The 57,671-nt window shown below is 37.9% G+C and carries 44 protein-coding genes (2 of these 44 cut by a window edge); 26 read left to right on the top strand and 18 right to left on the bottom strand.

What is annotated here, in order from left to right; genetic code table 11:
- Positions 1 to 381, bottom strand: partial view of an SDR family oxidoreductase gene (locus tag AC27HL_RS15945; RefSeq protein ID WP_487082040.1) — the beginning only. It extends 471 nt beyond the left edge of the window; only the first 381 of its 852 coding nucleotides appear in the window; its start codon is at positions 379 to 381; its stop codon lies off the left edge, out of view.
- 101 nt (positions 382 to 482) lie between these two features.
- Between AC27HL_RS15945 and AC27HL_RS15940 the strand changes: the two genes are divergently transcribed.
- Positions 483 to 1,379, top strand: a complete 897-nt coding sequence (locus AC27HL_RS15940) for a LysR family transcriptional regulator (protein ID WP_487082039.1) — start codon at positions 483 to 485, stop codon at positions 1,377 to 1,379.
- Positions 1,380 to 1,391: 12 nt separating this feature from the next.
- Here the strand turns inward: AC27HL_RS15940 and AC27HL_RS15935 are convergent, their stop codons facing one another.
- Complete coding sequence (locus AC27HL_RS15935) at positions 1,392 to 1,772, bottom strand: hypothetical protein (RefSeq protein WP_487082038.1); 381 nt, start codon at positions 1,770 to 1,772, stop codon at positions 1,392 to 1,394.
- A gap of 280 nt (positions 1,773 to 2,052) precedes the next feature.
- On the opposite strand from AC27HL_RS15935, the gene AC27HL_RS15930 reads away from it, so the two are divergent.
- Together AC27HL_RS15930 and AC27HL_RS15925 are read left to right on the top strand one after the other, a co-directional pair.
- Complete coding sequence (locus tag AC27HL_RS15930; RefSeq protein WP_487082037.1) at positions 2,053 to 3,702, top strand: SUMF1/EgtB/PvdO family nonheme iron enzyme; 1,650 nt, start codon at positions 2,053 to 2,055, stop codon at positions 3,700 to 3,702.
- A 74-nt stretch (positions 3,703 to 3,776) separates the two neighbouring features.
- The gene (locus tag AC27HL_RS15925; RefSeq protein WP_487082036.1) at positions 3,777 to 4,409 is read left to right on the top strand and encodes a dioxygenase family protein; all 633 of its coding nucleotides are present in this window, start codon (positions 3,777 to 3,779) and stop codon (positions 4,407 to 4,409) included.
- A 307-nt stretch (positions 4,410 to 4,716) separates the two neighbouring features.
- On the opposite strand, the gene AC27HL_RS15920 is transcribed toward AC27HL_RS15925, so the two are convergent.
- The gene (locus AC27HL_RS15920; RefSeq protein WP_487082035.1) at positions 4,717 to 6,543 is read right to left on the bottom strand and encodes a winged helix-turn-helix domain-containing protein; all 1,827 of its coding nucleotides are present in this window, start codon (positions 6,541 to 6,543) and stop codon (positions 4,717 to 4,719) included.
- A gap of 263 nt (positions 6,544 to 6,806) precedes the next feature.
- Here AC27HL_RS15920 and AC27HL_RS15915 point away from each other — a divergent pair, with 263 nt between their 5' ends.
- Positions 6,807 to 8,045, top strand: coding sequence for an alpha/beta hydrolase-fold protein (locus tag AC27HL_RS15915; RefSeq protein WP_487082034.1), 1,239 nt, complete (start codon positions 6,807 to 6,809; stop codon positions 8,043 to 8,045).
- A 65-nt stretch (positions 8,046 to 8,110) separates the two neighbouring features.
- Here the strand turns inward: AC27HL_RS15915 and AC27HL_RS15910 are convergent, their stop codons facing one another.
- From AC27HL_RS15910 to AC27HL_RS15900, 3 genes are all read right to left on the bottom strand, one after another.
- On the bottom strand, positions 8,111 to 10,096 hold the full coding sequence (locus AC27HL_RS15910; RefSeq protein ID WP_487082033.1) for a S1 family peptidase: 1,986 nt from the start codon (positions 10,094 to 10,096) through the stop codon (positions 8,111 to 8,113).
- A 108-nt stretch (positions 10,097 to 10,204) separates the two neighbouring features.
- The gene (locus tag AC27HL_RS15905; RefSeq protein WP_487082032.1) at positions 10,205 to 11,443 is read right to left on the bottom strand and encodes a DUF3754 domain-containing protein; all 1,239 of its coding nucleotides are present in this window, start codon (positions 11,441 to 11,443) and stop codon (positions 10,205 to 10,207) included.
- A gap of 73 nt (positions 11,444 to 11,516) precedes the next feature.
- The gene (locus tag AC27HL_RS15900) at positions 11,517 to 12,212 is read right to left on the bottom strand and encodes a DNA alkylation repair protein (protein WP_487082031.1); all 696 of its coding nucleotides are present in this window, start codon (positions 12,210 to 12,212) and stop codon (positions 11,517 to 11,519) included.
- Positions 12,213 to 12,322: 110 nt separating this feature from the next.
- Between AC27HL_RS15900 and AC27HL_RS15895 the strand changes: the two genes are divergently transcribed.
- Positions 12,323 to 14,317, top strand: coding sequence for a winged helix-turn-helix domain-containing protein (locus AC27HL_RS15895; RefSeq protein WP_487082030.1), 1,995 nt, complete (start codon positions 12,323 to 12,325; stop codon positions 14,315 to 14,317).
- Here the strand turns inward: AC27HL_RS15895 and AC27HL_RS15890 are convergent.
- Both AC27HL_RS15890 and AC27HL_RS15885 read right to left on the bottom strand, forming a co-directional pair.
- Positions 14,307 to 15,440, bottom strand: coding sequence for an alpha/beta hydrolase-fold protein (locus tag AC27HL_RS15890; protein ID WP_487082029.1), 1,134 nt, complete (start codon positions 15,438 to 15,440; stop codon positions 14,307 to 14,309). The genes AC27HL_RS15895 and AC27HL_RS15890 overlap by 11 nt on opposite strands.
- Before the next feature lie 106 nt (positions 15,441 to 15,546).
- Positions 15,547 to 16,461 (bottom strand): permease, encoded by a 915-nt coding sequence (locus AC27HL_RS15885; protein WP_487082028.1) that lies wholly within the window; start codon positions 16,459 to 16,461, stop codon positions 15,547 to 15,549.
- Between the two features lie 116 nt (positions 16,462 to 16,577).
- Here AC27HL_RS15885 and AC27HL_RS15880 point away from each other — a divergent pair, with 116 nt between their 5' ends.
- The 3 genes from AC27HL_RS15880 (at position 16,578) to AC27HL_RS15870 (ending at position 18,886) form a co-directional block, all read left to right on the top strand.
- Positions 16,578 to 16,874, top strand: a complete 297-nt coding sequence (locus tag AC27HL_RS15880; RefSeq protein WP_487082027.1) for an ArsR/SmtB family transcription factor — start codon at positions 16,578 to 16,580, stop codon at positions 16,872 to 16,874.
- 14 nt (positions 16,875 to 16,888) lie between these two features.
- The gene (locus AC27HL_RS15875) at positions 16,889 to 17,491 is read left to right on the top strand and encodes a DUF1294 domain-containing protein (RefSeq protein ID WP_487082026.1); all 603 of its coding nucleotides are present in this window, start codon (positions 16,889 to 16,891) and stop codon (positions 17,489 to 17,491) included.
- A 150-nt stretch (positions 17,492 to 17,641) separates the two neighbouring features.
- Positions 17,642 to 18,886 carry an aspartyl protease family protein gene (locus AC27HL_RS15870; protein ID WP_487082025.1) on the top strand — a complete coding sequence of 415 codons (1,245 nt, stop codon included), beginning with the start codon at positions 17,642 to 17,644 and terminating at the stop codon, positions 18,884 to 18,886.
- Between the two features lie 90 nt (positions 18,887 to 18,976).
- Here AC27HL_RS15870 and AC27HL_RS15865 read toward each other — a convergent pair whose 3' ends face one another.
- Entirely contained in the window at positions 18,977 to 19,462 is a 486-nt protein-coding gene (locus AC27HL_RS15865; protein ID WP_487082024.1) for a VOC family protein, read from the bottom strand.
- Positions 19,463 to 19,576: 114 nt separating this feature from the next.
- Here AC27HL_RS15865 and AC27HL_RS15860 point away from each other — a divergent pair, with 114 nt between their 5' ends.
- Positions 19,577 to 20,476, top strand: a complete 900-nt coding sequence (locus AC27HL_RS15860; RefSeq protein ID WP_487082023.1) for a LysR family transcriptional regulator — start codon at positions 19,577 to 19,579, stop codon at positions 20,474 to 20,476.
- A 99-nt stretch (positions 20,477 to 20,575) separates the two neighbouring features.
- Here AC27HL_RS15860 and AC27HL_RS15855 read toward each other — a convergent pair whose 3' ends face one another.
- Positions 20,576 to 21,994 carry a YdgA family protein gene (locus AC27HL_RS15855; RefSeq protein ID WP_487082022.1) on the bottom strand — a complete coding sequence of 473 codons (1,419 nt, stop codon included), beginning with the start codon at positions 21,992 to 21,994 and terminating at the stop codon, positions 20,576 to 20,578.
- A 331-nt stretch (positions 21,995 to 22,325) separates the two neighbouring features.
- Here AC27HL_RS15855 and AC27HL_RS15850 point away from each other — a divergent pair, with 331 nt between their 5' ends.
- The 5 genes from AC27HL_RS15850 to msrA all read left to right on the top strand — a co-directional run bounded on the left by AC27HL_RS15850 (position 22,326) and on the right by msrA (position 29,031).
- Positions 22,326 to 23,048, top strand: coding sequence for an NYN domain-containing protein (locus AC27HL_RS15850; protein WP_487082113.1), 723 nt, complete (start codon positions 22,326 to 22,328; stop codon positions 23,046 to 23,048).
- 144 nt (positions 23,049 to 23,192) lie between these two features.
- Positions 23,193 to 25,730, top strand: a complete 2,538-nt coding sequence (locus AC27HL_RS15845; protein WP_487082112.1) for an AAA family ATPase — start codon at positions 23,193 to 23,195, stop codon at positions 25,728 to 25,730.
- Positions 25,731 to 25,762: 32 nt separating this feature from the next.
- Positions 25,763 to 27,568 (top strand): hypothetical protein, encoded by a 1,806-nt coding sequence (locus AC27HL_RS15840; protein WP_487082021.1) that lies wholly within the window; start codon positions 25,763 to 25,765, stop codon positions 27,566 to 27,568.
- A gap of 515 nt (positions 27,569 to 28,083) precedes the next feature.
- Positions 28,084 to 28,527, top strand: a complete 444-nt coding sequence (gene msrB / locus AC27HL_RS15835; RefSeq protein ID WP_487082020.1) for a peptide-methionine (R)-S-oxide reductase MsrB — start codon at positions 28,084 to 28,086, stop codon at positions 28,525 to 28,527.
- A gap of 3 nt (positions 28,528 to 28,530) precedes the next feature.
- Positions 28,531 to 29,031: a peptide-methionine (S)-S-oxide reductase MsrA gene (msrA, locus tag AC27HL_RS15830; protein WP_487082019.1), complete on the top strand. Its 501-nt coding sequence runs from the start codon at positions 28,531 to 28,533 to the stop codon at positions 29,029 to 29,031.
- Between the two features lie 73 nt (positions 29,032 to 29,104).
- On the opposite strand, the gene yihA is transcribed toward msrA, so the two are convergent.
- Positions 29,105 to 29,752 (bottom strand): ribosome biogenesis GTP-binding protein YihA/YsxC, encoded by a 648-nt coding sequence (yihA, locus tag AC27HL_RS15825; RefSeq protein ID WP_487082018.1) that lies wholly within the window; start codon positions 29,750 to 29,752, stop codon positions 29,105 to 29,107.
- Between the two features lie 197 nt (positions 29,753 to 29,949).
- Between yihA and AC27HL_RS15820 the strand changes: the two genes are divergently transcribed.
- The 3 genes from AC27HL_RS15820 (at position 29,950) to AC27HL_RS15810 (ending at position 33,947) form a co-directional block, all read left to right on the top strand.
- Positions 29,950 to 31,173 (top strand): c-type cytochrome, encoded by a 1,224-nt coding sequence (locus AC27HL_RS15820; protein WP_487082017.1) that lies wholly within the window; start codon positions 29,950 to 29,952, stop codon positions 31,171 to 31,173.
- A 300-nt stretch (positions 31,174 to 31,473) separates the two neighbouring features.
- On the top strand, positions 31,474 to 32,094 hold the full coding sequence (locus AC27HL_RS15815; RefSeq protein WP_487082016.1) for a c-type cytochrome: 621 nt from the start codon (positions 31,474 to 31,476) through the stop codon (positions 32,092 to 32,094).
- 182 nt (positions 32,095 to 32,276) lie between these two features.
- A complete protein-coding gene (locus tag AC27HL_RS15810; RefSeq protein WP_487082015.1) occupies positions 32,277 to 33,947 on the top strand; it encodes a M1 family metallopeptidase in 1,671 nt (556 codons plus the stop codon).
- A 211-nt stretch (positions 33,948 to 34,158) separates the two neighbouring features.
- On the opposite strand, the gene AC27HL_RS15805 is transcribed toward AC27HL_RS15810, so the two are convergent.
- Positions 34,159 to 34,665, bottom strand: a complete 507-nt coding sequence (locus AC27HL_RS15805) for an outer membrane beta-barrel protein (RefSeq protein WP_487082014.1) — start codon at positions 34,663 to 34,665, stop codon at positions 34,159 to 34,161.
- A gap of 224 nt (positions 34,666 to 34,889) precedes the next feature.
- Between AC27HL_RS15805 and AC27HL_RS15800 the strand changes: the two genes are divergently transcribed.
- From AC27HL_RS15800 to AC27HL_RS15790, 3 genes are all read left to right on the top strand, one after another.
- On the top strand, positions 34,890 to 35,468 hold the full coding sequence (locus AC27HL_RS15800) for a HutD/Ves family protein (protein WP_487082013.1): 579 nt from the start codon (positions 34,890 to 34,892) through the stop codon (positions 35,466 to 35,468).
- Positions 35,469 to 35,619: 151 nt separating this feature from the next.
- Positions 35,620 to 37,143: a S10 family peptidase gene (locus tag AC27HL_RS15795; RefSeq protein WP_487082012.1), complete on the top strand. Its 1,524-nt coding sequence runs from the start codon at positions 35,620 to 35,622 to the stop codon at positions 37,141 to 37,143.
- 195 nt (positions 37,144 to 37,338) lie between these two features.
- Complete coding sequence (locus AC27HL_RS15790; RefSeq protein ID WP_487082011.1) at positions 37,339 to 37,731, top strand: response regulator; 393 nt, start codon at positions 37,339 to 37,341, stop codon at positions 37,729 to 37,731.
- 129 nt (positions 37,732 to 37,860) lie between these two features.
- On the opposite strand, the gene AC27HL_RS15785 is transcribed toward AC27HL_RS15790, so the two are convergent.
- Positions 37,861 to 40,710 carry a M16 family metallopeptidase gene (locus tag AC27HL_RS15785; RefSeq protein WP_487082010.1) on the bottom strand — a complete coding sequence of 950 codons (2,850 nt, stop codon included), beginning with the start codon at positions 40,708 to 40,710 and terminating at the stop codon, positions 37,861 to 37,863.
- Between the two features lie 210 nt (positions 40,711 to 40,920).
- Between AC27HL_RS15785 and AC27HL_RS15780 the strand changes: the two genes are divergently transcribed.
- The 3 genes from AC27HL_RS15780 to AC27HL_RS15770 all read left to right on the top strand — a co-directional run bounded on the left by AC27HL_RS15780 (position 40,921) and on the right by AC27HL_RS15770 (position 43,904).
- Positions 40,921 to 42,378 carry an HDOD domain-containing protein gene (locus AC27HL_RS15780; protein ID WP_487082009.1) on the top strand — a complete coding sequence of 486 codons (1,458 nt, stop codon included), beginning with the start codon at positions 40,921 to 40,923 and terminating at the stop codon, positions 42,376 to 42,378.
- A 419-nt stretch (positions 42,379 to 42,797) separates the two neighbouring features.
- Positions 42,798 to 43,661, top strand: a complete 864-nt coding sequence (locus AC27HL_RS15775) for an SPFH domain-containing protein (RefSeq protein ID WP_487082008.1) — start codon at positions 42,798 to 42,800, stop codon at positions 43,659 to 43,661.
- A 102-nt stretch (positions 43,662 to 43,763) separates the two neighbouring features.
- A complete protein-coding gene (locus AC27HL_RS15770) occupies positions 43,764 to 43,904 on the top strand; it encodes a type II toxin-antitoxin system antitoxin (RefSeq protein WP_487082111.1) in 141 nt (46 codons plus the stop codon).
- A 473-nt stretch (positions 43,905 to 44,377) separates the two neighbouring features.
- Here the strand turns inward: AC27HL_RS15770 and polA are convergent, their stop codons facing one another.
- The 3 genes from polA to AC27HL_RS15755 all read right to left on the bottom strand — a co-directional run bounded on the left by polA (position 44,378) and on the right by AC27HL_RS15755 (position 50,474).
- Positions 44,378 to 47,134 (bottom strand): DNA polymerase I, encoded by a 2,757-nt coding sequence (polA, locus tag AC27HL_RS15765; protein WP_487082110.1) that lies wholly within the window; start codon positions 47,132 to 47,134, stop codon positions 44,378 to 44,380.
- 572 nt (positions 47,135 to 47,706) lie between these two features.
- A complete protein-coding gene (locus AC27HL_RS15760) occupies positions 47,707 to 48,174 on the bottom strand; it encodes a hypothetical protein (RefSeq protein WP_487082007.1) in 468 nt (155 codons plus the stop codon).
- 56 nt (positions 48,175 to 48,230) lie between these two features.
- Complete coding sequence (locus tag AC27HL_RS15755; RefSeq protein ID WP_487082006.1) at positions 48,231 to 50,474, bottom strand: winged helix-turn-helix domain-containing protein; 2,244 nt, start codon at positions 50,472 to 50,474, stop codon at positions 48,231 to 48,233.
- Between the two features lie 246 nt (positions 50,475 to 50,720).
- Here AC27HL_RS15755 and AC27HL_RS15750 point away from each other — a divergent pair, with 246 nt between their 5' ends.
- The 3 genes from AC27HL_RS15750 to AC27HL_RS15740 are packed head-to-tail and all read left to right on the top strand — an operon-like array spanning position 50,721 to position 53,660.
- Entirely contained in the window at positions 50,721 to 51,581 is an 861-nt protein-coding gene (locus tag AC27HL_RS15750; RefSeq protein WP_487082005.1) for an alpha/beta hydrolase, read from the top strand.
- Positions 51,581 to 52,435 (top strand): hypothetical protein, encoded by an 855-nt coding sequence (locus AC27HL_RS15745; RefSeq protein WP_487082004.1) that lies wholly within the window; start codon positions 51,581 to 51,583, stop codon positions 52,433 to 52,435. Before AC27HL_RS15750 ends, AC27HL_RS15745 begins: the two co-directional genes overlap by 1 nt.
- A 28-nt stretch (positions 52,436 to 52,463) precedes the next feature.
- Complete coding sequence (locus AC27HL_RS15740; RefSeq protein ID WP_487082003.1) at positions 52,464 to 53,660, top strand: serine hydrolase domain-containing protein; 1,197 nt, start codon at positions 52,464 to 52,466, stop codon at positions 53,658 to 53,660.
- Between the two features lie 54 nt (positions 53,661 to 53,714).
- Here AC27HL_RS15740 and gorA read toward each other — a convergent pair whose 3' ends face one another.
- Positions 53,715 to 55,067, bottom strand: coding sequence for a glutathione-disulfide reductase (gene gorA, locus AC27HL_RS15735; RefSeq protein ID WP_487082002.1), 1,353 nt, complete (start codon positions 55,065 to 55,067; stop codon positions 53,715 to 53,717).
- 153 nt (positions 55,068 to 55,220) lie between these two features.
- Positions 55,221 to 57,671: the 3' portion of an EAL domain-containing protein gene (locus tag AC27HL_RS15730; RefSeq protein ID WP_487082001.1), read on the bottom strand. It continues 2,046 nt past the right edge of the window; only the last 2,451 of its 4,497 coding nucleotides appear in the window; its start codon lies beyond the right edge, outside the window — the gene reads right to left on this strand; its stop codon occupies positions 55,221 to 55,223.

Genomic DNA, 57,671 nt, shown 5'->3' with positions numbered 1-57,671 from the left:
ATCAGTAATCATTTGTTCGGTAATGGCATGTTCTTGCGCGAGTATCAGTGGCGACTCATGCGCTTTTAAAATACTGGTATATGCAAATAATTCTACGTTTGCTTGTACGGCAGCGTTAATCACCGCCTGATGCTGTGGCACACGTTGACCAATTTCACTGCCTGAAATCAACAGCAACTTTTTCACGCCACTCAGCGCAGTTTTTAGAGTGTCGGGCTGGTTATAATCAGCATGGCGCACATTAACGCCTAAGACTGTTAGTTGATCAGCCTTGTCTACATTTCGAACTAAAGCAACAATTTGATCTGCTTGAGTTTTTTTTAATAAGCTGCGAATAACGAGTTGACCTAACTGACCATTTGCTCCGGTAATTGCAATCATAATATTTTCCTTTTTGGATGTTTGAACTGGAATTGTTCGATATTATGCAGCACACTAACCGACCCGATAAGACTAGCAATTACGAATAGAATGCTCCGAATATGAGTACAATAGATTTTTCTCACCTAAAATTACTGGCAATATTTACCGTGGTGGTAGAAGCAGGTAGTTTTGCGGCTGCGGCTCGCAAACTCAAAAGTAGTCGCTCTAGGGTTAGTGAGCAGATAGCTAATTTGGAAGCAGATTTAGGTATTAGACTTCTACAACGTTCAACACGAAAATTGCGGGTTTCTCATGAAGGATTAGATATTTATCAACAAGCAAAGCAATTGCCCAATATTTTACAACGTATCGAAGCGATTGCTAAGCCAGCATCACCGACAGGTCGAGTTTCAATTACGCTAAATCATGATATTGCCATTAAATTTTTACTACCAGTATTAGCTAAGTTTGAGCAGCAATACCCAGATATTCAATTAGACTTGGTACTCAACGATGCCAGAGTCGACATTATTGCAGAAAATATAGACTTGGCAATTCGCATTGGCGTACCTAAAGATGAGTCGCTTATTGCGCGAGTTATGCATGAAGAACGTATGGCACTATTTGCTAGCCCTACTTACCTCAAAAAAGTAGCTATGCCAACAAGCCATGAAGCACTCGCCAACTGCCGCTGGGTTATACTTAATCAAACTAACCATACTGATGTACAACACTTACATCAAAACCAGCAAGCAATCGAAATAAAACCTAAGCATTTTACGCGCTGCAATTCACCACTTACTATGCAAAACATGCTTATTCAAGGTATGGGCATTGGCTCACTTTTACCAACAACGGTAAAAGCCGAATTAGCAAATGGCTCTCTTGTCCCTGTTTTACCATCCGTAACCGGTGAACCATTAGTATTTTCATTAGTTTACCCGTCAAGACGACAAGTGCCTGCGCGTACACGAGCACTTATTGACTTCTTACTTAATGAAAAAATATTTAACTAATTTGCTTGCTAGTTACTTTTTGCCAAGATTTTTCAGAGCCTTTAACTCACTGCGTTCAATTTCTTGCGCATAAATTGCCCTAGGTGTGGTCGTTATATCGGTATATAACACCACCTTACTCGTGGTAATTTGAATGCCATATTCACCAGAGGTTAGATAAACCCCGCCTGAATATTTACCTGAAGTAGTAAGCCAACCATCTTTATGCAAAGCCAACCACTCTTTTAGCAATACATATTCAGCATCTGATCCCGTAAGGCGCACTGTTTTATCTGTATTTTCACTTAAAAACACAGTAACTTCAGGCTCTAGTTTTACATCCACTGATTGAGTACAGCCCATTAACACTATTAACAGTGTCGATAAAACTAAAATATATTTCTTCATTCTCATGGCTTAATCCACCGTAATTGATAACAAAACATCTGTTGTTAAATATTTCACTGCTGATATTTTACCCTAATCAAAGTCTGACGAATTGATAAATCTCAATTATTTGTTATTTATATAAAAACACAAGAAAAACCCATTAGCCTTATATAACAAATAGATAGCATTAAAGTCAGCTTTATTATTTCTATAATTTTTCTATTTTCTACCACTTCTAAGTTTTTATTAGGATTTTTTCAGCGCTATTTTTCATGCTGTTGTCAACTTAGAAAAGGAAGTTGAAATGAAATTAAACAAACTCTTAATCGCAGCATTTGCACTATCTAACAGTTCGGTTCTATATGCTGGTGTTTCGCCAAAACCAATTGAACCTATAATGGTAACCATTCCAGCTGGTAGCTTTGAAATGGGTTCGTTAGCCCAAGAAAACACTCAACCCATACATAAGGTAAATATTAAGCAATTTAGTATGGCGCAATACGAAATAACCGTCGCAGAATTTAGACAGTTTATCGAAGCAACTAATTATGCTGCACCACAAGAATGTCGTCATGAATTAAATGGCTGGTTTCGCCCCTACTCCAAAGGAAACTGGGAAACGAATGCTTTAAATACCAGTGAATATCAACCTGTTGTTTGCATAAATTGGCAAGCCGCAAATGCGTACGCCAATTGGTTAGCTAAAGAAACAGGTAAACCTTATCGTTTACCAACGGAAGCAGAATGGGAATATGCGGCAAGAGCAGGCACTAAAACAGACTACTTTTTTGGTGACGATAAAGATATGACCAAAGTGTGTGATTTTGCCAATGTTGCCGAGCTCAGCGGTGAAAACATTCTACAGCGAGATGGCAATACCAGCTATTACAACTGGTCAGGAGAATTAGCTAACTGCGTTGATCATTCAGCCTATGCCAGTATCGTTGGTATGTATAAACCTAATCAATTCGGTTTGTATGATATGTTAAGCAATGTTTTAGAGTACTTAGCAGATTGCTATGTCGATAATTATGCCAAAACGCCACGCGACGGCTCAGCCTATTTAACAGAAAACTGTGAAAATCGTGCCACCCGTGGCGGCAGCTGGCACTGGAGCCATTGGCCATTAGCACAACGCGGGCGTATTCCTGAAGATTTCGCTGGCGGCGTTGACGGCTTTAGACTCGCACTTGATGGTAAAGCGCCTAGTCTTTCAAAAAGTACCGCTGAATTTAAGCAACGACTAACCTTTGCTCAAGTACAAGAAAATAAGCGTCGACTGGCACACCCCGGCTTTCCAGACAAAGTTACCAATGTACAACTAACACAAACAGATAGCGCTGTAACACTAACATGGGATGCGAGTAAGCAAGATGATATAGAAAGTTACCGTGTGTATCGTAATCAAGTTTCAGGCGGCATGTTTACTTTGCTTGCCAGCAATATAACGCAAACCAAGTTTGTTGATCACGACATAAAGCCCCTTAAGTATGATTATACTGTTGTGGCTGTGAAACGACATGTGCAAGGACATTACAGTAAACCTGTTTCGACAACAGCTGGCTGGGCAAACATACCAGGTCGCGTGGAAGCGCAATGGGCCGCCGAATATTCAGGTAGTTCATTAACTAGAACCTCAGATGTCGATGGTGATTATAATTTTACCGGTGCTGGTGGCATTGCTAATAACGCCGAAATTACCTATCAAATTGATATCCCCAAAACTGGCCTTTATCGCTTGGAATATCGCGTAGCAGCTCCGCGCAACACCCAAGGATTTGACGTGTTTTACAATAATAAAAAAGTCGCCTCTTCAACCATCGAAAAAACTGGCGGCTACCACGAATGGCAAACACAACAAGGTACAAAGTTTTTACTCGAAAAAGGCAGAAATACTCTAACCTTAAAGTCACGCGATAATAATTGGAAATTAAATTGGCTAGCACTTAAATAGCAGCAATTCGGCAAATAAATAACGATTGGCAATAAGCTTAACCATTGCTAATCGTTTAATAACAGGAATTAGATATGAAAAACATCAGTAGACGTTCTGCCATTAAAAATACCATAGCAGGTACCATCACAGCAGCTATCTCATTGCCATCGCTGGCAAAGAGCATCACGCCACAAGAAGTTGAAGGGCCTTTCTATCCAATCACACCGCAAAAAGATCAAGATGCTGATTTAACGAAAGTGGCAGGACAAAACGGCGTGGCAAAGGGCGAGATTATTGAAATATTTGGCAAAGTGCTGGATCAAGATTTACAGCCTATCGAAGATGTTACTATTGATCTTTGGCAAGCCAATCATTTTGGAAAATACCACCATCCGCACGATACAAGTGACGCACCAATTGATAATAACTTCCAAGCTTGGGCGATCTTACAAAGTGGTATTAATGGCAGCTACAAATTTAAAACCGTCATTCCTGGTGCTTACCCTTTAGGTGAAAATCAGCAGCGAACACCGCATATTCATCTAAAAATTAGCAAGAAAGGTTACGACTCATTATTAACACAAATGTATTTTCCCGATCACCCGTTAAATCAGCAAGATGGTTTATTTAAGCGAAAATCTTTACAAGAACAAGCCATGATGACTGCTGTTCGTAAAGGTAACAGTAACCAATATCAGTACAACATTATTATCGAAAAACTGTAGCAAATACTGATATCACATTAAGATAAATAAACATGCGACTACTAGGGCGTGTTTATCTTTGCTGTATGTTTTTGCAACAGTTAATTTAACTTTTATACAAGGCAGAGTCTTTGTCATGTGGTTGTTCCACATAAAAAGACGATAACGCAGTAAAAAGGTTAAATAAACGTTGTCCCTTGGATTCGTTTAAAGGCGATTTATCCAGTGTTGTTACTCATTTATATAGAATAACTACACTTCAATCGTAACGCCTTGGCTAAATCACCTTTACTTCGAACAAAATTTATACCGCAAAGATCAACACGCCCTAATTTAATGCTAGCAATTTAACTTCATTGTTACGACGCCATGATTTAGTCGCATTTTCGTCAATATATTGTAAGTAAAAATCATAATTTACTGGTACGTTCGGTGTGCTACATAGCAACAGCGCAATATCCAAACTTAAGGTTTTATCACCAGCTAATTGCGCTTTCTCAAAGCTCGTTTGTGCAACACGAGTAAACTCTTCTTCGGGTTGATTGACTTGTGCTAACAGTGTTTTTAAGTATGCATTTTGTGCATTGTCTGTGGTTGCAGCCGCTAGTATATTTTTAGCATCCTCAATTCGATTCTGCGATATGTAATATTTTAGCAATTGCTTGCGACTATTTTGCGCTAGCCAGTGATCAGGGGTGAGTTCACTAAGCGCCAAAACTTGCTTTAAATGCGGCTCTTTTGCCGCTAGATTATCAGCATATATCGCATAATGAAAAGGTATCTTAGCAAAATAGTAAACGGGCAATTGATACTGCTCCATCTTCTCTTCAGCTTGACGCAAATATAAATACTTATCCGTTTCTTGATGGTGTTTATGCGCCAATACAGAAAGGTAGGTTAATGCATGTAATTCGCGCGGCTTATCATTAGCTTGAAAAGCCAGTTCGGCAGATTTCAGTAAACTTTCTTTCACCGCACGATAATCTTTATTTTGGTGATCGAGCCAAGATTGAGCATTCCAAACATCAGCTTGGCGCTTTAGATCATTGATTTTTTTAAATTCTGTCAGAGCAAGTGCTAGCTTTTCAGCACTAAGATCAAACAACTCGATTCGGGTTAAAATTTCGCTTTGAAATAAGTACGCATTACCCAATTGTTGAACATTGCCATTCGACAATGCACTATTCGCCAACTTTTCCGCCATCACCATAGCCTTATCAAATTCATTAAGGTTGATGTAATTTCGAATAAGCTCACTCAGTATCACCAAATCTTCTGGTGTCGTTTGATGTGCAATAGTTAAACTCGCCAGCATAATTTCAGGTGATCTTTGCTCTGCCAGCAACTGGTAAATAAACTTTTGTTTTATATGGCTTTTAAGATTTAACACCACCTCACTTTTAGATTCGCCTGATAATTGCCCTTGCCATTGTGCTATCGGCCCTCTTATAACAAAATCGAGAAAATACTGTTGCTGATATGTTCTTAAATCAACCACTAAAATATAGGGATGCTGCACTTTCAACTTTGGATATTCAATTTCAATTGCACTTAAAAAATGTTCACTACCAATGCCTGCTAATTCGGTAAAATCAAAATTATCATCATCAATAAGGCTTATAGTAAGTAAGCTATTATCTTCCGTATTTGTTAAATAACTTAATTTTACAGACGATACCTGTTCTTCAGTACTGCTGATCGTAAAATATGATAAAAGGCTAACGATTAACGCGAAAGCAACAATGAGAAATGGGCTATTGAATGATATTGAATGTGTAGGCGCTTTTATAACTGACTTACCTACATCAACAAAATTATCGAGGTTTTGTTCTTGTATCAGCGAACTTTTCTCAGTGATCTCGTTCAGTGTTAACGGCAGCTGCCACTGATAACCTCTTTTGGGAAAAGTTTTAATGGCATTATTGCCGAAAATACTGCGTAAATGACTTATATTTTGAAAAACAGCTTGTTCTGAAACAACTTTATCATGCCAAACATTGGTAAGAATATCTTCTTTGCTAAACACTTTATCGGGGGATTTTAATAACAATGCCAATAGCTTGGCTTCGTTGTGACGAATAGCAATGGCATCAGCCCCTTGGCTTAGTACCAAGCTTTCACTATTAAATTCAAAGTTGTTAATTGTGTATATCATAAATTCGTCAAAACAGTTTCTTCAAGCTTATCTTAACCGATAATTATTCAAAACGTCAGGCCTAATCTGTATGCAAAGATTACTAAACTCGTAGGCAGGATAGCGAGTAAATTTCCAGAAGTTAAATGCAATTAAGAAAATTAGTGCTTGTTATAATTAGTAATTGTTTAATCTTCACCAATTCTTCACCAAACCTACCCTAGTATTTTTAAAGACTTTGCTATGGTAAATATCATCTCAACTTAACTAATGGCGAATAAAAAATGATAAGAATAGTCACGTTACTTTTTTCCACTTTGATCTTCAGTACATCCTGTTTTGCAACCGATAATCGCACGAAAGAAAAACCTATAGTGTCAGGATACGAAGCTCAACACCATTCAAAAGTATTTAACGAAGTAAGGCGATACATGGTGTCTTTACCAGAACGCTATGCTATGAATAACCGTGATTACCCAAGCCTTTTTGTAATAGACGCAGATTTTCAATTTCAGCATGTGTCTGCTGTGGTGAAAAACTTAACCCGCATGGGCAAAATCCCGCCGATGATTGTTTTTGGCATCGCGAATCAAGGTGGCGATGACTATTTAAAAACCACCACTTGGCCTGATCCTAAAGACCCAGCATTCGGCGATGCGCAAAAGCTGCAAAAATATTTAACTTCAGAATTATTGCCTTTACTCGATAAGACTTACCGCACCAATAAGCAAAAAGCGCTATCAGGTTATTCTTTAGGCGGGCTATTTACTTTGTACAGCATGATGCAGGAAAACACGCCATTTAATGCTTTTCTCTCAATGAGCCCAAGTGCTTGGTTTGATGATTTTAGTTTGCCTAAAAAACTCACGCCATTGCTAAAGAGTAACAAGCTCCATGCTCCTGTTTTTATTTCTGTCGCAAACGAAGAAGGTATGGGGGTTGATAAAGTTATTGAAACCTTTACCACCAATGCCCCTGAAAATTTGCACTGGCAGTTTAAGCATTACCCGAACGAAAACCATTTTACCACCGCGCTGCCCGCACTTTATGACGGACTACAATTTTTGTCGCCAAACTACGCCTTAGATGGTACTGACATGTTAGCCATTGGCGATTATAAAGCTGTGCTTAATCATTTTAAAAAACAACAAAAATCGTGGGCTGGTTATCAGTTTGGTTGGTTGCAAGCCTATCAATTTGCTAAATATATGTTTTGGTCAAAACAAATTGAAAAAGTTGATGAAATACTCACTGCGGTTAAAAGTGACTTCCCTGAATCATTAACTATGGTGACAATTCATTTAGCTAACGGTTTCAATAAAAAGAAAAACTATGCAAAAGCACTACAACTTTTACAGAGTATTAAAGCACAGGGACAAAGTTACCCGGGTTGGCATAAGCAAATGAGTCAATATTATCAAGGTATTGAACGACAAGATTTAGCTGAAAAATTTCAAGCAAAGGCAATATCACTGGCAAAAGAATATCAATTTGAAAGCTGGGAAATTTGGGAGTTAATGTAGTTGATAAAAACCGACAACAAAGCAGAGTTAATATTGTTAACTCTGCTTTTCAGCTACAAGTTAATTTATTTAAGCCCGTTGACAAATGAATCGCATGATTTATTAAGCTCTTCAATCTTAACTTCAGATTGCAGCTTACAACCAACTAAGTAACCAACTTTCTCTGCTTTATCACCCCTTAAGTTTTTAAACTTACCCGAGGCGCCTAAATTCATATATTTACTGTTTACTTCACCCTCATCAATCACTTCAAAATTATATGGTGATTTTAGTGTTGTAAATTTATGCCAAAAGTCTTTATAACTATCAGAAGCTTCAGAGCCAATATTATAGTATTTTGACACGTAGAAAGTTCCCGACTCATTTTCATTTGGCGTTAAATTTAAACTTCCAACTATCAGCTCATTTACATTGTCCGGGTTTATTTCCATTGCAATATACAGCTTGCTATCTCCAGTAAGCTTTAAATCTTTCAACTTGCCAGTAAATTCTCCAAGTTCAAATTCAATGGTATCAGCCGATACTTCAAGTACAGAATTTTTAAAGCTTTTTGGTACTAGATTATCAGGTAATTCAATAAACTCTTGCCACTCTTCTAGCTTAGCTGAGTATGACAACATCATTCGGTGTAAGTTATCTTTATAACCACCTTTTTGTACCGCTAACCAAGCAACAGAAGTTTCCAACAAATCACAGGCAACACCTTTAGGAATAGCTAAACAATAAATCATAATAGCTCGGTCTGAATATTGATCATTCCAAGTCGCCATTTGCCAATTTCGCCCATAGTTATCCGTTACTTGTTCTTCATGTACTGGTGCACCGTACGACGATATGTATATTGGCGTTTCTGCGACTTTTCTATTCCATTGCACTGATGTTAAAAAAGTATCTAAAATACCTTTTTTATCTTCGACAAAATCTTTCAGCTTCTTGTTTTTAGGCTTTTCTAGTACAAACTGATAACTTCCCATGATTTTATCATTACCATGAAAGTACAATGTTTGATCATTGCTAATTTTAATACTTGATTCTTCATCTGGTCTAAATAACGACCATTCGCCATTACCATTAATATCAATAATGCCAAGCATATCTTTATTAGATTGATTTTTAAGGTAACTCATTACGTTTTTATGATTTGGAAATATGTCCTTACCATATTTAGCTTCGAATTCATCACGGCCGTTCTCAAATCTTTCATAAAAACTATGCTCAGCTAATTTTCTTAACTTAAGAATATTTTGTGGCAGTTTGGCACTAAAATTCCACGAATACCGTAAGCGTTGTAATGCTTCAACTTCAGCCATTTGATTATTAAAAAACTCGGCCGACTTATCAGTAAAGGCAATAAACTCTTTGATAGGAAAAGCGTAATTCAAATTCTCACTTGACGATTTTTGCGTCACAATACCTACAACTTCGCCGGATAGATTCAGCAAAGGACCACCACTATTACCAGGAGAAGCGGCGGCTGAATAGCGAATGTTTTTCCACTTACCGTCAATCGGTTCAAAAGTAAACGAGGTCAAAGATCCCTTTCTAAAAATAACCCCTTCACCATGAGCATTTCCAGCCGCATACACTACATCACCGGCACTGTATTCCTTAGCTATCGTAAACTTATGATATTTAGCCGTATCACCTTCAACTTTAAATTGAATAAGGTCACGGTAATTAGAATATTTTTCTACATTGGTGATCTCAAAAACATTACCTTTGGCATCGCGAACAGCATAATTATCTGATAATAAAGAACGATGCTCGAGGTTAAAAACATGCGCCGCCGATACAAAAGTATTGTCTTTGATAAGAAAAGCGGTACCAAGGCTATGGTATTTATCATTACGGATATGGAAAGGAATTAAGTCTTTTGGAAATTCCTCTTTATATTCAACGTTGTCTTCTAGCTTTAAAGTAACAACTTCAAATATACCATTTTTTAATTGTTTTATTTGAGAAGAGGTAAATTCTTCTTTTTCAGCAGCCAAAGTGAGCGAGGAAAATAAAACTAAAATCAATCCCCAAATAAAACTGTTCAATTTGAACATTAAGCATACTCCATTAATATTATTATGTTCCTAATCCCTAAGTTTACGCATAAAAATCAGTGCTACTCAATATAAATTTATCAAATATTGTACATATGCCCTAAGCGTTTAGTTGGCGTATTTAAAAATATTATCCCAATGTTTATCAAGCCGGCATTTAGCTTCTGCCAATGAAACGGCATAGTACCTAGTGTTATTGCATTCAACCAAATTCATTTTCTGCAGTTTTGCTAATGCGTCGGTAATTTCAAAGTCCAACGCACACTGATATTTATCATTAAACCAAGATTCAATTCTTTCATCGAGAGTTTTTGCTGTTAACCCTTCATTAGAATTGAGTAAGAAACTATAAGCGAGTACTGCCTCTTTAAAGTCCTCTTCTTCTGCAGCATCAATTAAGGTATGAAAAACACCAGCATTATTATCTAAATTTTTAAAATATAGGTTGTCCGATAACGCTTTCATAAATTTAATTTTTCTATTTTTAAACTTGCTCCACTCTTTAAAAATAAAACCACCAAACACGGCCATGCCGACAGCAAAAGAAATAAAGTGTTGCTGGGTCATTTCTACCGCTTCAGTTCGCCAACCAAACCAAAACGCTAGTAACGCCGCAAGTAAAACAAGTGAAGCACCAAGTTTAGTTACCAAAACAACCGCACCGCCAGCAATAGCTGAACCACCAATAATCGCTTTGTCAATTGGCCGCATGCGAACTTCACTGTTTGGAAACAACATTTCTAAGTCAGCTTTTGGAACATTCTGGAATAGTTTTACTATGGTAGAACCGGGCTCAAAGCCATGTAGAGATTTATTTTTTCCGTCAAAATGCGCTTGATTTTTAAAAGTAATAAACACCGCAACTCGGTCATAGTTAGTAAAATCGATAACTTTTTTTCTTAAGCCAAAAAATGACGAAACACTCTCCTTTTTTTGTGACTCACCTCGACGATAAAACACCACTTGCTCAAAATCATCAAATTCGACTTCTAATCTCACTTTAAACAGCGACTCTTCCGTTAACGCATCTTGTAAGTCTTGTTCGGTAATTTTTTCAAAATTTGCCGCATTAAGAATATTGGCAAAATTTTCTGCAAACCTAGCTTGGTATTCTGCTTTTTGTTCACTAGAAAAAGGCGCAAGTTGCTTAGTGTCAGCATTGGGTTCAAATGGAGCATAATCATTCTTTAATGCTTCTAAATGCTGATGATATTCAACATGAAAAGAATAAGATAGTAGTTGGCAGAATTGCTTAAACGAGACACCAGCGTCGTCAAAGTTTAACTCGCGTAAACACATCTCAACAATATCTTGTTTTCTATAAGGAATAAATCGATCAGTAGCCATAAGTTACTTCATTTAGCATTATATATTTCGAGTTTAAAGCATCTATCTAGATTACAAAACGATAAAATTGGGCTTAATTTTTACTAAGCCTTTCAATTAACACCTGATTATCAATATGTTTAAGCACGTTAAATGGCTCACAATGACCATCGCCAAATGTAATTGAGCCAACAACTTTGGCAATTTTAACGGCTGCTGAATTTAGCTTTAAATTACGTTTACCTATACCCATTAACGCACTGCCCATCGCCATACGCACACTTGAGCTTTCATGTGCTATTTGTTCATCGATAAGCGCTAGGCACGCTAAAAAAAATTCATCCGTGAAGTCTTTATTACGCTTATTTTTTGAGAACTCATAAACCAAACCGTAACCACATTGGCGTCGTATTGCGTCATCACTTTTCATCCACACTTTCGCCAGCTCAAACGCAAATGGCGCTTTAGCTAACGTTGCATCACACGAGCTAAACACATGGGTTAATAGGCCGATTCCTAATCCTTCAACTTGTTGCTCTGCTTGCGTTTGAGTAATTTTTTTAGCTTCGTCAATCAGCAAACTGATAATCTTGGCATCGTAAACGTTACTATCCCATAGTGCTAACGCAAGCTCATGATCTTTCCCTATTTGTTTAGCCAATTTCCTTAACTGAGTAAGGCCAATACCAAAGCTTTCTAACCCTTGAGTATTTTCAAGCTTTTGCCAATTGGCTATGCCCCTATCATTCTTATTTTCTGCAAGTAATTTAAGTACATCTGACACATTCATAGAATCTTCCTAGTTGGTGTTCTACATTATTTAATCTTATTGATCTCACCTACAGAATCAAGCAGACTAATTCGCATTAGTAAAGTAGCCAGTGGCTAAAAGGTGTTAGGTTGAACAAAATAGTCGTTAATGGTTACCAGATAAATTGGGCGCGGGCAGAGCTAGTTAAAGGTGATTTAAGCAAAGCCATTGAGGCTAAACATTTAGCTATGTTAAAGCTGCTAGCACAGGCAAATGGCAATATTGTTTCACAGCAAGAGATGCTCGATAGCGTATGGGCAAACGCTGTTGTTAGCCCAAATACCATTCAACAGGCGATTACCCAATTACGTAAATTGCTCGACGATGATGGCCGCAGCCAAAAGGCCATAAAAACGCATCCAAAGTTAGGTTACAGCTTAATATTTCATGCCGGTGATTCGCCAGTTAAAAAACCACCTCGTAACAAAGCTATCAAGTTAGTTACTGCTTTCTTGCTATTGGCATTAATACTGGTGGTAAGCCTATGGTTTATTTTTAACCAACAACCTAGGCAAAATAAGCAAAGTGTCGAAAATATCATTCCTATCACGGTGCAAGGGGAAGTAGTCACTAATGTGGCGTTAAACAACAAGAATCAGGATATCTATTATTTAGTAAAAAATGCCAACTATCAGGATTTACGCAAACAAAACATAAACTCAGCGAATGTAGAAACATTAGCAACAGGGTTACGCGCTTATGGCGACTTAGCTTTATCGAAAAATAGCAAGCACTTGGCATTTAGCCAAATTTCACTGATCTCGCCTGATACAGCAGAAAATAAGAAATGTATCAAACTAACGTTAGTAAAGCTTGAAAATATGCAGCAAATGCCTTTGCTACCTTGCGGTGATAACTTTCACCACTCACCTAGATGGCTAACTGACGATACAATTATTTTTATCCGTACCGATAAAGCAAGAAATAACACCTTACATACCCTAAACACTCAAACACTTGCCCACGCGCCACTACAAACAAGCACGTTTCATGTAAACAGTTACGATATAGCCGAGAATATGCTGGCAATAGTTGCGAACAATACGCTATCTACATTTGAGCTAGTTGCAGAAAACAAAACACCAAAACTGACAATGTCAGCCCAATTACCTGAGCACTTTCACAGCGCTAAAGTACGCTGGCTAGCCAACAATAAAATCGCTATTTTTAACAAGCATAAGGTTCAAACCCTTACACTCGATGGTGAAATAGCTCAGTTTAGCGTGTCTAATTTACAACAAATTAATGACTTAGTTGCCCTATCAGAAAATAACTATCTTGCCATACTTGGTCAGCAAGATTGGAGTGCAAGAGAGCGAGATTTAACGCGCCAGCTCGATTCCAATATTGGCGAAAGCCACTATCGAGAGTCTAAAGCAAAATATAATGCCTCAAATAATGGCATAAACTATCTTTCAAACCGTACCGGCTCGATGCAAATTTGGCATCAGCAAAACCAAAGTGTTACGCAAATAACCCATGCCTCATTTCCTGTTGAAGATCATTTAACGGTATTTAATGGCAATTCATTATTATTTGTCTCCAACCAACAACTTTGGCTGCAAGCCCAAGGGTTAGATGCCACAAACCTAAATCTAGCGTTCACACCCTTACGGCTTTATCAGGCCGAAAATCATCAGGTATTACTCAGTGCCAAAATTAACAATGAACATCAATTATTAGTACTTAACCTTGAAACTAAACAATGGCGTACTCTTTTAAAAAAAGAGGTAAATTGGGCTCAATATATTAATGAGAGTATGTTCATCACCAATAATGCCACAGGTCAATTAGAAAAATATCACAAGGGTGAATTAACGAAAATCACGGCATTGCCAGCATTAACAATACAATGGCGCTACTTTTGGCGAGTGGATATGCAGGGCGATTTCGCACTTTATTTTCAAGATAAAAACCTTAATATCTGGCGCTACGACCCAATTAATGAGCAAGCAGAAGTTATTGACCATTATGATATTAATGCCCTGTTTATGACTGATTACAATGCACAAAAGCATAGCATGCTCAGCGATAACTTTGTCACTGAGCAGCAGCAATTAGTGCAACTAAAACTTAGTCAGTAATATTAGAAAGCATGTTTTTAATATAAGACATGCCCTCTTTATTGTCGGCTTCACTTGCGAGTTTATAGGCGCGCTTTAACGACACTTTAGCATCAGCTAGTTTAGATGCTTTAATTTGCACTTGTGCTAAACGTAAATGCAATATTGTATCGTCTCTATGCTCGGTAACTAAACGCTTCATCACAGCAATGGCTTGAGTAAACTTACCATGCTCTGCGTAAGAAAATGCCAAGTCAACGCGTTTGCTACTTAGTTCTATCTCTTGATTATATTTATCACTTAGCTGTTGAAAGTAACGTGTTAAAGCGATTTCACCTTGTTGATGAAATTGTTGATAATTCGGCTGTAAATCAGAAAACAGCAATTGCGATGCCCTAACTAAACCAAGATTAGGCCCAGATAAATAATTGTCTTGGCTATAATCGGCAAATGCTAACTGTAGTCGATTGCTTTTAGGTAATTTGTTTAGCGCTTGCTTTGCTTGCTCAAACAGAGCTTTATTTTCAACAAATGTTCCTAAAGACAAAAACACATAATGATGCCTTTTAGCTGAAAGTTGCCAATTATCAGATAAAGAATCAACCAAGCCTGACTTATCAAGCGCCAATGAAGGGCTGAACATAAAGAATGCGTTTATTAAATCAGAATGATGTCGCAACATATATAATGGAAAGTTGCCAAAGCTAGAAAAGCCCTCAATTATTCGATAACCCGATGTGCGATACGTTTTGTCGATATATGGCAAAACCTCCTCACGTAAAACCGAGGCTAATACCGCACTTTCTTGGCCTGCCGCCGAGGAAAACTTATCTTTATTTTCATATTGAATATCAGGAATGGCCAAAAAAATCACTTGTGGAATAGGTGCAAAATCAACATGGCTCAACCACTTAACTTGTGACCTTAAGCTATCTATCCGACTACCGCCAGCGGTAGTAATAAATACGGGATAATGCTTATCAGGTGCATTTTCATAACCTAACGGCAAACTTACTTTAACGCTTAAATGCTGTTTTGTTATTTTTGAATCTATATCAATATCAACAAAACCATCTTTACTATTTGCCAGCGCCTTATGGCTCAAGATAAGTAGCAGTGTTGTAATAAAAAACTTCAAGTTCATCTTCTTATTCCTTTTTATGTAGAGCTTCAAGCTTGCAAATAAAAAGAAATAATTAATTGAATTGGTTATGAAAAAAACCTGAAGTTTTCCTGAATACTTATCTTTATCAGAAAAGATAAGAATATAAATAACCAGCACTTACCGCCATGGATAAAATCACGGTGAGAAATGCTAATATCATTTTATTTTTGAAAATTGACTTCAGCAAGACCACTTCCGTTAAACTTGCCCCCGCACTACCAATAATCAGCGCCATTACTGCACCAAGCCCCATACCTTTTGCCGCCAAAGCCGCACTTAACGGGATAACGGCTTCAGCACGAATATAAAGCGGAATACCAATAACAGCTGCCACCGGAATAGCGAAAGGATTATCGTCGCTAGCAACACTGGCCACTATTTCTGTTGGCATAAAACCATAAATCATAGAGCCAACAGCAATACCACCAATAAGGTATGGCAATACTTTTTTAAAATCTTGCCAAGTGCTGTGCCAAATCCTTAACCATTTACCAACTTTTTTAACTTCACCGCCACAACTGTTTGCGCACCCTTTACTTGCCGGGGCGATATACGCTTCAGGCTTAATATATTGTTCGAAGCTTAGTTTTTCTAACAGGTAACCTGCTGCAATTGAAACCCCCATTGCCATGACAAAATAAAACACGGTTACTTGCATGCCAAACGTTACGGCAAATAAGCCAATGATGATCGGGTTCAATAATGGGCTGGCAAATAAAAACACCATCATAGTGCCAAAGCCAGCTTTGGCTCTAAGAAGCCCTTTTAAAAATGGAATAGTTGAGCAAGAGCAAAAAGGGGTAATTGCCCCTAAAAAGCCGGCAATAATATAACCTTTACCATTTTTGCTACTTAAAATACTTTGAATCTTACTTGGCGGAATATATTCCTGTAACACACCGACAAGATAACTTATCAGTAAAAAAAGTAAGGTTAGCTCAACAGCTAAAAAGGCAAACATATTTAAGGTATCAAATACCATTTCCTGTGTAATATTCATAACAGCCACCACAAAACTATATTTCTAGATTTGTCGAATTATAGACTTTACACTTTCCTTGTCAATATATTTCTAGTAATATGGAAATATAAAGCATATTGTTAGGAGTATTGATTATGGATATTGAAATTGTTGCTAAAGCCTTAAAAGAATTAGGCCACCCTACTCGCCTAGCCATTTTTAAACGCCTAGTAAAATCTGGCGAGCAAGGTATTGCCGTTGGTGTGGTACAAGAAGAGCTTGCAATTCCCGGCTCAACATTGTCGCACCATATATCTAGTTTAGCGTCAGCTGGGCTAATTAAGCAGCGCCGCGAAGGTAGAACGTTATTTTGTGTGGTTGAATACGACAAATTCCTGTCAGTTATTTCGTTTCTAGAAGATGAATGTTGTAGTGACGAACAATCATCATAGGCACATAATCTAAAATGCGTTTAAAAGGAAAATTAACTAAATGGAATAGTGAAAAAGCATACGGCTTTATTGCGCCCAATGGAGGCGGTAAGCATGTGTTCATTCATAAACGTGCTTTTACAAATAGAACACGCACACCACAATTGAATGATGTTATTACTTTTTCCACCTCAAGAGACAAACAAGGTCGCCCGTGCGCTGCTCAAGCGACATTTTCAGGTGAGAAACTAACCAAAAGAAAAGCCAAACAACGTAATACATTTTCTATGTACCTTGCTTCAATATTTCTGGTACTGATCATCACTGGCGCTTTGTTGCACTATTTGCCCAAAAATTTAGTATTACTTTATTTAGTTACCAGCTTTATTACCTTTACTGTTTATGCCTTCGACAAGGCAAAAGCAAAACGTAATGCTTGGCGTACGCCGGAATCAACATTGCACCTGCTTGCCTTAGTAGGTGGCTGGCCAGGTGCGATAATCACGCAACAAACCCTAAGACATAAATCTCAAAAACAAAAGTTTAGAATGGTATTTTGGGTAAGTGTGATGATTAATTGTAGTGTATTAACATGGTTGATGACGGAAAATGGAGCCAATGTGCTTCGCCTATTTTAATCACTAATAAAATTAAATCTAAACCTTAGATGTAGGTTGTTTTATATGTTCTAGGTAAACTCAACTCCATAGCATATCAGAGCTTTTCACAAAAATTTCACAATAAAAGGAATAACTTATCACTTAACATCCACAATTTTAGGTAAACCAATGTTAAGGAAATTACTTTACGGCACATTACTTATCTCCTTGCTGACTTCAATAACAGGCTGTGACACGCTTAACTCATTACGCATGATGCAAATTAATTCCAATGTAAAGCCGGTAATTAATAGCGCTCAACCCATTGCACTAAAAGCAAGTTTTTTGGGTGAAAAGCCTTATATTAATGCCACCGTCAACGGCGAAGATTTGCTTTTTTTAGTCGACACTGGCGCGAGTTTCTTAATACTTTTTGACACGCCAAAAGTTAAGGCAATGAAACTACCCGAAGGCTTTGCCTTGTCACTTTCAGGCTGGGGAGAAGAAGAAAACACCAAAGCTTACCAAACCGATGTTGAAAGTTTTAATATGGCTGGGGTGCAGTTTAATGGCCTAAAAGCAGCCTATATTCCAATATCAACAAGCCCTTACTTTTTGCGAGAAGATGAAGCACTTATTGATGGCGTTATTGGTCACGATATGCTGAAACATTTTGTTTGGCAATTCGATAAATCTAAAAATTCAATCACAGTTAGCACACAGCCGTATCAAGCAAACCAGCATACAGAGTTATTCGAAATAGATACCTTCCTCAGTAAAATATCTATCGAAGGTACGCTAGTATTTAATGAAGAAAACAAAGCCACAGGCGACTTTATAATTGACACGGGTAGTCGACATTACTTAAAAATTTCCTCTCAGTTCACCGAAAACCGAAATATTACTATTGATTCAGCTAAAATTACCGCCGCTGATTTCGGTCTTAATGGCAAAGTAGAACACGAGCGTGTGTCACTGCCAGCACTTAAACTGGGGAAATTAAATATTCCAAATATTAAAACTAACTTGATCCCCAGTAAAGACGAAGATGAGGATGACTTTTGGGTGATTGGCAATGCTTTGCTGAATCAATATAAAACAGTGATTGATTACCCGAATGATAAAATGTTCCTTGAACCTCAAGATCAACTGAAAGTTCGCTACAATTTACTCGGTTTAGAGTTGCGAAAAATTCGCAGCGGGGAATTTGTAATTCGCTACATTTTCCCTGAGTTTCCCGCGAACAAGCATGACTTAAAGGTTGGAGACTTAATCACCAATCTAGACCATATTTCGACAAAAAAGCTTTCTCTGTCAGACGCATTAAACATTTCTGCAACTCCTGGTATTAAGCAAGTATGCATTGCCAGGGGAAATGCTTGTTTCAATATTTTGGCGCAACATATTGCAGGCTATTCAAACCACCATAAATAGTCCAACTTTATGGCTTAGGAAATTAAATCAGCAGGTTAACTCAGGCAGGCTACTAGTTGCATATAGGTAGCCTGCTATTAAACCGCAAACTTACTCATAATCAGACGCGTAGGTTTCTTCATAGGTATGCGAGTAAAGCTCAAATAAATTACCGAATGGGTCTTCTAAATAAACCATTTTAGCAGGCTTAGTGTCATCTTCAGGGTGATAGCGCATAATATCCATTCGTACTTTGCCGCCAAAACGTTCTGTTTTTTCCATAACCGCTTCAAAGTCATCGGTTTCTAAACAAAAATGAAAAATACCAATTCGGCTAAAATCAACTTCATGGCGCTCAGCACGTTCTTTCATTTCAAATAACTCTACGCCGATACCGTCCGTTGTGACTAAATGTGCAATATTAAAACCTTTAAAGCCTTCACCAAAAACAGCCACACACATTCTGCCAATAGCGGTTTCATGTTCTTCAATTACCTGAGTGTTCGCCATCACTATTTTAAGACCTAACGCTTGGGTATAAAACTCAACGGCTTTATCCATATCGCCAACCATAATACCTACATGATTCATTTTCATTACTTGCTCCAAATCTCATTATTTAACTCAATAAAGCTATTTTAGATGGCTAGGTTTATTAATAAAAATTATCAATTATAATCAAAGCTATAATATTTTGTTATTAACATACTTATGCTAAACCCCCTTTGGTTGAAAACTTTTATAACCCTAATCGACACAGGACATTTTACCAAAACGGCTGAAAAGCTATTTATGACGCAGCCTGGTGTAAGTCAGCACATTAGTAAATTAGAAAATGCCTGTGGCCATTCACTTATTGCCAGAAATAAGAAAAGTTTTGAAGTGACTGAGCAAGGACGTTTAGTCTATCAATATGCTCAGCATCTCAGCAAAAGTGAGCATGATTTATTAGAGCAACTGGCATTTGACAACGCCCACGCTGGCCAATGTTCTTTAGCTTGCTCTGGCGCCTTGGCGTTAATTCTGTACCCAAAATTATTAAACCTGCAAGTTCAACATTCACAACTTGTTGTTAAACTAAAAGCCGCCCCCAATGAACAAATATTAAATGAAGTGCAAACTGGCGTAATTGACCTAGGCATTGTTACCAACATGCCAAACCATAGCTTGTTTGACGTACAAGAAATTGGCCAAGAGCAATTATGCTTAGTATTTCCTGCTAGTGTAAATATTGATAAATACGGGGAAAATTTACTGAACAAGCTCGGCCTGATCAAACACCCCGATGCCGAGCATTATTTAGCGCTTTATTTTGCACAAAGCCAGCAAGCTAACTTCACACATTTAAATATTAGCGATATTCCAGTAACAGGTTTCATCAACCAAATTAGCCAAATTTTAGAGCCTGTTGCCAAAGGCTTAGGTTTTACCATATTGTCAAAAAGCGTTATTGATAATTTCCATACACCACAACACATAACAATATTTACCCCACCAAAGCCTGTTATGGAAACACTTTACTTGGTCAAGAAAAGAAACAGAACGCTACCGGCACGTTTCACAACAATAAATACGCTATTAAAGCAGTACTTCGCTAGCACAGCTAACTAGTTGAATTTGTACTATACAAAAACCCTAAACCATAATTTAGAGACAAAAAAGCCGCTTTTAATGCGGCTTTTTAACAAACAAATGGCGCTATTTGTTTAACTATAACGGTAAAGGAATAGGCTTGTCGTTAATAGTTAACGCTTTGTCTTTCAGGGCAAAAGTTGTTGAATACTGTTGTTCATTCATAACTACCAAGCCTTGCTGCACAAAATTTTGCAAAAATTGCGGTGCTTGCTGCATAGCAATTTGCTCAACTTCTTCAGTACTCATTTCCGCTGTTTGAGGGTTTTGTTTAAGCTGCGATTCCATTACCTTTGCTGCAAGATATTCAATAACCGCTTTATCGCCTTTTAGTTGACCATTAGCCAATGCGTGCGATAACCAAAACTGCACATCAGTTAGTAAATCAGGCAAAGCATCAATACCGGCAAGGCGGGTATTAATCGAGCTGTTGAACGTTCCCTGTGCTAGCGTGCCGCGCAGGCTAGTTACGTTCATTTCCGGCTCGGCTTTTAGTAACGACAACAAATGTGTTTCAGCAAATTGTAATAACTTGGCTTGTATTTCAGCTTCAGTGCCTACTGACAGTTCATTAACATTTTGTTGATAGGCTTGAATAAAGGCTTGGCTGATATTATTAACTTCAATAGCTAACGCAACATTTTCCGCCTTAAAGTCAGCTGCTGTAAACGAGTCCACTCCATAAGTAATGCCTACATTACCGGTATTTTTTTCGGTATTAATTTTTGAATTAGCCTTAATATAAACATTATTCGCTAATACTTTATTCTCAGAATTATCATCTTCAAAGTTAATCGAACGAATAGTAAAGGTTGAGTCTGAGTCATAAAAACCGCTTTTCATCATGTCTATAAATGACGACGCAACTGTCATATCAACATCCATAATGCCGATAACAACATCGCCATTTTCGGTTTTAATTACGGTATTTTTTGATTGGCCCGTATATTGCCATTCACCATTTTCAAAAGCGCCTGAACCTTGGTAGCCGGCAAAGTTAATATCAATATCTTCTTCTTGGTCAACCACAGTAAAAGGCTGAATGTTATCGGTGTAGCTTGTTGTGCCTAGTATATCGATATGACTTTCAACACCATAAAGTGGCAAATTATTTGCCCAATCAATGTGCTTTCTAAGCCCTTCGTTGGCAACTGCAATTGAAATATTTGCCAAACCAAAACTGTGCTCACCCGACATCAAAATAGGGCCATGACTGGCATTAACAGCTATCTCAATAGCAAAGTCTTCAAACTTTTCACTAGCTTCTGCGGGCAAATCTGCCCCTAAACCTGCCGCATCAAAACTCACCAAAACTTTAGCGTTGGTATCAAACCATGCAGAGTGTAATTCACTAACCGAGGCATTGTAGCCTGGCAAAGTATTCACCTGCTCAACAATAGTATTAATATTAGTTTGTACGTTACTGGCAATAATTTTAGGTGTAATTAGTGCTGCACCAACTGCAATAGCGCCAAGGCTAAGTAGAAGTTTTTTCACGAGAATAATCCCTTATATAGTGTTAATTCCTAGGTCGCACGGAGTATCGCACACAAATTGTAAATGTAAAGTAAATATGCTTTGAGAAAACTATGTAAATTTTTGATATTTTGTTCAATTTTTTACGGTAATAAAACACTACCCAGCTATTTCCAATATACAGAACTTTTGAAATAAAAATTACAGCTAAAATTGGGACTTCCCCTAAAGACTTACGAAACCTTATTTTTAATCATGCTTTCACGAATTAACACTTTGAAATTTCTATGATAGCTGTATAGTTACAACTTTAATTTTAGGGTTTTGTACAATAAACATGGATTAGTTTTAAATTAAAGATAAGGAAAAGATAGCATTATTTATTGATGCGGATAATGCACCTGCCGCCAAAATAGACATCATACTTTCTGAACTTGCCCGATATGGTGTTGTAAATATCCGCAAAGCCTACGGAAACTGGAAAAGCCTGTGTATAAAGCCTTGGGAAGATGTTCTTCATGAATACGCTATTCAACCAATTCAGCAATTTGATTTAACCAAAAGCAAGAATGCTACTGACATTGCACTTGTCATTGATGCAATGGACATCCTTTACACCAAAGATGTTGATACCATTTGCTTAGTTTCTTCTGATTGTGATTTTACTCCACTCGTTACCCGAGCATTAGCTGATGGCAAGTTCGTTATAGGCTTTGGTGAGCGCAAAGCGCCGATGGCTTTTGTGAATAGTTGTTCCAAATTTTTATTTCTTGATGATATCGAAATAGAAGAAAAAACTGTTGAAATACCAAAGACAAATATCAAAAGCGATACAAAGTTAATGAATATGCTTCGCCAAGCAGTGGAAGTGTCTGAAGATGATGATGGATGGGCACAATTAGGCCCGATAGGAAAACATATTTCTAATCATGCATCTTTTGATCAACGTAATTATGGTTTTAAAAAATTAAGTGATTTATTCGCTGCAATTGATTTGTTTGAAATGAGAAAAACGCATGGTTCAGCAACATGGGTGAGGGATAAGCGTAAGCATAAAACTCAAAATAATGATTAAAAATTAGTACAAAACTTAACATTTTGTGAAGTTTGGTTTGGTTACAATTAAGCCTAACTTATTAAATAGAAAATTATGATCCAAAGGATTTCCCTTCATGAATCCTATTAAAGCTTAGACTACAGAGACAAGGTAAAAAAAGTGATGAACCCAACGGCTCAAGAAAGAATAATTATATGTGCATTAGACCGTGCTTTTAGTAACGACACCGACAAGGGGGTGGTAAAAGCCTTATTTGAACAAATAGGAGATGAACTACATCCTATTAACACAGAAGCCGTTTTTTGTGATACTAATCATGTGTTTATCATGAGAGGATATGCCGATATTGAAAATAAATTTGGAGATTCACTTTTTCAATTAAAATGTACCCCTAGCCGAAATGAAGTAAAAGAAGGTGACTGTAGATATGTAAGTGCTTTCGAGCATGCGTCGACTATACGCTCAAAATTTTCTGTTGCCGAAGTAATATCCGAAAAACTGCCCAGCTTATCTTCACCTTACATTCTTATTGGTAAAAAACCACTTACACCGATAATTTTTTTATACCAGTCAGAAAAGTTGCAAGGCCCTTTTATTGTTACTGGTGTTGAAGAATCAAATGGTTCAACATTTAAAGTATCAATAGAGTCATTGTCTACAGATAGTTCATCACAAAACAAGGAACATTTTTTATCTGCGTACCACTTTTCAGAGATCAATACTTCTAGTAGCTCAAATCAAATTACTAAATTCAAACATGGATCAAATAATATAGAGTTGGTCTGTGATGTAAGGAGAGTACTTAATAACACCTGTAATACAGTAGACTTTATGAATGATGAGCAAATAGTCTCTAAATATGGACAAATGTTAGTAAATAACTCACAGATCAGAAACTTCACCAAAGGTATGATCCCCTTAATAAAAGCTCAAATCTCTCAAACCAAAGAATATAGGGCCAATAAAGCACGATTTTCGAGATTCTTTGAATTACTATCTATGCCTGGTGACGATGGTGAGTGGGGACGGATTCGTCGAAATTTGATGGGTGAATTTATTGATTCTGATAATGGCAAAATTATAATCAATGATTTCTTAGAGGAAAATAAAGATGATTACTTTCGTGATGAAAAAATAAAATTTACTGAGGAATTAAATGAACAGCTATCAGGATTACGCTCAGAAATAACAACTTTAGAATTAGGTAAGGTCACGATTGAAGGGGAGATCCGTCAAAAGAAAAAAGAATTTCAAACATTAGAGTCTGATGATTTTCAAGTACAGCTAGCTGATAAAGCATCTAAATTAATTGATAAAGATATAGAAAAGAAAAGAAATGAACTCGATGTATTAAATAAGGATTATGATAGGATTCAGACAAAATATAATTCATTTTCATCTTTTGAAGAGGCAGAGAAAGAAAAATCAGATTTAGACGCGTACAAGAATATCTTATCAAAAGATATCGAAGCCCTAAAAAGACAGAAAGCTAAATTGGAAGATGATGTAAAAGAAAGTAACCAGTTTTACATTGAAAAGCTTCTTTCAGTTAAAAACGAAGTTGATGTATTAACAGGATCAAATGCCCCCAAAGAAATAAATGCCACGAATTATACCGTGAAAGCTAGTTTAGATATTGATACTTATAATGAAAATCCTCAAGTAGAATATATTAACCAAATATCGGAATCGTTAAGTGATATAGGAAGAAAAACGGACTTTAATCAGTTAGCCAACGTTATCGTTACTCTTGCTCAAAGCCAATTTACTCTTTTTAGTGGCTACCCAGGGACAGGAAAAACCTCACTGGCAAAGTTGCTAGGTCAAGCAATGGGTTTAGGAAATAGGCTACTTAATATACCTGTAGCAAGAGGATGGACTTCTGCTAGAGATGTTCTTGGATTTTATAATGCCTTATCTCAATCATTTGTACCTTCTGCCACTGGCTTATATCACTTATTAGAGCAGATGCAAGATGAGAAGAATGAAAGTCTTTCTGCACCAGCAATAGTTCTTCTTGATGAGTTCAATTTATCTCAACCAGAACATTATTTTAGTCCATTTTTAGAGATGGCTGACGTTGAATCTAATAGAGCCATTTTTACAGGAGATCCTAATAAGTCAGAGTTAAAAGTTCCTCAACATATGAGATTTTTAGGAACTGTTAACCATGATGACTCAGTTCAAATACTTACTCCTAGAATGCTAGATAGGGCATCAATTATCCACTTCGATGATATTGTGCAGGATGGCAGTATTATTTCTGATTTAAATGTATTAGAACCTCTAAAAGAATCCGTCATCATATCAGGACCCCAATTTATAGAGTTGTTCGCTGCGTCAGGCAATCAATTACCTGATAACATTCAAAATATAATCGATAATATTATAAATGTATTGCACGATGACGACCCCACACTAGGTAATCAAGTCATTATTTCTTACCGTAAGAGAAAGGCAATTAATGAATATCATAATGTTTCTTCAACCTTATTAATTGAACGAAATTTATACGCTTTAGACTATGCTGTTTGTCAACATATTATTCCTCTTCTTAGCGGGTATGGCGAACAGTTTGGTCAACGTTTGAATAAGCTTATTGACATAATACCAAATGAAATGGAAATGTCTCGAAAACGCATTACTCGTATTATAGCTAAAGGTGAGCTGAATCTATTTAGCTATGGAGCTTTTGCATGATTAGTTGGAGTTTTCATGTAAGTAGACACGACGTGTCTACAACATACACTCCAAAAGAGGGGCAGATACTCCAGCTCAATGAAACAGATGTTATTTCTGTTGAAGTCTCTATGCCTCACGAAGCACAGGAGTATGGAGAACCGTACATAATGATAGGTGACGTACCATTGGAAATGGTACCAAAAACTATTACTAATACTCAAAGGGTTTTTAGTTCAGTAATTGATCCAAAAAATCATAACAACCAGCATTTCTATAATTATTTTGGCGAAAGTGAAGTATCTCTTTGCTTTAAAGACAACCTAGAAGTGTCGTACCGGATTATAGTCGATATTAAGGCACGGCAAGCGAATGCTGAGCTTGCTTCATCAATGCTGAAATATATTTCAGATAATATGAATGACATGCTAATGCTTTGTTTTTCAAAATCTTTTGTTGGTGGTGGTTTTCAGGATGATAGAAAGAATACATTACAGAAACTATCGCTATTACAACAAATAATGGATTATATGGTCCAAAATAAGGGAACATTTATTCGAGAACACAAATTTGATTGGAAGCATAATATAGAAACCACAGATCATGGCTTTCCTACAGGACCTGATAGTGTGTATTGGATGTTACAGAATTTAGACCGAATTGAGCCTTCAGACAAGCAACGCGCAAACCTTAAGATAAATGATCGCCTGTATAAAACAGACAAATCACCAAGAGAATACATCACTGAAAACCCTGATGTATTCGAAAATCGTGCAATCTACAGTTTTCTTCATGCCGCTAAGGTTTTTATCACAGATTTAATTAAAAAAAGTTCTGATAACCTTTCAATTCAAGGAAGTGAATATCTTATAACTGATAGTAGTGAAAATTATGTATCTTTTGAGCATGCACTTAAATTATATCGAAGAAGTATTATTAGCCACCACTTATCTGAGTTGATGCTTCTAAATAAGACTGTAGATGGCTTTATTCATTTATTTAAATCTAAATTAGGTGTGAAGTTAATTAATGGAATTCCACCGAGGATGACACCATTTGTATTATCTAGACCAAGTTATAGAAGCCTTTTTGAGCAAATGCATAAATGGTATATCGCAGGTACGCCTAACCTTGTTAAAGACCAGCTATTAATGGGGTTGAGAAACCTGTCTTCAATTTATGAATTAGTAAGCTTATATATGCTTCACGACACAATAAAAAAAGAATTTGAAATAACATTAAAGAGTAAATCATATAGGTATTATAGTGACGTTTTACCCTTCAACGGTGATGTACAGGAAAGGCCTAATGATTTGCCTTACAATTACTTTTATTATGAAGCTGACGCGTTATCTATTGAATTGTTTTTTGAACCTCGCATATATATATATCGTAAAGACGTCTCTCAAATAGGAGATTTAATTAATGTAAGTAATAAAAGGGATACCAAGTTTGGAAAACATTATTACTTACCTGATTTTATCGTAAGGTGTAACCATGCTGAATGGGAAGAACCATGTGTAATTGTTTTAGATTCAAAATATACAGATCGAAAAAATATTCTTACATATGCTTTGCCTAATACTGAACAAAAGTATTTGCATGAAATATTTCAAGTAAAAGAAGGCAGGAAATTAAAAAGTTCTCCAATAAAAAGTTTATTGTTACTTTATGCGCATGGCTCTAATCGCATAGCTTCAAATTTGAATAAGTTACATCAGGTAGATGGTGATATGCCAGTATACCCACAAGGAGCTGGTTTGAAATTAACACCTGATGATAATCCACACCTAGCCAACTGGCTGAAGAAAATATATTATGATCACCAAGAGGATTTTGGTTTTAAACTTGAACATTAGCTCTTAAGTACATTAGTCTAATCAAACAAATACTTTCAAATGGCCTATAGCTATAAGTGAGTTATTAAATTCTCATTTAATAACTCACTTCCTTTAATCACACTCCTAAGCATGTAAATAAATTGTTAAATTTTCTCATCGAGTGGTTCGTTTCTCATTATTTATGAATCTCCACACAAAACCAATTATTTACATTTTTGCAATCTTTTTAGAGTAAAGGCTTTACTTTTGTAGAGTTGTTGCTCTATACTCGATTTGTTCTCGTTAGAACACCTGTTGTATTAATTTTGAATTCTAGCTTCCCCAAGCTAACTATACCGATGGCCCCTTTTGCCATCGGTTTTTTTATGCCTAAAACTCAGTAGCACTAAGTCATGGTTGCGGTCTTTTCTTCGTTGCTTATATGAGAATTATTTAGCAATTTTCCGGTCTATTGTTAGACGAAGAATATCGGGCTAATATTTTTACTGTTATGAAAATTACCTTTAACCAGTTTCAAATTTATTGGGAAGCTTATGTCGAATTACAAAAAATCACCTGAAGCTATTGCCGCTTTGAATGCAGAGCAGTATCGGGTAACGCAAGAAAATGGCACTGAACATCCGTGGACGGGTGAATTATTAGAAAATACTGCGCCAGGTATTTATGTTGATGTTGTTTCTGGTGAACCCTTGTTTGCTTCTGCTGATAAGTTTGACTCCGGCTGTGGCTGGCCTAGCTTTAGCAAGCCTATTGTGCCAAGCAATGTGAACGAATTAACTGACGAAACGCATGGTATGGTACGTACTGAAGTTCGTTCTGCACATGGCGATAGCCATTTAGGGCATGTTTTTCCCGACGGTCCGGCCGCTTCTGGCGGTTTGCGCTACTGTATTAATTCCGCTTCGCTTAAATTTATTCATAAAAATGATATGGCCGCTGAAGGTTATCAAGCATATTTAGCACAAGTTGAGGGATAAACAATGGCAATCGAAAAAGCGATATTAGCAGGTGGCTGCTTTTGGGGCATGCAAGACTTAATTCGACAATTAACAGGCGTAACAGCAACTCGAGTTGGTTATACCGGTGGTTCCATAAAAAATGCCACATACCGAAACCATGGTGATCACGCCGAAGGTATCGAAATTCTTTTTGATAATTCAGTGATCGGGTATCGTAAAATCTTAGAGTATTTTTTCCAAATACATGATCCAACAACAAAAGATAGACAAGGGAATGATCGCGGTAGCTCGTATCGTTCAGCCATTTACTACACCTCAAACGAGCAAAAGTTAATGGCAGAAAAAACCATAGCAGATGTCAATGCCTCGGGTTTGTGGCCAGGAACCGTTGTAACTGAACTTGCGCCAGCTGGCGACTTTTGGCAAGCAGAGCCTGAACACCAAGATTATTTGCAGCAAATCCCTAACGGTTATACCTGCCATTTTCCGCGCGCTGACTGGGTATTACCAGAGCAGGAATAAATAAAAATATTAGGTGATTTCTATAAAAACGCCCCGATAATTCGAGGCGTTAAATAATTATTGTCTTTTTGTTCTACTCTTCAATCATAGAGTCTTCATTTGCCGGCTCTATGTTTTCATCTTGAAACCAATTACAAATAATCGAATTGGCTTGGTCTGCTCCTGTGCGTTTTAAAGATGAAAATGCTTGTACTTTAATATCAGCATTTAAGGCTTTTAGTTGCTTTTTCACGGCAAGTACTTGGCCACTTGCTTTACCTTGTGACAATTTATCGCTTTTGGTTAATAAGGCCAATACAGGTAGGTCGCTGTCTGCCGCCCATTGAATCAAGTCCATATCTAAATCTTTTAACGGGTGACGAATATCCATAAGTACCACAATACCTTTTAAGCATTCGCGTTTTTCTAAATATTCACCTAAAGCTTTTTGCCATTTTTTCTTCATTTCCATTGGCACTTTCGCGAAACCGTAACCCGGTAAATCGACAAGGCGTTTGTTTTCTGCAATTTCAAAAATGTTAATTAACTGCGTGCGACCTGGCGTTTTACTGGTGCGCGCTAAACTTTTCTGATTAGTTAAGGTGTTTAAAGCGCTAGACTTACCTGCATTAGAGCGGCCTGCAAATGCCACTTCAATACCGTTATCAGCAGGTAAGCGGCGAATGTCTGGCGCACTTATGGTAAAAGTTGCTTTGCTTAAATGAATGGCGGTAGAAGACAAGGTAAAATCCAATTATGATAAATAAAAACCGCATTATATCGTTTTTTCGCGCTAAAGATGCAAATGTATTAGACTTTAGGCAAATTTTTTCGCTAAAAGTCCCGCTAAAGGGCTTTAATAGTGTATGATGTCGCCAATTTTTTCGGCTTATTGAATACGTTCAATAAAAAACACAAAAGCATGTTGAGAGTTTTGTCATGAAACATATTTTAACTTCGGTAATTTTAACACTATTAAGCATGAATGTTGCGCTTGCAGCTTCAGGCGATGCAGACGCAGGTAAAACAAAAGCGGCAACGTGTGCGGCTTGTCACGGTGCTAACGGTATTGGCGCTAGCGATACTTACCCAAATCTTGCCGGTCAGCATTCAGATTACATTGTTAAACAGTTGAAAGCCTTCAAAAATGGTGACCGTAAAGACCCTTTAATGGCACCTATGGCAGCTCCTCTTTCTGAGCAAGATATGGCAGACATTGCTGCTTATTTTGCAGCTTTACCAAGCGACGGCGCTAGCCAAGACGCAGGCGGCTCTGACGCTGGTACTGCAATAGCAGCTCCAGTAGCTTATGTACCAAACCCAGCAGCAGGTAAAAGTTTATATGAGCTAGGCGATGCTTCACGCAGCATTGGCGCTTGTATTGGTTGTCATGGTAGTGAAGGTAATAGCGATGTATTAATTTACCCTAACTTATCAAACCAACACCCTGAATATATTGCTAAGCAATTACTTAATTTCAAAAATAAGTCTCGTGTTAACTATGCAATGAATCAATTTGCTGGTGCGATGACAGAAGATGATATTGCTGATATGGCCGCATACTTTAAAGATCCAGCAGCTGTTGCCAATGTAGCACCTCGCAAAGTAATGCCTGTTGCAGCAATTACAGAAGAAGTTATTGCCGGTAAAGCAAAAGCAGCTTCATGTGCGGCATGTCATGGTGCAGACGGTAACAGCCCGGTTGCTATTTACCCTAAACTTGCAGGCCAAAGTGCTGACTACATTGTTAAGCAGTTACAAGAATTTAAAGCCGGTACACGTAAAGACCCAGTAATGGCGCCTATGGCTGCAGCTTTAAGCGAGCAAGACATGCTAGAAATTGCTAGCTATTTTGCCGCACAAAAACTTAACGTTGCTGAATTAGCTGGTTCTGATATTGGACAAAAACTTTACTTTGGTGGCCACGTTAAACGTAAAATTACCGCTTGTGTTGCCTGTCACGGTGCTGACGGTAAGGGTATGAACAAAGCGGGCTTTCCAACAATTGCGGGTCAAAATGAAGCTTATTTAAAAGCACAGTTATTGAAGTTTAAAAATGGTGAGCGTAGCAATGATTACAACACTATGATGCAAAGTGTTGCCGCTAAGCTTTCTGCTGACGACATTGATGAATTAGCAAAATACATGGCTTCAATGAAGTAAGTTTTATTGAGCAGATTTACCTTTTCTTCACATCTAGGTGCTCAAGGCATACCATTCATCGATGTGGATGGATGCACTAATGCCTAGAAAGACGGGACGTCTGAGAAAGGCCTAAATATAAAGCAGCGCTGGTCGCTGCTTTTTTAATGACTAATAAACAAGATAATGTGATCTATTTACTGGCTAAGGTGATGATTTTTTTACCGACAACATTTCACATTCAATAAATTCGTGTAGAATGCCAAAGCAATTAAGATACGCAATAATTTATCGTTTAAACGACAAGCAGAGACTAACCCAATGAAAAAATTTATCGTCACAATTTTATTAGGATTAAGTGCAGTTGCCACTGCCAATGCAGCTGAAGGTAATGCCGAAGCTGGTAAAAGTAAATCAGCAATGTGTGCTGCTTGTCATGGTACTGACGGCAATAGCTTAGTACCTATGTATCCAAAATTAGCTGGCCAAAGTGCAAGTTACTTAGTTAAACAACTTGCCGACTTTAAACTAGGTATGACTTCCGCAGGCAAGTCTGGCCGTGTTGACCCAGTAATGGGCGGTATGGCAATGGCACTTAGCGAACAGGATATGGCCGACATTGCCGCATTTTATGCTAGCCAACAAGCTACTGTGGGTAATGGTAAAGACAATGCTCACGGCAAAAAGCTTTACTTAGGTGGTAACAATGAAATGGAAGTTACAGCTTGTGTAGCTTGTCATGGTATCAATGGTCACGGTATGCCAAGTGCTGGCTTCCCTGCCCTAGCTAACCAAAGTGCTGATTACTTAAAAAGTCAGTTAGAGAAGTTTCGCAACGGTACACGTAACAATGACCTTAACGGCATGATGCAAGGTGTTGCAGCAAATTTAACCGATGAAGAAATTGCTGCGCTTTCGCAATATATGTCATCTTTAAAATAGTAATATTCTGGTAAAGAAGTGTTAGTAAAGCAGCGTTTATCGCTGCTTTTTTTGTGCTCAAGGTTTTGCAAAGTTTAGGTATTTTCATAATAGTTTTAAATACACTATACCGTTGTGTTAACACTTTATTCGCTGTTACTATTTAAATTACTTCACTATTTTTGGCATACAGACGCACGCTCATGAAAAACCAACTTTTATCTAGAATACTCTTGCTAACAACGTTAACGCTATGTGGCGGCGCGAATGCCGATTTGTTCCCAAAACAAACGATTGATGATCACCAACAAAATATATTCAGAGGTACAATTACCCAACAACGCGCTTGGTGGAATTTAACTCACTACCATTTAGATATTTCCGTAGACCCTAGCACTAAGAGTATTGCAGGTATTAATACCATGAAGTACGAAGTGCTATCAGAAAAAAAACGTTTACAGATAGAATTACAAGCGCCAATGCAACTAACTAAAGTTATGCAAAACGGCCAAGCTCTCGCTGTTGAGCAAATGGGGTATTCTTACTTTATAACCATAGCAGCTGAACAAAAAATTGGCGAAGAATACCAATTGGAAATGCATTTTTCTGGCATTCCCCATGAAGCAATTAGAGCGCCGTGGGACGGTGGTATAACTTGGACAAAAGATGAGAATGGCAACGATTTCATCGCCTCATCATGTCAGGGTTTAGGTGCCAGTATTTGGTGGCCAAATAAGGACCATGCCTATGATGAACCTGACAACGGCGCCATGATCAGTGTTGAAGTGCCAGAACATTTGATGGACGTTTCTAATGGTCGATTAGTAAAAGTTGATCACAACAAGGCGAAAAAAACAAAAACCTATCATTGGCAGGTAGTTAACCCAATCAATAATTACGGCATTAATATCAATATTGGTGACTATGTACATTTTGGTGAAAAATACCAAGGTGAATCAGGCCAGCTAGATATGGATTATTACGTGTTACGCCAAAATCTTGAAAAGGCAAAAGTACAGTTTAAAGATGCTAAACGCACCATTGAAGCCTTTGAATACTGGTTTGGTCCTTATCCATTTTATCAAGACAGTTTCAAACTCGTTGAAGCACCTTACTTGGGTATGGAGCATCAAAGCTCTGTTACCTATGGCAATGGTTACCAAAATGGCTATTTAGGACGTGATAGAAGCCAAACCGGTCCGGGTATGTTATTTGACTTTATTATTGTTCATGAGTCAGGCCATGAGTGGTTTGCCAATAATATTACCCATAATGATATTGCCGACATGTGGATCCATGAAAGCTTTACTAACTATTCAGAAAGTTTATTTTTGGAATACCATTTTGATAAAGAAAAAGCCTTTGAATACATACGTGGTACCCGCTTAAACATTCAAAATAAAAGCCCGATCATTGGTCAATACGGTTTGCACCAGGAAGGCTCAAGCGACATGTACGACAAAGGTGGCAACATGTTGCATACCATTCGACAAATTATCAACAACGATAATGTTTGGCGCGAAATATTACGGGGCCTAAATAAGCAATTTTATCATGGCATTGCGGAAACGGCTCAAATTGAAGACTATATTAGTGAAAAGTCAGGCAAAAATTTAACTAAAGTGTTCGACCAATACTTACGTGATATTCGCATTCCTAGCTTTGAGTATTTTATAAAGGATAACGAAATGCAATATCGCTGGGGAAATACTGTCGAAGGCTTTGATATGCCCATTAAAGCATTCATTAATGAAAAAGTTGTTTGGCTTTCACCAAATAACCAATGGCAAAAGTTAAGTTTAGAGGCAAACAGCAATACAGTTGAGGTTGACACTAACTTCTATGTGAGCACATTAAACCTGTTGGGTGAATAATAGCTAGCATACATCGTATCTCCTTCATGCTATTGCACGCGCGGCATTGCCTACATGGATGTAGGTACTTAGTTTTGGTCAGGAATAAAAAACTGACCGCTCGTCCTGAGCATCGCCACTTAATCACATCCTTGTGAGCGTGGCATACCGCTCGTCCTGAGCATAAAAAAGGGAAGCTATGGCTTCCCTTTAATCAAAACACTTGGGTTTATTAAAATGCGTATTTAAAACCAACGGTAAATACATCGGTATCATCATAACTTTCAAATGATGCTTCAATGCGCATATTGTCATTTAACTTCTTACCAAAACCGCCACCAAAGCCAAACTCCCAGTCATCATCGCTATCAGAGTGGCCATTGTAGCTAGCTTTAACCTTAAGGTTTGCATAAGACGGCATTACATACAAATAAACGCCATTGTCGTAGTTATATTGGCCACGAACAGAAAATGCCGTAAAGCGCTCTATTTCAACTTTTATTGACTCAACCGTGTCATCTGAAATACCTGTACCTAAACGTAATTCAGGAATAAAAGAAAACTCACTCGTTTCTGGCATTAACTCATAACCAACTGAACCAAAAATAGTGCCTATAGATACATCGGTACCGTCATTTTCAGCTGAAAAATTTGCATAACCACCACCAGTTAACCAGTTGGCAGAAGCTGTAAGTGGTAACGTTAGAAAAGAAAGTGCAATCAGTGATTTTTTCAACACAATAATATCCTTATATTATCAAGCTTTGTATTATAGAAAGCGCGCATGCTAGCAAAGCCGTTTTTGTTAATCAATTGTTACGCCTTTATTTAAAGAAGATTAAAGTAACAGAATATGAAACTTACTCTGTTTTCGCCTCAACTAAACACAGACAAGCAGTGCGAATTACCTTATGATCATCTTTGTTCAGTGTTAGTAAACTATGTATAACAAGGCCGTGATAGATGATTGAAGTAATAACCCCGCAAGAATTTAAAACTGTAGCTTGGAAAAATGGCAAAGGTGAAACCATCGAAATGGCTATTAACTCAGGTGGTACACTTGATGATTTTGATTGGCGATTAAGCATGGCCAGTGTTGTAGAAGACGGTGTTTTTTCTAATTTTTCTGGTTATACCCGTAATCTTATTTTAATTGATGGCGATGGCATAAATTTACAACACAATGACAACAAAATTGATCGTCTAAGCAATTTACTCGATTTCGCTACATTTGACGGTGGCAACAAAACAGTTGGGAATTTGCATACTGGCGCAATAACTGATTTCAATATTATCACCCGCACATCGCGTTACAACTGCAAAGTAAAATGCTACCCACAAGCAAATAATATTGCGATTGAAGAAAGTGAACTGTGTTTTATCTATAGCTTGTCTTCTGATTTAAACGTCACATTTAATCTTGATGAAAGTAACAGGAAGGTTCCTGTTGGATGTTTGGTTAAGCTTTCTCATATGAAAAATAATATGACATGTATAAGCGGCGAGAACGTTATTTTGGTTTACTTAGAAGCGCTTAGCTAATTTCTAAAATAACATGTGTAATGTATTTCATTTTATAATTGTTACTGCTATTAATCGCTAGAAATGCTCTATCTAACTTTTAATTATGACAATTGCTGTCGTCTAACGTAGGCTGAAACCATAAATTACATTGATTTTTAAGGACAGCGTTATGAAATCTGGGTTATTGGTCTTTTTATTTAGTCTGACATGGCTTTTGTCTCCCGTTACTTATGCCGAATTTGAGCGAAAAATTGCTATTGATGAAAGCAATACCAGTAGCTATAGCACTAAGGTGAACGGCAAGGCGTTTGACTACACTGCCACTACAGGTACGCAACCGGTTTGGGATAAAGAAGGTAATCCTACTGCAACTCTTTTTTATACCTATTACCAACGCAGTAATGTTAAAGATAGAGCAACGCGGCCACTGTTGATTTCTTTCAATGGCGGCCCAGGTTCTGCATCTGTTTGGATGCACGTAGCCTATACTGGCCCGAAAGTACTCAATGTTGACAATGAAGGTTATCCATTACAGCCTTATGGCGTCAAAACAAACGACTTTTCAATTTTAGATACCGCTGACATTGTTTTTGTTAACCCAGTAAATACGGGGTATTCCCGTGTGTTACCGAAAAAAGACGGCAAAATGCCTAGTAAGGCAGAACAAAAGAAAATGTTTTTCGGCGTCAACGCTGATATCAAATATCTAGCCGATTGGATCAATACCTTTGTTACTCGCAATAATCGCTGGCAATCGCCTAAGTATCTTATTGGTGAAAGCTACGGTACAACTCGCGTTTCAGGGTTAGCGTTGGAATTGCAGTCGCGCCAATGGATGTATTTAAACGGCGTAATTTTAGTCTCACCGACTGACATCGGCATTAAACGTGACGGACCCGTAAAAGCAGCCAACCGCTTACCCTATTTTGCCGCCACAGCTTGGTACCATAAAGCTTTATCCGATGATCTTCAACAGCAAGACCTACTGGCAATATTACCTGAAATTGAACAATTTGCTGTTGAGAAATATTTACCCGCGCTAGCAAAAGGTGGCTTTATTTCAGCACAGGAAAAGCAAAGCATAGCCGAACAAGTCGCACACTACTCAGGGCTTTCTGTACAAGAAGTTTTGCGTAATAATTTAGACATTGAAGCGTCATATTTTTGGAAAGAAATACTTCGCGACAGAGAGCAAACTGTCGGCCGATTAGATTCTCGATATTTAGGCATAGACGAGAAAGTGAGTGGCAGCCGTCCCGATTACAATGCCGAATTAACCTCATGGTTACACAGCTTTACGCCAGCCATCAATTATTATCTTCGCGAAGAGCTTAATTACAAAACAGACATTAAATATAATATGTTTGGCGATGTGCATCCATGGGATAGAACGAAAAATAAAACCGGTGAAAACTTACGCTTGGCTATGGCACAAAACCCATATTTAAATGTCATGATCCAAGCTGGTTATTACGATGGTGCCACCAATTACTTTGATGCTAAATATACACTGTGGCAACTTGACCCTAGTGGTAAAATGCGCGATAGATTATCATTTAAAGGTTATGAAAGCGGCCATATGATGTACTTGCGCTACCCAGACTTAGAGTCAGCTAATCAAGATATCCGTGATTTTATGCAAGCAACACTACCAAGTAAAACGACACCGGCCAAGTACCATAGCAAGCCATAGTTTATGGCTAAATTACTAAAGTTGCTGGGCATAAAAATAGCTCAGCAACATTTAGCACTGAGTACTATTTTCATACCTTAATAACATATTGAATATCCTAAATTTTCGAATATTTATACTTAATGACTAATCGGAGTTGTCAAAATTAAATCAAGCAGATATGATGATTATTAAAGGAACTAAGACAATGAATTTATGGAAGATAATAGTATAAACACCGATGTACTCATCATAGATGACAGCTCAATTAATATTCGCGTAGTTTCTAATATTATTCAGCCATTGGGATGTAAAATATTTGCCGCCAAGTCTGGTCTGCAAGCATTAAATTTATTAGCATCGTTTAAACCATCATTAATCATTTTAGATATACAAATGCCTGAAATGGACGGTTTTGAGTGCTGTAAGCGCATTAAGTCAATTAGTAGTCGTACCGATATTCCAATTATTTTCCTTTCTGGCTCACACGATGAGGCGGATCAAATACAAGCCAAAGCATTAGGCGCTAATACCTATTTAACTAAACCTTTTTGTGCTGATGAGTTAATCGATGCCGTCAAGCATTTAACTCGTTTACAAGTTGCCTAATTTGCTTTATCGCAAACATTAAAAAAGCCGCTAACATGCGGCTTTTTCACTTCAGAAATTAATCTGAACTCGGGAGAATGAAGAATATAAATATTTCATAGCATTTTACTTATCCCGAGTTCAAGTTAACTATATTTCGTAATTCATCACTTGATAACCTAAAGCTTCTAGCTGTGGTTTTAAGGTTTTAGCATCACCAACAACAACCATCAGCATCTCACTTAAATTTAAGTGCTTTTTCGCCAAGGCATTAATCTCTTCTTTGCTAATATTAGCAACAATCTTATTACGCTCTTGCACAAAATCAGGCGTTAAATTATGTTCCAAAATTTGTGCTAAAAATCCTAACTTACGTCGTGGTGTTTCATACTTAAGCGCATCTTTTTGATTAATAGCATTTCTCATAAAGGTTAGCTCTTCATCACTGATGCCATTGTTGGCGTAGTTCTCAATTTCTTTAACAAACTCAACAATAGACTTATCCGTCACATCAGCACGTACTTCGGCACTTGCTGTATATGCACCCGAGTATTTATCGCCATAAAAATATGAACGAGCGCCGTAGGTATAACCTTTGTCTTCACGTAAATTTAGGTTGATACGACTATTAAACGCACCACCTAATGGGAAGTTCATTAAATAAGCTTTATAGTACTCGCCTGTAATATCTTGTGTAAGTGAACGCTTACCAATTCGGATTGCCGATTGCGCCGCATTGTCCTTATTCACTAAGTATATAACACCTAATTTAGCTGGAGAGTCAGGTAGATTAAGTGCAAGTTTTTTACCTTCACCAGTTAACGGTTTAAACACAGCTAATGACTTTAAAACCTCTGCTTTAGCTAAGTCAGATACCACAATGATTTGGTTATCTTTCGCCTTAACTTGCTGTTGATAAAGTGCCTTAACATCTGCAAGTTCAATATTTGCTAACGAATGCTCTGAGCCCGAGCTCGGTGTTGCCGCAATATTATCTGCGTGCAGTAATTGACGATAAGCGGTCGATGCTAAGTAACCCGCATTTTTTTTACCATTAATTGCTCCTTGAATGGCATTGTTTTTATTTCGATCAAACTCACTAGCCAAAAATGCCGGCGCCGTTAATTTCTCATAAACTAAGGCTAGGGTTGCATCTAAATGCTTTGTTAACGTGTTTACATTAATGGTTAGGTATTGGTTCCCCGCAGAAATAGCAACTGATGCACCAAGCTTTTGTAAAGCCTTACTCATATCTTCGGCACTACGCTTCGTTGTCGATTCATTCAACATTCTCGCCAGTAAAGCCGCTGTTCCTGCCTTGTCTTTATTCTCAAAGTAATGTCCGGAAGGGATTTTCATAAGTAATGAAGTTGTTGGCGTTTCCATACTTTGCGTAGCAAGCACTTTTATGCCGTTTTCAAATGTTTCTTGCCACATTTTGGGTACTGCAACCGCTTTGTTCTCCCCTGCCGCAGGAACAATACTACGGTCAAAATTATCTTTTGCTTTTCTTACTTTTAAATCTGAATCGGAAGTCACCGTTTGCTCAGGAATAATACGCGCTTGTGGCGTAAAGTTATCAGCCGCCGCAACTAAGTTCTTTTGTCCTTTAGGCACAATACTCATAATGACACCATGTTTATCTTTAATGTACTTTTGATAAACACGCATCACATCGGCTTTTGTTACATTGGCATAACGAGCAATGTCTTGCTCAATATAATTTGGATTACCGGTAAATGTTTCATTAGCGGCAAGTTGGCTAACTTTACCCGCCACACTTTGCAAACCAAAAACAAAGTTTGCTTCCATTTCCGCTTTCGCTTTTGTTAAATCGTCATCTTCAACACCACGCGCTTCAAACTCAATTAACGTATCGCGAATCACTTTTTCCATATCTGCTAAGCTTTTACCAGATGCTGGGTGTGGTAAAGCTAACATGTTAAATGTACATGCTAGTTCAGCACACGGATGACTAACCGAAGCCTGCACCGCAAGCTGGTTCTTCACTAGGTTTTTATATAGTAAAGATGTTTTACCACCACCAAGAATGCTTGATAGTAAATCAAGTGGTGCTTCATCTTCATGTCGAACACTCACAGTTGGATACGACATGTATACCAAAGGTAAATGGACATTATCTTCTAAAGAGATATAACGATCTTCGTCTATGGTAAAGCTTGGCTTCTCAGGTAACTCAACTTCAGGGCCTCTAGGAATACTGCCAAAATACTTATTGACCATAGCTAAGGTCTTATCAACATTAAGGTCGCCACCAATCGTTAAAGTGGCGTTATTAGGGCCATACCAACGTAAGAAGAAGGCTTTTAGATCATTAACATTAACGCGGTTTAAATCTTCAATATAGCCAATGGTTTGCCATGAATATGGATGCCCAACAGGAAACATGGCTTCTGCAACACGTTCCTGAAGCAAACCATATGGACGGTTATCGTAGCTTTGGCCACGCTCGTTTTTAACCGTTTCACGTTGAACTTCGAATTTCTCTTGGGTAACCGCATCAACTAAAAAGCCCATACGATCAGCTTCTAACCAAAGCATTTTTTCAAGTTGGCTGGCAGGTACCGTTTGAAAGTAGTTAGTTCGGTCACTATTGGTAGTGCCATTCATGGTACCGCCCGACTCAGTAACCATTTTAAAGTGTTCATCATCAGCAACATGCTCTGAGCCTTGAAACATCATATGCTCAAAAAAATGTGCAAAACCTGATTTACCCACTTCTTCACGACCAGAGCCTACATGGTAGGTCATATCAACGTGCACTAAGGGATCTGAGCTATCTTGATGCAAAATAACGGTTAAGCCGTTATCTAATACATACTTTTTAAAAGGAATAACGGTTTTGCCAGCTTCTGGCTGTACTTGCTCAATAAATGTAATGCCAGGTATGCCTGAATTTAACTCAGGCGCTTTTGTGGTATTGGTATTTTCACAAGCTGCCAAACAGGTAAGTAGCAGCGGTAACGTCCATTTTTTCAAAATAGATTCCTCGTTCAAAAGTACTTTAATGCTTAATTCATACTAATATCATCTATATCAGCAAGATACACAATAGTATTGTGACAATATTATGGTGTAGACCTTAAGCTAAATATAATGTTCAATTGTTGTACTAAATTATAAATTTTTCATTTGATATGTTAGGCTTATAAAGCGTATAAAAATCAAACAACTTTCTTTGGGGTTCGCATGCATGATGCACAATCGCAGCTAATTCAACATTGGGTCGATATTATCGCCAAAAGCGAATTACCAGCAATTACGTCAACCGCAAAAATGTTAGACAAATTTAACAACGATGACAAATCATCGTTACCTAAATTAAGTAAAGCTATTTTGCATGATCAAGCACTCGCCTCATGCTTATTGAAGGTGGCTAACAGTGTCCAACACTTAAGTATTAACAAAGTTAGCACAGTTTCCAGAGCTTCGGTTGTATTAGGTATACAAGCGGTTAAAAATATTTGCTTAACATCGCGATTAGTAGAAGGTTTACTCGCAAATAAAGATTTAGACGATAGGGTTCATCAACAATTAATGCGCTCTATGGCGAATTCATTTTATGCTGGTTTATTAGCTAAAATGATGGCGCCACAATACGCTGAAGATACTCAAGAGGAATTATATCTTGCAGCCATGCTTTATCGCATTGGCGAAACTGCATTTTGGGGCGTAGGCGGTGAATCTGCGAAAAATCTTGCCCCATTTGTTGAAACAACACCAGCGATATTTCAACAAAAATGCCAGCATGAACTTGGCGGCAGTTTTACCGATCTTAGCAGCGAACTTGCAAAAACCTGGAGCTTGAGTGACCTTTTATTAAAAGCGTTAAATCAGCCAGAAAGCCGCACAATTGAAGTTCAAATAGTATATTTCGCCGATAAGTTAAGCCACTATATTGCCAATCCAACTGGAAGCTTTGAAGATTTTCAGCAATTACTAACTAGCATCAGCAAAATTACCGGCTTAAACATTAAGCAACTCACAACAAAAATATCATTGTTAAGAGACCAAGCTGCTAAGCTGTTAAGCTCCTATGGCGCCGCAGCATTGGTTGAGCATATAAAACCCTTACCGCGAGCCAAAGACTTTAACGACCATGCACACAAAGTACTTAGATATAACCCGAATAAAGAAAGCGACATACTTTCCGCATGCATGCACTTAAACAAATCATTAAAAACAAGCTCCGATGTATCTATTTTTATTAAGTCTACTTTGCAGGCAATAATGAAAATATTCGCGTTTGAGCAAAGCAGCTTCTTAATGATGGTGGATGATAAGTCTGAAATTAAAACTCGATTTTGTTACGACATCGACGCACAGCCAGTAGACAATAAACAAAAATTTTATTTATCTCGAAGTAGCAACATTTTTAGTTATGCCATGGAAAATGACCAACCCATACTCATAAACGATAAACAAGCTGAGCAATGGTATCAATATATTACCGGTGAAATTGCTGATTACATTGAAGACGGTGCAATTGTCATTATGCCAATTAAAGTTGGCCATAAAGCCATTGGTGTGATCACCGGGCAGGTATTTATTACAGACAAAGAAATATCAGTTCGTGACTTTGAACATTGCAATGCTTTAATAGAGCATTTGAATTTATCATTAACTATGCTCACTCATAAAGGATAAATGCAAAAAGTCGAATTTATCTAAGCTATTAACTATCGTTTGCTTTATTTTAGGCAATAAAAAAGCAGCTCAAGCTGCTTCTTATATTGTTGTATACAAAACTTACTCTTCTTCAGTAGTTTCTACTGATTCTTCAGTTTGTTCTTGCTCTGCTACTGGTTCATGACCTTCACCGCCACATCCACCACAACATCCCATAATAATTCTCCGTTGTTTAAATCTATGCTCATAATATCAGCTAGCAAAAAGGTCAATATTGATCAAAATCAGCTAAATTAAATTACGACGGTTAGCCTTTGAAAAATAAGAAGTTAAATTTTTTCATTTTCTTGAAAACCAAAAGCAATAAAAATAAACTTGCAAAAAACCAAAAGTGATATCAGAATGATATCACTTGGTTTAAAGCTAAAGGAAGGTATATGTTTACAGAAAAAGAAGTAAAAGCCCCAAACGGTATTAGTTTTATTGTTGTGTTATTAATTGTGCAGCTGAGCGCCATAAGCCTGACGGTGTACTCTTTGCCCAATAATCCCGCTTTAACAATCGCTAGTTTATTATTAAATATTGTTATTTTTATCGGCTGGTTTGGCTTTTTTATGGTTAACCCTAAAGAAGGCCGAGTATTGCAACTATTTGGTAAATATGCAGGAACTGTACATTTATCGGGTTTACGCTGGGCAAACCCTTTCTATACAAAAATGCGTGTTTCTCTACGAGTTAGAAACTTTGAAAGTAGCAAATTGAAGGTTAACGACAAAAACGGTAACCCTATTGAAATTGCTGCTGTTATTGTTTGGGAGGTGGTTGATACTGCCGAGGCTGTTTTCCAAGTTGACGATTATGAAGACTATGTCTCAATTCAAAGTGAATCTGCTTTGCGTAATTTAGCCACTAGCTATGCCTACGATCATCATGAAGAAGAAGGTATATCGCTGCGTAGTAACCCTGTAGAAATATCTGAAGCGTTAAAATGTGAAGTACAGGACCGCTTAGGCAAAGCTGGTGTGAAAGTCATAGAGGCAAGAATTAGTCACTTAGCTTACGCACCGGAAATTGCTAACGCTATGTTAAGGCGCCAACAAGCCATGGCTATTATTGCTGCACGTAAGAAAGTCGTTGAAGGTGCTGTTGGCATGGTGGAAATGGCACTGCAAAGTTTAGCAGAACGCGACATTGTTGAACTCGACGCAGAAAGAAAAGCAGCAATGGTAAGTAACTTGCTCGTAGTTCTTTGTTCTGATGAAGCTGCGCAACCTATCGTCAATACGGGTAGTTTATATTAAAATAGCTGAGCTCATATCTATGGGCTTTCACTTATTGTATTAGAGGTTTCTGTGGCAAAAAAAGCTTATCCATTACGTATAAACGAAGAAATACTGACCGCAATGCAGCGTTGGTCAGATGATGAATTACGTAGCTTAAACGCCCAAATTGAATATGTATTGCGTGATGCATTACGAAAAGCCGGCCGTAGTAAGCCACCACAAATAACCGCTATTATCGATCCACTTGATAAACCTGAATAGTCGCTTTAATGTAATTTTATTACGCTAAATAGGTAAAAATAAATCATGATATTTTTACCTTTTCACTTCGATAGTTTAACTAAACTAACTTTCTACAAGCAAAAAAAAGCCGACAACTAATGTTATCGGCCTATAAGCTATGAGGAAAGCTAAAATATACAAATTATTACAACAAGCGTTCGTGTTAGGAACAGGGCAATTATAGAGTAACAACTCTAAGCTTGTAAAGTGAATTTTGTAATTTTTTTACACTTATTTGTTTTTTTATCACAAAAAAGGCGATAACGACTATTCTGCAACCATGTAACAGAGAACAAGGTAGTGGATTTAGTAATTTTGGTACAAAAAAAAGGCCTCTGGGCAGAGGCCTAAAAAGAAACACACCATGAAGGGATCATTTGGTGTTAAATAATAAGAACGGTGCAGGTATGAATAAATTTCACACACTTATTTATCAATAGTGCTCTTACTACTTAATGTGCCTGTTCCCAGTTATCACCAATACCCGCTTCAGCAATTAACGGTACACTCATTTCCACCGCAGCATTCATAATTTCCACTAATTTAGCAGTCGTTTCCTCAACAATATCTTGATGAATTTCAAAGACCAATTCATCGTGCACTTGCATGGTCATTTTAATACGAGGATCATTTTGTTCTAAAATCCAAGCATCAACCGCTAACATAGCCTTTTTAATAATATCGGCTGCTGTACCTTGCATTGGCGCATTAATAGCAGCACGTTCAGCCGCTTTTTTACGCATACCATTCTTGGATTTAATATCAGGTAAATAAAGTCTTCTTCCAAACAAGGTTTCAACATAACCATTCTCACTAGCCTGCTGACGAGTATCTTCCATATATTTCGAAACATTGGGATAACGTTCGAAATACTTATCCATGTACTCTTGTGCTGTATGACGCGGTACATTTAACTGTTTGGCTAAGCCAAATGCTGACATACCGTAAATTAAACCAAAGTTAACAGCTTTAGCGCTACGACGTTGGTCACTCGTTACTTCTTCCAAAGGCACGGCAAAAATCTCTGCCGCTGTTGCTTTATGAACATCTTTACCTTCAGAAAACGCTTTCACTAAACCTGGATCATCTGATAAATGTGCCATGATGCGCAATTCAATTTGAGAATAGTCAATTGCAACAATTTTGTGATTTTGCGGTGCAATAAAGGCATGACGAATTTTACGCCCTTCTTCACTTCGAATCGGAATATTTTGTAAGTTTGGATCGGTTGAAGATAAACGCCCTGTCGCCGTGACAGCTTGATGGTATGAGGTATGTACCCGATTCGTTTTTGGATCAACTAACAAAGGCAACTTGTCAGTGTAAGTCGATTTTAATTTACTTAAACCACGGTTTTCCAAAATTACTTTTGGTAACGGGTAATCAAGCGCGAGCTCTTGTAACACTTCTTCTGCTGTTGAAGGTGCGCCTTTAGGTGTTTTCTTCAGTACTGGGATTTTTAATTCTTCGAATAAAATTGTTTGCAGCTGCTTTGGTGAACTTAAATTAAAGCTTTTACCGGCAATATTGTGAGCTTCAATTTCTAATTCAGATAAGCGAGTACCTATGCTTTGGCTTTGTTGAGCTAACATATCACAGTCAATCAAGACACCATATTGCTCCATACGAGCTAATACCGGTAACAATGGCATTTCAATGTCAGTAAAAACAGAAAGCTGTGTGTTTACTTTCTCCAATTTTGGAAAAATAGCCTGATGTAAACGTAGCGTTATATCGGCGTCTTCGGCCGCGTAATGCCCTGCTTTATCAATATCAATTTGATTAAAAGTAAGTTGCTTAGCACCTTTACCGGCAATATCTTCAAAATGTACGGTTTTATAGCCTAGATATTTGTCCGCTAGCGCATCCATATTATGACGTGTTGCAACACTATTAAAACAATATGACTCTATCATGGTATCAAAGGTGATACCTTTTATCGCAATATTGTAGTGTGAAAGTACATTAGCATCGTACTTTAAGTTTTGCCCTACTTTATGTTGCGACTCACTTTCTAACAGCGGTTTAAGTTGTGCCAACACCCAGTCTCTATCGAGCTGTTCAGGTGCACCAACATAATCATGAGCAACAGGAACGTAAGCCGCTTTACCGACTTCAACTGCAAACGACAAACCAACGAGTTCAGCTGTCATATAATCAACACTGGTGGTTTCAGTATCGAAAGCAAATAGCTCTGCTGCTGTGAGCTTATCAAGCCAACTTTGAAATGCTGCTTTGGTTAAAACAATTTCATAATCAGCTTCAATATCGGAGAAATTAGCCGCATCATCATCAGCCTCTTCACCTTGACTAGCTGAGCTGTCTTTCGTTGCATTAGCGTCGTCAGCATTTAAATCAGCAAGTAACCGTCTTAACTCAAACTTTTTATAAAGTGCTGTAAGTGTCTCTACATCTGCTGCTTGCGGTTTAAGTTCCGCTGCAGTTTGTGCCAATTCAACATCAAGTTTGATAGTTGCCAATTCATAAGATAACGGTAGTTGAGGTAAAGCGGTACGCAGATTTTCACCTACTTTACCTTTTACTTTATCGGCATTATCCATCACTTCTTTTAAACTTGGGTAAGCCGTTAGCCATTTTACTGCGGTTTTAGGGCCACACTTTTCAACGCCTGGGATATTATCAACTTTATCACCCATCAGCGCTAAGTAATCAATAATCTGATCTGGCCTAACACCAAATTTTTCAATAACACCAGCCTCATCCATTTCAACATTAGTCATGGTATTTATCAGACGAACATGCTGATTAACTAGCTGTGCCATGTCTTTATCACCAGTTGAAATTACGGTTTCCATCCCTAAAGCAGTCGCTTGATGCGATAACGTACCAATAACATCGTCGGCTTCAACACCTTCAATAACTAGCAAAGGTAAGCCCATTGCGGCAATAATTTCATGTAAAGGTGCTATTTGACTACGTAAGTCATCAGGCATTGGCGGTCGGTTAGCCTTATATTCTGGATACATATCATTACGAAAGGTTTTACCTTTAGCATCAAATACCACCACAATATTGCCATTTGGGTAGTCTTTCTTCAGGCTTTTGATCATATTCAGCACACCAGTTATTGCCCCTGTGGGCTGGCCGTCTGCTGTCGATAAAGCTTGTAAATATGGCACGTGATATGCACGGAATAAATAAGATGAACCATCGACTAAAATAAGCGGTGATTGGTCAGAAGTTGGCATGATAATTTTTTGACTAGCTGAAAGATGGGCTAAGCATGCCATAATCGGCAAATTCTCTCTAGCACTTCCTAGCATTTAGTCACATGATTTAGTGAAGATTGTGGATAAGTTTGTTGAAAACCACGAGCAACAGCCATAAAATTCTGGTGAACTTTACGGCAACTTCTTCTTAAGTGATTGTAATTGATGAAAAAAGGTAAGTCTGAAATCCTTTTCACATATTTATTATTATTTTTTTATTATGTGGATAAATAAATGTCCGCACTCAAGTTTATCTGTTCAATTAACGAACAATAAAAATGAGCGAGCTAAGAGATTACCAGAAAATAGCCCCATTACCAGACAATTATTAAATTATTTTTGCAGTTTTATTACACCTTGAAATAACAAAAAAACATAAGCGAGAATTGGCAAGGGCTAGCTTAATTTCGGCAAGAAAATTTTAGTAAAATTAATTTTATCTTTGCTTATTTTGGTAAAAAATACGGACAAATAAATTATGCCAACATGGCAATAAGTTAGTGTTAAGGCCAAAGCTAGGTTAAAAGTAAAAAATACCGTTGTTTTAAATCCTAATGCTCAAACGCCTGCCAAGCTGAGTCATTAAAATACTGCGGGTAATCATTTAAAGATTGGATAATTTTAATAGCCCCTTGTCTTGGCGTTTCACCAGCTTTCATCAAGTGACTACCTTGCATAATGTTAGCTAACAAAATATGCAGCTGGGCATCCGCTTTGGCCGGCAATTTACAGTGTTCAAACAAGTAACTTATTTGTGCATCAATTTTTTTCGCTAACGCGCTATATTGCTCTTTTGCATATTTATCATGATGAATTGCATCTAGGTTCGCCATCATTTCTTTTTTTATCCGGCTCATACCTATATGCAGGCTTTCATCAATTTGCCATTTCTCACCTTGATTTAACGACAATTTTTCGGTTGATTTGCCATGGTCATGACGGTGATCTTCCGCCGCTATACCCAATGACATATATGCTCCTAGCAATGTCGTTATCATAAGAATTGCAAAAACTTTCATGGTAATTTTCCCAGTTTATTCACTCAATAAATTAAGCATGTATTCATCAGCAGGTGTTATTCACTTAATGTCAGTTCAGCTACTTCTTTTTTTGCGGAAACTCGAGTGGTCATTAACAACTCATTCTGATTAATGTCGGTAATAAAATCAATTTTATCTGGTATATTACCGAGGATATTAAATGTGCCATCGTTAAGTGCATAAGACCACAGTTGGTAGTCCTCGTTAATGCCATAAATTACCTTATGCTTGACAATATATCGTTTGTCACTACCTTGATTTTCTAACACTTCAATCATTTGGTCTTCCGCTGGTCCTGGTTGCCAAAATCGGTCCATGTGATCGGTATAAATTAATCGGCCATCTTCACTTTTCAACGCCCAATTAACTTTCTTATCCGTGATGATTTTAAAACTTAAATCATTCATATTGAACTCAACAAATTTCAACATACCTTTAATTCGTATTAACAATAAAGCCCTGTTGTTATCACTATCCCAATGGAACAGTTGCGTAACGGGGAATGCAACCGGAAAGGGCTTTTGTGTCGCATCAAGATTAACCTGAACAAGCACGTTATTGGCGTTAACTAAAATACTTTGCCCGTCACTGGCCCAATCCAATCCCGAAATGCGAGTATCAATTGGGAAATTAGTCAGCTTCTGCACACCATTATCATGACTTAGCCAAATTTGATCTTCACCCGAACGGTCAGACTTGAAAGCGATTAACTTCCCATTAGGTTGGAAAATAGCACTATCTTCCTCACGTGTTGAACGTGCGATTATCTTAGCAATAGGTAATTCATCACGATTTTTCTCAGTTAACGAATGAACAGCTGCTATTTCTGTAGAGTTTGAGTTGGCAACTTTCGAAATAGAGAATGTCGCAATATCACTATCCCAGTGCCCTTTTATCATCAGCGCTCGTTTACCATCTGGATGAAATGTTGGTGAGCCTGCTGGCTCGTCAAGAGGAAGACTAACTTTAGCTATTTTACCTTGGTAAGACAATGTGAAAAGTTGTCGACCCGTACTGAAAATAAGTTGCTTGTCCAGCGGCGAAAAGTTTGGATAAATATAACTTAAATTCGTTATCTCTGGCGGATACTCAATCGGATAACTAGACAGTAATTGACCCGTAGGTTTGATAATTTCAATATAATTCTGACCGTCATTGTGCACGCTAATTAACGCAATAATGTCATCTTTAACAGAATAATCATAATCAATGACCTGACCGCCAGCTAGCGAGTAAATATCGGTGCTTTTATTGTCTTCTATCGAATAGCTGATTAATTTCCAATGATTAGCAAGCTCTTGCAACAATGCAATATTATTGTTCTTTAACCATTTAGATTTAGTAATTATAGAGTTTTTGCATTCCATTAATAAACTTGGCGCTTGCGGTGATTTTAATGCTTTATCAAAATCCAAGGTCATGAGTTTATAGCACTCTTTTTGATTAATCGGTTTATCGCAGTTTTCAGTTTTAATAAATACCAATTTTTTCCCATCTTTTGAAAAACTGTGACTACCGTATTTCCCCATATTGTTCGTCAATTGGGTTTCTTTCTGCGTGTTAATATTTTTTGCCCAAATGTTACTGCTAGCGCAATATTCGTCTGAGTAACGATTGAAAACTATGTATTCGCCATTAGGTGAATAAATACCTGAATGTTCTTTATTGTCTGTCGTTGTTAACGAGCGCAGCGCACCAATAGACAATGTCTCTGGTTGCTTTGGTGCAGTATATTGATAGCTGATTATGGCAAGCATCATAATGCCAAAAATTAGTGCAATCAGCAGTAAGTTAGATTTCAACCTTTTCGACTTAGCAACAGCGCCTGCTGATAATTCGCTGCCATTGGCCTCTTCATCGACAGCACTGTCATTAACAACGTTAGTCGCTACCTCGTTCCCTATAGCTTCATAAGTGGCGTTGTCTTTAGTAATAACTTCAAATACTTTTTTATCGGCACCGTCATGCCACCTAACATCACACTCTAAACTGTACCCTTGTTTAGCATGCGTCTTGATATAAACTTGAACTTTACCATCGTCACCCAATGCTTTTCTTAATTGCGCAATACTGCGTTGCAGTGAGTTGGGTGATACAACAGTTCCTTGCCAAACTTTAGCTAGCAAGGCTTCATGACTCACCACTTGCCCTTGATGCTCAGCCAAATGAGTAAGAACAGCCAGTGCTTTTGGAGCGAGTGTTTTTGATTGGTTATTTTGGGTGATTTGATTCCGAGATAAATCGATAAAAAATCCACCAATCCAATACTGTTCAGCCATAAATCCTCTGGTACCACTAAAGTTTGCGATTAAAAATTAAATCAACACAAGATGAATGGTATAGCATAAACGCCTGAACGGCCAAACTCAACATTGTAAATATTTGATAATTATTGGTTTTTTAATAATCAGCTAAAAATCAGCTAAAAATCAGTGCAACCTCAAGTAAATTGCTCGCTATTAGTTAAGGTGAATACTCACATTTTATTCAACCTTAAATGCTCAGAGTAAATCACCGAGGTAATCATGATAAAAAATATAATCTTTCTTTTTGTAGTCCTAATCCCTTTTTTGGCACTTGCTGATACTGACCACTCACCGTACCAAATGCCAGGCATACATGTTCTGCCGATCACTGACAAGCAATCTAATAAGCAGTACGAACTGCTCGTTAAACTGCCTGAAAACTATGACGAAGATAAGAGCAAAAAGTATCCTGTTATCTATTTTACCGACGCAGTGTGGCATATCGAACTATTATCTGCTGCCACCGCTTATATAATGGAAGACGTTATTTTAGTAGGGATCTCTTGGCAAAAAGATATTCCAAAAGAGCTAAAGCAAAAATATGGTGCGCATTTCAGCCGTTTTGGCGACTACTCATTCAAGAAACGAACTAACCCTAAACATCCAAAAGTAAAATTTGGACAAGCCGATAATCACCTGTCTTTTATTCGCGACGAGGTCTTCAAAATAATCGAAAAAAATTACCGAACTGAGCCAAGCAATCGCAGCTATTTAGGCTTTTCAGCTGGTGGCCTTTTCGGTACCTATGCATTGTTGACACAACCCAACACGTTTAAAAATTATATTCTTGGTAGTCCAAGTATTTGGAGTAGTGCCAATGAACTTTTTGCCCAAGCAAGTGCAAGGTTAAATAGTGCTCAGCCAGAAATTAACATCTTTATTTCCTATGGCGAACTTGAAAAAAAATTGAGCCCACATGTTGAAGATTTTATTAGCCAACTCAAAGGTAAGAATTATCAAGCAATATCTTCAATCAAACAGATTGTTATTGACTCCTCTGGCCATAGTGACTCCTTCCCGATGCTAGGTGTTCAAAGTGTGAAATGGCTATCAAACTTACAAGAAAAAGGAGAGAAATAATGAAACCAAGTAAACTGCTTATTGGGCTTTTTATTTTCACGGCAACGCTAAGTGCTAATAGCTACGGAAATAATAAAGTTTCATTTCTTGAAGGACCTTATGTTGGACAAACTCCACCAAGTGATATTCCTAAGGCTTTTACACCTAGTCAACGGTCGCCAGATCGTCGTGACCATAGTGGCTTCTTCACGCCTGATATGAAAAGTTTTTATTTTACGCGCAGAAACAACAAAGATGGTAAGTGGTCGTTACGCGTTTTCAACTTGGAAAACAATCAATGGCACGAGTCTTTGGTGGGGCCAAGAGTGGGCCGACCTATCACCTCGCCAGACGGTAATACTATGCATTTAGGCAAACACTATATGGAGCGCACCAAAACTGGCTGGTCAGAAATCAAAAGTCTAGGCGCTTATTTTAAAGATTTTCGAATCATGCGCCTCATGTCTTCTGCAAAAGGAACTTACTATTTTGATGACGCAAATGAATCAACCCCCATTCATTACTCAAGCTTAATAAATGGCAAATATACAAAACCAAAAGCTGTGAATATTGATTTTGGCGACTGGAACGCGCACCCCTTTATTGCACCAGATGAGTCCTATTTAATTTGGGATGAGCAAGGCGAAAATGGATACGGTAAAGCCGATCTGTTTATTAGTTTTCGACAGAAAGATGGCACTTGGGGAGCGGCCATTAATTTTGGAGAGACAATAAATACCACGGCCTCTGAAAGTGGAGCAATCGTCACACCAGACGGAAAGTACCTTTTATTTAACAGATTTGTTAATGATCAAAATGCCGGTATGTACTGGGTAGACGCACAAATTATCGAAACCCTTAGGGCAAAATCATAAACCTAACCAAACGGAACTACAGTCATTTATGCATATTAAAACAACATTTAAAAGTCTCATTGCTGCTGCGCTATTTAGCACTGTTAGCAATGTAGTTGCAGCGAATATTGCAGACAGCACCACGCTTGCACCCATGGCATCTATCGAGGATGCAAAAATGTCTTTTTGGGATTTGCCTTATCTTCAAGAAAGCTTTATTGATATAACGCCAGCAGCCAGAAAAGACGCATTAGTGGTTGGTGAACTAGGTGTAGATAGTGGAGCTAAAGACGAGATTATCAAATTAGCCAAAGAAATCGCCAATGACAAACATGGCCTCTACGATAGCATGCTTATTTCTCACCAAGGGAAATTGATATTTGAATCTTATTACAAACGAGGTCGAGTAAATTTACATCATGGGCAAGCGTCTGCAACTAAAGCATACACCAGTATGGCACTGGGTCGAGCTATTCAATTAGGCTACCTAACAATGGCCGATTTGCAAAAACCAATGATTAGTTTTCTAAAAGACCTAGATACAGCAAAACTTGCAAAGGGCTCAGAAAAAATCACTCTTCATAAGGCCTTAACTATGCATGGTGGCCTTAGTATCGACCGTGACAAATGGCAAGAGCTTGAGAAAAATCCTGCCGCGATCAAGGGGCAATTATTAGTTCAAGCCTTACTTGAACACAGCGAACCAATAACGACAGAGTCTCAGCAATACTTATATGGTAACTACAATCCAATACTAGTGATGGCGGTCATTGATGCTGTCGTGCCAGACAGCGCTGAGAACTTCCTGAAAAAAGAGATTCTCGATAAATTGGGCATCACAAACTACACTTGGAAAACTCACGCTAGTGGTATTCCAGAGGCCGGCTGGCGCGTGAGTATGACCTCTCGTGATATGGTCAAATTAGGCAGTGTTGTGCTTAACAAAGGTAAATGGCATGGCGAACAGCTTATTTCAGCAAGCTACCTAGCAAAAGCCACCAGTGGTGTTGTTAAACCTACCGAAGATTGGATGCCCGATAATTTTCGTTATGGCTATTTTTGGTATCAAACCGATATTACGGCTGGCGATAAAAGCTATAATGCCACATTTGCCTGGGGCGGAGGTGGACAACGTATCATAGTAGTTGATGAGCTTGACTTGATTATTGTGATCACAGGCCATGACCGAGAAGATACGATATTCACTCAGATTGCAGAACGGGTTATACCCGCTTTCATTAAGTAAGTATCAATACTCCCCTCTAACTAAATAATATGGTTAGAGGGAAATACCCTAGTGCTACATAGTGACAAATTCTTCTGCTGACGTTGGGTGAATAGCGACAGTATTATCAAAATCAGCCTTAGTAGCACCCATTTTCATCGCTACAGCAAAACCTTGTAGTAATTCATCACTACCAAACCCAATACTGTGAATACCAACAATTTTCTCTTCTTTACCAACGCATACTAACTTCATGCGTGTTGGGTCTCGATAATCTTCAGTAATTGCTTGATATAGCGCGGTAAACTGCGAATTATAGACCTTAACTTGTTCTTCACCGTATTCAGCAATAGCTTCTTTTTCTGATAAACCAACAGTGCCAATAACTGGGTGACTAAAAACCACCGTAGCAATATTTGAGTAATCTAAATGCTCATAAGGCTTATTGTTAAATAAGCGCTCACACAAGCGACGCCCCGCTGCAACGGCAACAGGCGTTAGCTGTGCACGACCTGTGTTATCACCAACCGCATAAATGCCATTAACGTTGGTATTTTGATATTTATCCGTTGGAATAAAACCACGTTCATCAAGCTCTATGCCCGTTGATTCAATATTAATATTATCGGTTGCCGGTTCACGACCAATCGCCCAAATTAGGGTATCGACTGGCCCTATCGATTTGTCATTTTCTAAATGTATCGTGAGTTTCCCATCGCTATGCTTTTCAACACGTGTTGGCACACTCATAGTGTGTAGCGTCGGGCCATGTTTTGCCATTTGCTCCACTAAGGTATCGCTTAACATATCGTCAAAACCACGTAGTGGTTTTTCTTTTCGCACCAATAAATGTGACTCACTACCGAGCGCATGCATAACACCAGCAAGCTCGACAGCAATATAACCAGCACCGACTACGGCGACTTTTTCTGGCTGCTCGGTTAAAGCGAAAAAGCCATCTGAATCTATGCCATACTCAGCACCTTCAATATTCGGACGGCTCGGACGACCGCCAGTGGCGATTGTAATGTGATCAGCCGTGTACAATTCGCCGTTAACTTGCACAGTATTTTTATTAACAAACTTAGCAAAGCCATTAATCACAGTAACATCATTACTGGCAAAACCACGCGCGTAAGCGGCGTGAATTCGTTCAATATATGCTTCACGATTTTTAACTAAAGTTGCCCAATCAAAGCTTTGCAATGGCGCTTTAAAGCCATAATCATTCGCATAATGTAAAGCGTCGGCAATTTGCCCGGCATACCACATGGCTTTTTTAGGAACACAACCCACATTCACACAAGTACCACCTATGTGTTTAGCTTCAATAACGGCTGCTTTTTTACCTAAGCGCGCTGCTCGGTTTGCTGAAGCAATACCGCCGCTACCGGCGCCAATTGCAATGTAGTCGAAATGTTGTGTCATGAGGAATACCTTAATATCTTGAGTTTTCAGAATATAAACGTCTGATTATTTGTTATAAATATGCACAAAATTAAAAAAACCAATAGCGAAGCTATAAAACTCTTTAGTGCTATTCACTATCACTGCTTGTGAAAAATGGAAAATCTCCTACGTTTATTTATAAGTAACATCAGACCCAGATGCTGTCACTTTAATTTCATCACAATCTTCTATGAGTTTTCTGATAAACTCACTCGCCTCAAGAGGCTTATAATACAGATAACCTTGAATATAATGACATCGCCTATCAACTAAATAATTCAGCTGTTGAAGCGTTTCAACACCTTCAGCAATACAGTACATATCTAAACTTTGCGCAAGTACGATAGTTGCATCAACTATGGCTTCATCCGTTTTTTCTTGACCAATACCATTTACAAAACTGCGATCAATTTTAATAATATCTAGTGGTAACTGCTTTAAATAGGATAACGATGAATATCCCGTACCAAAATCATCTAATGAAAGTAATACCCCCATTTCACTCAAGGCTAACATTGTTTGAATAGCTTTATCGGGCTCAAATATAAAGGCACTCTCAGTCACTTCAATTTTCAAAGCATTTGCAGGCAGATCATACTGAGATAGTAAATTTTGAATAGAATATATCAGTGACTTATCACTAAAGTGTTTGGCGGAAAAGTTTACTGATAAATAAAGGTCGCTTCTGGTTTTTCGCCACTTTGTTAACTCTTTAAAGCCACGCTCAATAGCTTGTTCTGTCATGGCGACAATAAGCCCTAATTCTTCTGCTAAGGTTATAAATTCAACAGGTGGTACCACATTGCCTTTATGTCGCCAGCGCATTAACAATTCAGCACCAACTGATTTTCCTGTGTGAGCATCTATAATTGGCTGATAAACATTAAAAAACTCATTATTACTGAAGCCTAACTTCAAATTAGTTTCTTTTGCTAAGCGTTGTTTCGCTTCTTTGTTCATATTTTCGGTAAAAAATTGATAGTTATTTCTACCTAGCTGTTTTGCATGATACATAGCAACGTCAGCATTTCTAAATAGTTCTTCTGAGCCTTCGGCATCGTTTGGGTAAAGTGATATTCCAATACTAGCCCCAATACTGACGACATTATTATTCAAAGTAAAAGGCTGTTGTATAAGGTCAATAAACTTTTGGGCAATATTCGCTAACTCAACCTCACTACGAAAGCGCTCTAACAAAACAACAAATTCATCGCCGCCAATTCTCGCTAATGTATCATCGGCCCTCAAAGAGGCATTTAATCGTTTTGAGACTTCTTTTAATAACAGGTCGCCACATTCATGTCCCAAAGAGTCATTGACTTGTTTAAAGCGGTCTAAATCGATAAAGAATAATGCGATTGAATCATGTCGGCGATAGGAAGCAGCAATAGCATGTTCAATGCGATCTAGCAGTAATGTTCGATTTGGCAAATCAGTTAAGTGGTCATAATTCGCCATAATTCTCAGTTCGTTTTCAGCTAGTTTTTGCGCAGTTATATCGGTATAAACACAAATAAAGTGCCTTTGCTGGTTGTTAACTTTCGCACTTACACTGATATTAGTAATTACGTGATATTCTTTACCATCGACAGTTTCTATCAACTCTTCACCACGCCAATGACCTTCATTTAAAACTATCGGTAGTAACTTACGATAATAATCTATACGTTCCCGGCCGAATCCCTTTAAACCGTCAGCCAATTTCAATTCATCGCTAGCCCAACCAAACACGGCTGACATTGATTTATTAGCATAACCTTGCTCAAGTGCTTCATCTAGAATGAGTACCCAATCGCGAGTTTGTTCAAACGCAGCCCCATAGTATTGCGCTCTTTCTTGAATTGCTTTCGATTCTGTAATATTGGTATAAGAGCCCGTTACTCTTGATGGTGCGCCAGATTGCTCATAAGCAACGATTTTGCCTAAATCTCGATACCATAACCAATTTCCATTTGCAGATTGTAAGCGATAGGTGCATTCAAAATTGGTATCTGCATCAGCATTAGAAATAAATGCATGCCATTTTTTTGTATAATTTTTGCGGTCGTCAGGGTGAATTAGCGCTATATATCGCGCAAATGTTATTGCCGAATCATCACTTTTGTAGCCTAGGTCATTGCTAATTCGTTTGGCAAACATAACATTGCTTTTTGCTTTCCAATCCCACACCTCACTATTACTTGCAGAAAGCGCTAGTTGTAATCTGTTTTCTCTATTTTTTACGTTTTCATGTGCAATTAGCAATTCTTGCTGCCGTAACTGACGTCCCCGAAACCAAATAAAAATAATACTTAAAATAACAAACACATAAAGGCTGTAAGCTAATGGTGAATGCCAAGGAGCATAAGCTACATTAATTCGAATAGTGGCAGGAGCAGAGTATTCTCCCGTCACAATTGATTTCACTTGTACTTGAAAAACATAGTTGCCTGAATTTAAACGTGGAAAGGTGACATAATTTTGTCTGGTTTCAGGAAATGATACGCCGTTAACAAAGCCATATTTAAACATTGGGCTTTCTGTATTCCCATAAGAAAAATTACTAAAGTCAATGCGAATCCCAAAGTCATCATGTTCTAACTG

The organism is Colwellia aquaemaris (genome assembly GCF_057548755.1).
Note: the sequence above shows the minus strand (reverse complement) of the source record. Positions and strands in the feature narration are given on the sequence as shown.

Coding starts and splice junctions, on each gene's coding strand:
- AC27HL_RS15940 (WP_487082039.1), top strand. CDS start 483: ATGAGTACAATAGATTTTTCTCACCTAAAATTACTGGCAATATTTACC.
- AC27HL_RS15935 (WP_487082038.1), bottom strand. CDS start 1,772: ATGAGAATGAAGAAATATATTTTAGTTTTATCGACACTGTTAATAGTG.
- AC27HL_RS15930 (WP_487082037.1), top strand. CDS start 2,053: ATGAAATTAAACAAACTCTTAATCGCAGCATTTGCACTATCTAACAGT.
- AC27HL_RS15925 (WP_487082036.1), top strand. CDS start 3,777: ATGAAAAACATCAGTAGACGTTCTGCCATTAAAAATACCATAGCAGGT.
- AC27HL_RS15920 (WP_487082035.1), bottom strand. CDS start 6,543: ATGATATACACAATTAACAACTTTGAATTTAATAGTGAAAGCTTGGTA.
- AC27HL_RS15915 (WP_487082034.1), top strand. CDS start 6,807: ATGATAAGAATAGTCACGTTACTTTTTTCCACTTTGATCTTCAGTACA.
- AC27HL_RS15910 (WP_487082033.1), bottom strand. CDS start 10,096: ATGTTCAAATTGAACAGTTTTATTTGGGGATTGATTTTAGTTTTATTT.
- AC27HL_RS15905 (WP_487082032.1), bottom strand. CDS start 11,443: ATGGCTACTGATCGATTTATTCCTTATAGAAAACAAGATATTGTTGAG.
- AC27HL_RS15900 (WP_487082031.1), bottom strand. CDS start 12,212: ATGAATGTGTCAGATGTACTTAAATTACTTGCAGAAAATAAGAATGAT.
- AC27HL_RS15890 (WP_487082029.1), bottom strand. CDS start 15,440: ATGAACTTGAAGTTTTTTATTACAACACTGCTACTTATCTTGAGCCAT.
- AC27HL_RS15885 (WP_487082028.1), bottom strand. CDS start 16,461: ATGAATATTACACAGGAAATGGTATTTGATACCTTAAATATGTTTGCC.
- AC27HL_RS15880 (WP_487082027.1), top strand. CDS start 16,578: ATGGATATTGAAATTGTTGCTAAAGCCTTAAAAGAATTAGGCCACCCT.
- AC27HL_RS15875 (WP_487082026.1), top strand. CDS start 16,889: ATGCGTTTAAAAGGAAAATTAACTAAATGGAATAGTGAAAAAGCATAC.
- AC27HL_RS15870 (WP_487082025.1), top strand. CDS start 17,642: ATGTTAAGGAAATTACTTTACGGCACATTACTTATCTCCTTGCTGACT.
- AC27HL_RS15865 (WP_487082024.1), bottom strand. CDS start 19,462: ATGAAAATGAATCATGTAGGTATTATGGTTGGCGATATGGATAAAGCC.
- AC27HL_RS15860 (WP_487082023.1), top strand. CDS start 19,577: ATGCTAAACCCCCTTTGGTTGAAAACTTTTATAACCCTAATCGACACA.
- AC27HL_RS15845 (WP_487082112.1), top strand. CDS start 23,193: ATGAACCCAACGGCTCAAGAAAGAATAATTATATGTGCATTAGACCGT.
- msrB (WP_487082020.1), top strand. CDS start 28,084: ATGTCGAATTACAAAAAATCACCTGAAGCTATTGCCGCTTTGAATGCA.
- msrA (WP_487082019.1), top strand. CDS start 28,531: ATGGCAATCGAAAAAGCGATATTAGCAGGTGGCTGCTTTTGGGGCATG.
- AC27HL_RS15820 (WP_487082017.1), top strand. CDS start 29,950: ATGAAACATATTTTAACTTCGGTAATTTTAACACTATTAAGCATGAAT.
- AC27HL_RS15815 (WP_487082016.1), top strand. CDS start 31,474: ATGAAAAAATTTATCGTCACAATTTTATTAGGATTAAGTGCAGTTGCC.
- AC27HL_RS15810 (WP_487082015.1), top strand. CDS start 32,277: ATGAAAAACCAACTTTTATCTAGAATACTCTTGCTAACAACGTTAACG.
- AC27HL_RS15800 (WP_487082013.1), top strand. CDS start 34,890: ATGATTGAAGTAATAACCCCGCAAGAATTTAAAACTGTAGCTTGGAAA.
- AC27HL_RS15795 (WP_487082012.1), top strand. CDS start 35,620: ATGAAATCTGGGTTATTGGTCTTTTTATTTAGTCTGACATGGCTTTTG.
- AC27HL_RS15790 (WP_487082011.1), top strand. CDS start 37,339: ATGGAAGATAATAGTATAAACACCGATGTACTCATCATAGATGACAGC.
- AC27HL_RS15780 (WP_487082009.1), top strand. CDS start 40,921: ATGCATGATGCACAATCGCAGCTAATTCAACATTGGGTCGATATTATC.
- AC27HL_RS15775 (WP_487082008.1), top strand. CDS start 42,798: ATGTTTACAGAAAAAGAAGTAAAAGCCCCAAACGGTATTAGTTTTATT.
- AC27HL_RS15770 (WP_487082111.1), top strand. CDS start 43,764: ATGCAGCGTTGGTCAGATGATGAATTACGTAGCTTAAACGCCCAAATT.
- polA (WP_487082110.1), bottom strand. CDS start 47,134: ATGCCAACTTCTGACCAATCACCGCTTATTTTAGTCGATGGTTCATCT.
- AC27HL_RS15760 (WP_487082007.1), bottom strand. CDS start 48,174: ATGAAAGTTTTTGCAATTCTTATGATAACGACATTGCTAGGAGCATAT.
- AC27HL_RS15755 (WP_487082006.1), bottom strand. CDS start 50,474: ATGGCTGAACAGTATTGGATTGGTGGATTTTTTATCGATTTATCTCGG.
- AC27HL_RS15750 (WP_487082005.1), top strand. CDS start 50,721: ATGATAAAAAATATAATCTTTCTTTTTGTAGTCCTAATCCCTTTTTTG.
- AC27HL_RS15745 (WP_487082004.1), top strand. CDS start 51,581: ATGAAACCAAGTAAACTGCTTATTGGGCTTTTTATTTTCACGGCAACG.
- AC27HL_RS15740 (WP_487082003.1), top strand. CDS start 52,464: ATGCATATTAAAACAACATTTAAAAGTCTCATTGCTGCTGCGCTATTT.
- gorA (WP_487082002.1), bottom strand. CDS start 55,067: ATGACACAACATTTCGACTACATTGCAATTGGCGCCGGTAGCGGCGGT.